The sequence below is a fragment of the Novosphingobium sp. SG720 genome (genome assembly GCF_012275365.1).
Classification (GTDB): Bacteria; Pseudomonadota; Alphaproteobacteria; order Sphingomonadales; family Sphingomonadaceae; genus Novosphingobium; species Novosphingobium rhizosphaerae.
In genome coordinates this window covers 276,406-332,483 of sequence record NZ_JAAZQN010000004.1, presented here as the reverse complement: position 1 = coordinate 332,483, position 56,078 = coordinate 276,406, and the positions used below count along the sequence as shown (strand labels likewise).

The window sequence follows — 56,078 nt, the reverse complement described above, 5'->3', positions numbered from 1 at the left end:
CAACGCCTCGGCCGGATCGGTGCCGTGAATGTCGATCAGGTGGATCAGCACGCGGCAACGCTCGATATGGCCCAGGAAACGATCCCCGATCCCCGCCCCTTCGGCCGCGCCCGCAATCAGGCCGGGAATGTCGGCCAGCACGAATTCACGCGCGCGGTGGCGCACTACGCCCAGTTGCGGACGCGTCGTGGTGAACGCGTAATCGCCCACTTTGGCCTTGGTGTTGGTGATCTGGTTGATGAAGGTGGATTTGCCCGCGTTGGGCAGGCCCACCAGCCCGGCATCGGCCAAAAGCTTGAGCCGCAGCCACACATACATTTCATCGCCCGGCCAGCCCGGCCCGCACTGGCGCGGGGCGCGGTTGGTGGACGATTTGAACGAAAGGTTGCCGCGTCCGCCATCGCCGCCGCGCAGCAGCACCACGCGCTGCCCCGGCTCGGTGAGATCGAGCAGCACGTTTTCGCGATCGTCATCCAGCACTTGCGTGCCCACCGGCACTTTGATCACCAGATCGTTGCCGCCCGCGCCGGTGCGGTTCTTGCCCGCGCCGCCATGGCCGCGCTGCGCCTTGAAATGCTGGGTATAGCGGAAGTCGATCAGGGTATTGAGCCCGGTCACCGCCTCGAAAATGATGTCGCCGCCCTTGCCGCCATCGCCGCCATCGGGGCCGCCGTATTCGACGTATTTCTCGCGGCGGAAGCTGACCGCACCGGGGCCACCCTGCCCTGAGCGGATGAAGATCTTGGCCTGGTCGAGAAAATGCATGGCGTTTAAATCCGGCAGTCCTGAAATGGCGCCGCCGGCGCGCCTTTTCAGCAAACGCCGATTGCGCCAAGGCCCGCTTTGCCCACCCGGCCCGTCGGCTGATGGCGCGTCGGAATTCAGGCTGGCTGCAGGCTGGCGAGCATGGGGACCGGAAATGGAACCGATCCGTTCAATTTTATACTGGTGGAGCCGAGGGGGATCGAACCCCTGACCTCGTCATTGCGAACGACGCGCTCTCCCAGCTGAGCTACGGCCCCGTTCCAGTATCTTCCAAAGCGGGATCGCCAAGGCGTCCCTCGCTTCGGGAGCGCCGCCATTAGCGCAGAGGCATGGCGGCGCCAAGAGCAAATTTCGATCTTTTTTAGAGCGCCCCGGTGGCCGGCGCGGGCGTGGCGCCCTGGTTGGTGCCCTCGCTCGCCACGACCGGAATGACCAGCCGCGTCCCAGGCTGGGCATCGCCATATTGCGTGCGCCAGATGGCCAGATCGGTGCGGTACTGGTCGTACCGGCGATAGAACGCGTCGAACACGATCTCGATATTGGGCAGGCTGCGCACGGCGAAAGATTCCAGCTCCGCCGGGGGAATGGTGGCCGCGTCGCGCGCAACGGCCAGTGTGGCGTCGCAGAAGTCGCTCATCGTGGGCGGCAGGGCGTAGTGGTTGTAAACGGCGGTCATGTACTGTTCGCGCGGGGCGATAAACTGTGCGCCGAACTTGGCCTTGAATTCCTGATCCACCGTCTTGTTGGCCTTGTCCAACATCTTGGCGTGGGATTTCAGGAACGTGCGATAGAGCGGCAGCAGATCGGCATGGCGTGCGCCTGTGCAATTGAGCGCGGCGACGTTGTAGGCCGAACGCAGGTTCCACACCATCTGCGCCGGGGTGATGTTGCGGTTGACCGATTCGCGCAGGCCCGTGGCCGCCAGCGGCGGCACGGTGAGATTGGCACTGGCACCATTGGGCGGCGTGGGCCGCGCCGGCACGATCACCACCTTGGGCGGCGGGGGCGGCGGCGGAGGGGGCGGCGGCGGGGCCTTGGCAGCGCAGCCGGCCAGGGCCATACCCAGCGCAGCGGTCAGCGCGTAGGCGCAAATCCGTGTCCGGCGTCGGTGCAACATGGCCATTTCCCCCCTTTGATTTTCAACACTGTTTTTGGCGCTGGTGCGCAACATTCCCACCATGGCAGACCCCGGATCACGTGAACGGCGCTTGTGGTGAAGCGCCAAACCTTTCTGAAAGCTGACTGAATTAGGTAACCTGCTTTCCCGAAAAGGAAAATGCCCGACAACCGAAAAGGTTGCCGGGCACGTAATCTAACCTATGCCCGCCGCAGCAGGCAATGGCACGATCAGCGACGATCGCCCATCAGTTGCAAAAGCGAGGTGAACATGTTGATGAAATCGAGGTAGAGCGTCAGCGCACCCATCACCACGACCTTGTCCATCATCGCGGTGCCGGCGACATAGGCATACTGCTCCTTGAGGCGCTGCGTATCATAGGCGGTGAGACCCGCGAAGATCAGCACGCCCAGGAAGCTGATGCCCCAGGCCAGGCCCGGTGAAGCCAGGAACAGGTTGATCACCGACGCGATGATCAGGCCGAACAGCCCCATGATCAGGAACGTGCCCATGCCCGACAGGCTCTTGCGCGTGGTGTAGCCAAACAGGCTGAGCCCCGCGAAGGCGCCGGCGGTGGCAAAGAACGTGGCTGCGATCGACGCGCCGGTGTAGACGAAGAAGATCGACGAGAGCGACAGGCCCATCGTCACGCTGAACGCCCAGAACAGCGCCTTGAGCGTGCCGGTGGAAATGCGGTTGATGCCAAAGCTCATGACCATCACGAAGGCGAGCGGCGCGAGCGCGACCACCCAGCGCAACGGGGTGCCGAACACGGCGGCGGCCATGCCGCTGGTGGCGAACACCAGTGCGACCACGCCCGACAGCAACACGCCCGAGGCCATGTAGTTGTAGATCGAAAGCATGTAGCGACGCAGGCCGGCGTCGAACACTTCGCCGCGGCCGAATGCACCCGATAGGCTCGGAGACGCGCCGAAGCCCGTCTTCGTGGGCTGAGGGTCGTTCCAGTTTGCCATGGCTTGCACTTTCTCCATTGCGGGCAAAATGCCCATGGATGCAATATCGGCCTTCCCCGCGCCGCTTTCAAGCGAAACCGGCGCAGGACAAGTGTGACAAAGTGTATTTACGGATGCATTCCCGAGCAGGCCAGGTCAGCCGGCGGCGCGGGCTTCCTGGGTCATTTCAGCGCTGCGATCGCGCGCCGCGCGCAAGGTGTCTTGCATGAGCAGCGCCAGGCGATCATCGGCATCGAGCACGTCGAGCCCCTTTTGCGTGGTGCCACCCGGGCTGGCCACGCGACGCGCCAGTTCTCCCGGACCATAGTCGGACGCAGCGGCCAATGCCGCAGCGCCATCGACCATGGCGAGGGCCAGCCGGTCTGCCTGATCGCGCGGCAAGCCCAGCGCCGCAGCGCCTGCTGCCAGCGCATCGATCACGCGATAGATGAACGCCGGGCCCGATCCGGCCAGCGCCGTCACCAGATCCATCTGGTCTTCGCCCGAAAGCCATTCGGCCGTGCCAAGGGGCGCCATGAGGTGCGTGACTTCGGCATTGATCGCGTCGGTGCCATCGCCCACCAGCGCGATGGGCGACTTGCCCAGCGCCGCGGCCAGGTTGGGCATCACCCGCACCACCGCCGCCGCGCCAGGAAAGCGCGCGCGCAGCGTGGCGAGGTCTACCCCTGCGAGAATCGAGAGCACCACAGTGTTGTCACCCACCAGGGGTGCGATTGCCGGGGCCGCAGCCGCCAGGCCCTGCGGCTTGAAGCCCAGCATCAGGAAACGCGGCGGCGCTTCCCCCACCGGGGCATTGCGCAGCAGGCGCACGCCCGCTGGCGCCTGGGGCAGATGGGGATCGACCACGGTGAAGGCCGCCGGCGCAATGCCGCTGGCCAGCCAGCCGGTGAGCATGGCGCCGCCCATGTTGCCGCAGCCGAACTGAAGGAAGGAATAGGTCATCAGCAAAAGGCTCCGTCAGGCTTCGCCAGCGGCATCGACCAGCGCGCTGGCCAGCGCATCGGCCGGGCTCTTGTCACCCCAGAGGATGAACTGGAAAGCGGGGTAGAAGCGGTCGCACTCGTCCACCGCCGCCTCGATGGCGACTTGCGCCTGGTGCAGGCTGAGCAGGCCGTCGTCGCCCAGCATCAGCCCGTGGCGATAGAGCAGCACGCTGCCGTTGGACCAGATGTCGAAATGGCCGAGCCAGACCTGCTCGTTGATCAGCGCCATGACTTCGAACATCGCAGCCCTCTTGTCATCGGGCACGCGAATGTCGGGCAGCGAGAGGATCTGCAGCACATGATCCTCGGGCCGCCAGATGCAACGCAACTGGTACGTGGCCCAGGAGCCCTGCACTTCCCCATGGATTTCATCGTCCGACACGAATTCGCAGGGCCAGCCCCGCGCTTCGAACAGGGAAGCGAGCATGTCCACCGGCGCGGCGTCGTCGCGGTCGCTGTCGTCGTGGCCGGTTCGCATCATCACGCCCCCTCACACGGTGCCCATGCCGGCGACAATGCCGACGCCGTTGCCGGCAGCCGTGGTTTCCATTCGATCCATCGCGGAGCGAATTGCCGCCGACAATCGACCGTTAGCCCAGGCTTGGGCAAAACTCGACAAGGCTGTGCAAAACTTGTGGACAAGCAGGTCAATCGCTCCCCTTCCTCGTTAGAGGAGCGGGTTGGCGGGTGATCGAACCCTGGCGCAAGGCTTCGCACCACCCCCAACCCCTCCTTGCGAAAAGGAGGGGCGATTTCTCAACACCGTCCTACTTTGCAGAAACACCGTCCATCGCTTGCCCGGCCGGACTGTCGAACTGGAAGGCACCGACGCCCTTTGCCTTGAGCTTGGCCACAAATTCCTGCGCGGCGGCATCGCTGGGAAATGGCCCGGTGACCAGGCGATAGACCCGGTTCCACGATGTGACATAGGCCTTGCGGCCGTGCAATTCGGGAGCCTTGGCCTGAAGCCCGGCCCATTCCTTGCCCATCTTGGCGCGGTTGCCACCGGTCAGCACCTGAACCCAGGTGCGCGCCGGATTGGCGGCAAGCCGCTTGGCCTCTTCCTTGGCCTTGTGCGCTTCCTCGGCCTTCTTGGCATCGGCCAGCTTCTTTTCGGCCGCAGCCTTCTTGTCGGCAGCGGCTTTCTTGGCGTCGGCCAGCTTCTTGGCTTGGGCCGCCTGGCGCGCCTCGACCGCCGCCTTTTCGGCAGCAGCACGCTCGTTGGCGGCCTGGATCGCGGCCAGATCGACGGCAACGGTCGGCCGCTGCTGCTCTTCGGCCGGGGCGGCGAAACCGGCGAAGAGCGCGGCAAAGCCATCGGGCGAAGGCGCCGGCGGCACCGCTTGCGGCGCCGGTTGAGGCGCGGCTTGCGGAGGCAGCGTGTAGGAAGGTGTGGACGATGGCGTGGGCGCCGGCACGGGCGCGGCCTGGGCCACCTGCACCGGCGTGGGATGCGGCGGCACGCCGGGCGCCGATGCGGGCACCGCTGCCGAGGCCTGCGGCACGGGCGGCAGCACTATGGCCGGCGCCGGCGTAGCAGTGGCCGGGGCGGTGGACGCGGTGACCGGCTGGGCTGCCGGCGGCGACGCAGGACGCGGGATGACGTCCACGATCGGACCGGCATATGCACCGGACGCGGCGGGCGGACTGGGTGGCGTGGCCTGCGCCAGTTGCGTGGGCCGCGCCACGCCCGCCGTGGCTGTGCCGGGCGTGGTGGAGGCGCTGGCCGTTGCCGTGGCGGGCGCCGGGATCACCCGCCCACGCCGATCGCGACGCACGGGCGCGGTAGCGGGCAGAGTCGCCGGCTGGGCCTGCGCCACGAGCACGGGCGCCTGGCGCGGATGGCTTTGCGCATATTGCACGATCTGCGGATCGTCGCGGCCGATATCGGCCGCGCGGGGAAAGCGGCCGAAATTGGCAGCCGCCGCCTGCTGTGCCGGGGTCAACCGGGTCAGATAGCGCAAGTATGGCGCGATGCCTGCGGCCAATTGCGGCGGCATCGACGAATTGGCCACGGCCACGGCTTCGTCAGGCTGCCCGGCAATCGCCAGGATAAAGGTGCGCACGCGCCAGGCGGCGCGATCCGACTGCGCAATCTGCGGGGCCAGCACCTTTTCGGCACTGGCGCGATCACCCCCGATCGCCAGGCTCAACGCCAGGCGCCGGGTGATCTCGGCATCGGGCGCACGGGCCAGGGCCTGCTGGTAATAGCGCTGCGCCATCGCGTTATCGCCCACCAAGTCGTGCGCCAGGCCTCGATCCCCGGCCATGCCGGCCAGGTCTGCCCCGCTGCGCTCCGCCTCGTCAAAGGCGCGAATGGCAGGCAAGGGTTCGTTGTGACGCAACAGCGCCTTGCCGAGCTGGGCGTTGATCCGCCCATTGCCCGGCGCCACGTCGGCGGCGCGGCGCAGGAAACCCAGTGCGGCATCCACGTCGCCCAGCGCCATGGCAGCATTGCCGGCATCGAGCAGAGCCTCGGGATTGCGCGGATCCTGGGCCAGGCGGGCCAGCGCGGCGTTGAGGCCTTGGCCATCCCCCCCCGACGGCACGGCCTGGACCACCGGGCGCGACACGGTGGGAAGCGGCTGCACCACCGGATTGGAGACCATCGGCAGCGGCGCCCCGGTGTAGGTCGGCGTGGGCGCAGGCGGAGTGGTGCTGCGGGTGACGGGCCGCGCGGTGCGGCTGCCCGGCGTATCCAGCACCGACTGCTGCGGCATCTGCGAAAGGTCTTGCGCCAGCAGCGGCAGCGGCGCCGCCATCAGCAGCACGGCCGCCAAAGCGGAAAACGGGCGAGCGGGAGAGGTTTCAAAAGTCATCTTGGCGCCGCCTTAGCGCATTGTCGCTTAAGCCAGAACAACAAGCCGCCACTCTCACGGGGGAAAGTGGCGGCATGGTGTGGCATCAAGCCAGAACGATTGCCCAGAAATTCATGAGCCGGGGATCATTGATTGTTCTGGCGGCCCAGGAAGCGCGGGATGCTGAGCGAGGACGCATCTTCGCCTTCTTCACTCTCTTCCGTGCGGGCGGCGCCGCGCGAAAGATTGGCCATCCGCTCGAACAGGGTGCTGCCCCCTGCCCCGCCACCCACGCGCGGGGTCGGGCGTTCAGCCTCACCCCCGGCACCGCCGCCAAGACCCAGACGCGGGGTTTGCGCGGTGGGCGCGGGATCGATCGTGTAGTCCTGCGCCGGATCGGCACCCAGGTCCAACGTCAGGTCGAGCGGATCGTCCGCAGCCGGTGCCGCTTCGGGCTCGGGCGTCCAGGCCGGAGCGGCCGGCGGCGGCGTGGCGGCAACGGGGGCCGGAGCCGCAGGCTGGGCCGTGGGCGTGGCAATCGCCGGACGCGGCGGCGCGGCCGGCGTGAACGACGGGCCACGCGCGGCGCCGGGCAGGTTCACCGGGCGGGCAGCCTGTTCGGCCTGTTCCACGCTCTGCTCTATGCCGGTGGCGACCACCGACACGCGGATCTTGCCGTTGAGATCGGGATTGAACGCCGAACCCCAGATGATGTTGGCGTTGGGATCGACCAGTTCGCGGATGTGGTTGGCCGCTTCATCCACTTCGAGCAGCTTCATGTCGTCGCCGCCGATGATCGAAATGATCACGCCCTTGGCGCCCTGCATCGAAACGCCATCGAGCAGCGGGTTGGCAATGGCGCGTTCGGCCGCTTCGAGCGCACGGTTGGGGCCTTCGCCCTCACCCGTGCCCATCATCGCCTTGCCCATTTCGCCCATGACCGAGCGCACGTCGGCAAAGTCGAGGTTGATCAGGCCGGGCATGATCATCAGGTCGGTGATCGAACGCACGCCCTGCTGCAGCACTTCGTCGGCAAGCTGGAACGCTTCCTTGAACGTGGTTTCGGCCTTGGCCACCAGGAACAGGTTCTGGTTGGGAATGACGATCAGCGTATCGACGTGCTTTTGCAGTTCCTCGATGCCGGTTTCGGCCGAGCGCATGCGACGCGTGCCTTCGAACAGGAACGGCTTGCTCACCACGCCCACGGTCAGCACACCCTTGCGGCGCGCCGCCTCGGCAATCACCGGCGCAGCGCCAGTGCCGGTGCCGCCGCCCATGCCGGCAGCGATGAACACCATGTGCACGCCATCAAGCACACGTTCGAGTTCGGGCAGGGTTTCCTCTGCCGCCGCACGGCCCACTTCGGGGCGGGCGCCGGCGCCCAGGCCCTGCGTGATCGCCGGGCCAAGCTGGATGCGGTTTTCCGCGATCGAATTGTTCAGCGCCTGCGCGTCGGTGTTGCAGACCACGAAATCGACGCCTTCGATATTGGCGCTGATCATGTTGGCAATGGCGTTGCCGCCAGCGCCACCCACCCCGATCACCGTGATACGGGGCCGAAGCTCGTCGATGGCCGGCGGTCCGATGTTGATGCTCATGTCGGTCTCCCTTTCGGGTTTGGCAGTGGGATGGGTCTGGGGCCGGAATGGCCGAAATGTGGATTTTCCAGCTTTGGCACGGAACGTTTCATCGAATCAAAGGCGATCGGCGCTTTTCCACAAGATCGATTGGCCATTTGGCCCCGAAATCGGCCAATCCGGTTGCTTCGTGCGACGAAAGCCCCGGATCGGTGGCATCAGCGTCTAAAAATACTCCTTGAGCGCGCGCGCGATCCGCCGCCCCATGCCCCACAGCGTGGTGGCGCCGGCGCCCTGGCTGGCCGCGGTCAGCTTGCGAATGTCGATCGGGTCGGACGCGGCATAGAGCACCAGACCCACCAGCGTGGACGAACTGGGCGTGGCGTGGCCCTGCGGCAGGCCCAGCATGGCCGGCGGCGCGCCGATCCGCACCGGGCGCCCCAGTGCCGATTGGGCATAGTCGGCCAGGCCCGGCAGTTGCGCACCGCCACCGGTCAAGACCACTTGCTGCCCGCGCGTGCCGGTAAAGCCCATGGCCTTGAGGCAGCGGCCCAGCTCGTCGGTGAAATGGCCCAATTGCTGGGTAATGACCGAGATCAGCTCGGCACGTGGAATGCGGTTCTTGTCGTCGGCATGACGCGCCATCGGCCCTGCCCCTTCGGGATCGCCCGGCGCGTTGACCGGGATCATCTCGCGATGGTCGGCAGGGCTGGCGATGGCCGAGCCCGACATGCACTTGAGCCGTTCGGCCTGATAGCGGCGGATGCCGAAGGCCGAGGCCACGGCGTCGGTGATGTCCCCCGATCCGAACGGCAGGACCTGCATGCCCAGCAGCATGCCCCCGGCGTGGACCGAAACCGTGGTCACTTCCGCCCCGAAATCGACCAGGGCCACGCCCAAGTCGCGCTCCTCCTGGGCCAGGCAGGCAAGGCCGGCGGCCACGGGCGCGGCCACCACGCCATCGACCTTGAGGTGGGCGTTCTCCACCGTCTCGCGAATGTTGCGGATCGGGGCGCCATCAGCGAGCATGACGTGGATATCCACCGCCAGGCGATCAGCATGCAGCCCCTTGGGATTGGGCACGCCGTGCGCGCCATCGAGCGTGTAGTGCGCCGGCTGGGCATGGAGCACGGTGCGCCCGTCGGGCTGGATCACGTCGCGCGCGGCCACCAGCAGGTGCGCGATATCGTCGTCCTCGATCCGCCGTCCGCCGATTTCCACTTCCACTTGCGCGGTGGAACTGGCCAGCCCCGCCCCGGCACAGCCGACCAGCACTTGCGTGATCGAGGTGTTGGCCATCTTCTCGGCCCGCTCGATCGCGTCGCGCACCGAATGGGTGGCGGCAAGCATATCCACCACATAGCCGCGCTTGATCCCCTGCGAAGCGCGGTGGCCCGAGCCAAGCACGACGAGTTCGCCCGCTTCGGACAGCCCGGCGATCATCGCGGAGGTACGGAACGAGCCAAGATTGACCGCGGCAAAGACCTTGGTGATGCGAGGGGCTGCCACGGGCGGCTTATTCCTTGGTCTTGGCGGCGGCAGCGGCGGCCTTGGCCTTGGCCTTGGCAGCGACCTTGTCGCGCTGTTCCTGCGCCATTTCGTCAGAGTGGCCTGGCACGAGCAGGTACGTGCGGTCCTTGGCGCGCATGTCGAAGCTGGAAACCTTGCCGCCCAGCAGGCGGTTGACCCCATCCATCCGCGCGAATTCCAGCAGCGCGGCGGCGGCTTCGTCTTCGCCTTCGGGCAGGGCAAGGACCTGGCCGGTCTTGAACGTCAGGTTCCAGCGGCGATTGCCGATCCATTCCGCTTCGGCCACCTGGGGCTTGAGCGCGGGCGCGGCATCGAGCAGGCGGTTGAGATCGGGCACGCGCGCCGCGGCACCATCGCCCGACAGCACGAACATGCCCTTGGCGCGCGCCTGGCTCACCGGCTCCAACTCGTGCCCGGTTTCATCGATCAGCATGAGCTGGTCGCCCTTGCGCAGCACGCCGTGTGGCGTGCGCTCCACCACATCGACCACCAGCGTATCGGGCAACTGGCGCGAAACGCGCGCATCCTTGACCCAGGGCAGCGTCAGCAGGGTTTCGCGCAAGGCGGCCACGTCCACCCGCGACATCGCCTGGTCGCGCTGGCCCAGCACCTTTTCATAGATAGTCTGCTCGCTCATCCGGCGCACGCCGCGCACTTCCACGCGCTTCACATCGAAGCCCGCGCCATGGGCCATGCGCGCCACTTGCGCTTCGGCCAGCGCCGGCACGCCGGCGATGTTGGCCACCGTCCACACCGTTACCGCGGCGGTGGCGAGAATGGCCGTCAACATGATCCGGTGCAGCGTTTCCTCGCTGAAAGGCTGCACGCGCATGACATGGCCGATGGCAGAGCCGGTCTGCTTGCGCGCCGTCTGCACTTTGGCCTTGGCCCCGCGCTGCGCGGCCACCCGCCGCACGCCCTTGCCGCCACGCCGGATCGTTTGCGCCATGGTCAGCCGGCTCCTTGCTTCGCCTTGGCGGCGGCGTCTTTCAGCGCCTCGGCCACGATCGCCTCGACAAGGTCAGGATAGTCCATCCCCATGTGCCGGGCCTGTTCGGGCACCAGGCTAAGCGGCGTCATCCCCGGCTGGGTGTTCACTTCCAGCAGGAACAGCCCTTCCACCCCGCGCTCGTCGTCCCAGCGGAAGTCGGAACGGCTGGTGCCCTTGCAACCCAAGAGCTTGTGCGCGCGCAGGGCGATGTCCTTGCACGCCTGGGTGATTTCATCAGGGATTTCCGCCGGGCAGACATGCTCGGTCAGCCCGTCGGTGTACTTGGCATCGAAATCATAAAAGCCGGTCTTGGGCTTCAATTCGGTGACCATCAGCGCATGATCGCCCAGCACCGCCGTGGTCAGTTCCTTGCCGCGGATGAACGGTTCGGCCAGCAGTTCGGGAAATTCCTGCCACGGGCCGCGCGCCTCGGCACTGATCGGATTGCCGTAATTGCCTTCGTTGGTGACGATGGCCACGCCCACCGACGAGCCTTCGTTCACCGGCTTCAACACATAGGGGCGCGGCAGCGGATCGTGGCTGTACAGCTCTGCCGTCTTGACCACGCGCCCGCCGGGCATGGGAATGCCGTGGGGCACCAGGGCCTGCTTGGTCAGCTCCTTGTCGATGGCGATGACCGAAGTGGCCAGGCCCGAATGGGTGTAGGTCAGGCCCATCAGGTCCATCATGCCCTGCACCGTGCCATCTTCGCCAGGCGTGCCGTGCAGTGCGTTGAACACCACGTCGGGCGCCGCCTCTGCCAGGCGTAGCGCCACGTCGCGGCCCATGTCGATCCGCGTGACTTTATGGCCCCGCGCCTCCAGCGCGCTGGCCACGCCTTCGCCGCTGGTCAGCGAAACCGGCCGCTCGCTGGACCAGCCGCCCATCAGCACCGCCACATGAAGCCGGGGCAGATCTGTCATGCCGGATCCCCTTGCTTCAGGCGCCCTACCCGCTTGATTTCCCACTGCAACTCCACGCCTTGTGACTGTTTCACGCGGGCACGCACTTCCTCGCCCAGCGCCTCGATCTCGGTGCTGGTGGCATGCCCGGTGTTGATCAGGAAATTGGTGTGCTTCTCGCTCACTTGTGCGCCGCCAATGGTTAGGCCCCGGCAACCGGCGGCATCGACCAGCGCCCAGGCGCGGTGCCCTTCCGGGTTCTTGAACGTCGATCCGCCGGTCTTGCTGCGCAGCGGCTGGCTGGCCTCGCGCGCAGCGGAAATGCGGTCCATCTCCGCCTGGATCGCCGCCGGCTCGCCCGGTTCGCCGCGAAAGCGCGCCGAAACCACGATGGCGCCATCGGCCAGGTCGGAATGGCGATAGGCATAGCCCAGCTCGGGCAAGTCCATCCGCACCAGCTCGCCCGAGCGCAGCACCACGTCGCAATCGACGAGAATGTCCTTCACCTCGCGGCCATAGGCGCCCCCGTTCATGCGCACGAAGCCGCCGACCGTGCCGGGGATCGAACGCAGGAACTCAAGCCCCGCAATCCCGGCGTCGCGCGCGGTGGAAGACACCAGAATGCCCGAAGCCCCGCCCCCGCAATCGAGCGTGACGGCATCAAGCGCGGTCACTTTGGCAAAGGGCTTGCCCAGCCGCACCACCACGCCCGGCACCCCGCCATCGCGCACGATGAGGTTGGAACCAAGACCCAGCGCCATGACCGGCACTTCTGGCGCGAGCGCAGCGAGGAAGCCTTGCAGGTCCGCCGCGTCCTTGGGTTCGTAGAGCCAATCGGCATTGCCGCCAGACTTGAACCAGACCAGCGGGGCGAGCGGGGCGTTCGGGGTGAGCTTGCCTTTGAGGTTGCTTGTGGTTTCCACCACCCCCCGGCCCCCTCCTCTGAAGAGAAGGGGGGGATTGGCGTTCTGCTCCCCCTCCTCTTCAGAGGAGGAGGCCGGGGGGTGGTGCTGGCCCAAGCCCGACATCACCGTTCACCCCGCAACGCCGTGATCGCCCCGGCCAGCCCGGCGGCCCACTTGGTGATATCCCCCGCCCCCAGGCACACGATCATGTCGCCCGCCTGCAATTGCGGCGCCAGTTCGACGGCGAGCGCTTCGGCACCGGCGATGAGGTGCGCGCTGCGGTGGCCGCGTGCCTTGATGCCTTCGACCATCGCGGCGCTGTCCACGCCCTCGATCGGCTGTTCCCCGGCGGGATAGACCGGCGCGGCATAGACCACGTCGGCATCGTTGAACGCGCCCTGGAAATCTTCCATGTGATCGCGCAAGCGGGTGAAGCGGTGCGGCTGGACCACGGCGATCACGCGGCCGCGCACGCCCTCGCGCGCGGCGGCGAGCACGGCGCGGATTTCCACCGGATGATGGCCGTAATCGTCGATCACCGCCACGTCGCCGCCGTCCACGGCCACTTCGCCCACCTTGGTGAAGCGGCGCTTGACCCCGCCGAACTTGGCAAAGCCGGTGCGCACCAGATCGTGCGGCACGCCCATTTCCACCGCCACGGCAATCGCGGCCAGCGCGTTCTGCACGTTGTGGCGGCCGGGCATGGGCAGGTGAATATCCTCGATCCGCTGGAACGAGCCGTCGCGCTGGCGCAGCACGGCGGTGAAGCGGTTGCCACCCGGCACCGGGGTCACGCCTTCGCCGCGCACGTCGGCCTGGGCGGAAAAGCCATAAGTCACCACGCGGCGATCGCGCACCTGGGGAATGATCGCCTGGACTTCGGGATGGTCGATGCACAGCATCGCCGCGCCATAGAACGGCACGTTCTCGATGAATTCCACGAAAGCGCGCTTGACCTTGTCGAACGAGCCATAGTGATCGAGATGCTCGGGATCGATATTGGTGACCACCGCGATCGTCCCGTCGAGGCGCAGGAACGAACCGTCGCTCTCGTCGGCTTCCACCACCATCCAGTCGCTATCGCCCAGCCGGGCGTTGGAGCCATAGGAATTGATGATGCCGCCGTTGATCACCGTGGGATCGACCCCGCCGGCATCGAGCAGGCAGGCCACCAGCGAGGTGGTGGTCGTCTTGCCATGCGTGCCGGCCACAGCCACGGTGTTTTTCAGCCGCATCAGTTCGGCCAGCATTTCCGCGCGGCGCACCACGGGAATGCGCGCTTCGAGTGCGGCGACCACTTCGGGATTGTCCCGCTTCACGGCGGTGGAGGTAACCACCACTTGCGCGTTCGCGACGTTTTCCGCGCGCTGCCCGATCATCACCGGAATGCCGCGCGCGCGCAGCCCTTCGACGACATAGCTTTCCGCCATGTCGGACCCCTGCACGGCATAGCCCATGTTGTGCATCACTTCGGCGATGCCCGACATGCCGATGCCGCCGATGCCGACGAAATGGATCATGCCGATTTCGACGCCGACGCCCTTCATGCTTCATTCTCCAGCGCAAGCGCACCGGCGCCAGCAGTTGCCGGGGCGGTCGAGGCCGCATCCACCCGGATCACATCCATTAGCGGGGCGCCGCCAAACCCTTCGACCAGGTCGGCCAGATCCTGCACGGCATTGGGCAGCCCGCAATTCCACGCGGCATGGGCGGCATGGCCCAGGCCTGCCGGATTCATCGCCATGGCCTGAATCTGCTTGGCCAGTTCCTTGGGGCTGAAACCCGTCTGGCGAATCGCACGGGCCCCGCCGGCCTTGACCATTTCGCGGGTGTTGGCGGCCTGGTGATCGTCGGTCGCGATGGGCAGCGGCACCAGGATCGCCGGGCGGCCCACGGCAGTGAGTTCGGCAATGGTCGACGCCCCGGCCCGGCCGATGAACAAGTGCGCGCCGGCCAGGCGGCTGGCCATGTCTTCGAAATAAGTGCCCAGTTCCGCCGGAATTTCATGCGCGGCATAGCGCGCGCGCACCGCTTCCAGGTCTTCCGGGCGGCATTGCTGTGTCACTTGCAGGCGATGGCGCAGCGCAGGCGGCAGCATGGCGAGGCCATCGGGCACCACTTGCGCCAGAACCGACGCGCCCTGGCTGCCGCCGGTGACCAGCACGCGGAAGAGGCTGTCTTCGGAAAATTCGGGGAACGGCTCCCCGCGAAGGCCCAGCACTTCGGGGCGCACCGGGTTGCCCACCAGATGCACTTTGCCCCAGAAACGCGGATCGAGCCGTTCCACTTCGGGATAAGCGGTGGCGATGGCATCGACGCTTTTGGCCAGATAGCGGTTCACCCGGCCCAGCACGGCGTTCTGTTCGTGAATCACCGTGGGAATGCGGGCAGCGCGGGCGGCGAGCAGCGCGGGCAGCGCGGGATAGCCGCCAAAACCGATCACGCAGGCCGGCTGAAAGCTTTCGAACAGCCGCAACGCCATCGACCGGCCGCGCAGAATGGCCCGCAGCCCCTTGAACAAGGCCACTGGGTTCTTGCCCAGCCGTCCGGCGGGCAGCACATGCGCGGTGAGGAAATCGGGCTTGCCGGGTATCTTGGCGCCGCGCGCATCGGTGATCAGCGCCACGTGGTGGCCGCGTGCATGCAGTTCGGTGGCCAGGGCAAAGGCCGGGATCATGTGCCCGCCCGTGCCCCCGGCCGCCAGCACGAAGTGGCGCGATACGCCGGGTTGATGTTGTGCAGTCATTTGCGCGTCAGTTCGCCCAGGTGAAAGGTTTCGCGCGTCAGATAAGGGTTGCGGCGCGTGATGGCGAGCAGGAAACCCACGCCGATCAGCAAGGCAATGGTGGACGAGCCGCCATAGCTGATCAGCGGCAAGGTCATCCCCTTGGACGGGAACAGTTGCAGGTTGACGAGGATGTTGATGAAAGCCTGGCCGGCAAGCTGCGCCGTCAGGCCCGTGGCGGCCAGCACCGTGAACAGGTCTTCCTCGTCCACCAGGCGCAGCAGCACCCGCAGCACGATGGCGCAATAGAGGATCACGACGATAGCGCACGAGATCAGGCCGAATTCCTCGCCGATCACCGAGAAGATATAGTCGGTATGCGCTTCGGGCAGGGCATTCTTGCGCGCGCCCAGCCACAGCCCGGTGCCGCTCCACCCGCCGGCCACCAGCGTGCGCATGGCGAGGTCAACCTGGTCGAACTCTGCCCCGCCGGAAAGGAAATTGTCGATGCGGTGCGTGGCATTGGGATAGAGCAGATAAGCCAGCACCACAGCCGCGATCGCGCCGCCCATAGCCCAGCCCACGCGCGCCAGCGGCAGGCCCGAAAGCAGGACCAGCACGAACCACACGCCGGCGAACAGCACGGTGGAGCCGAAATCGGGCTGCGCCATCAACAGCACGGCCACCAACGCCATCGGCACCATCGACAGGCGGATCACCGGCATGTGCGGATCGCGCACTTTCCACGAGAGGATCCATGCCACGGCAATGGCAAAGCCGGGCTTGAGGAATTCCGACGGCTGGATGCCCAGCACCCAACGCTTGGCGCCTTTCACTTCGGTGCCCATGATCGGCACCAGCACCAGGGCAATGATCATCACCCCGGCCAGCATGATCGCGGCGCGGCGCGCGGCATCCTTGGGCAGCAGCGAGACGGCAAACATGCCGAGCAGGCCAAGTGCCTGCATTTCCAGCTGGCGCCAGAAGAAATAGAGATCGCCCAGCGCTTTCTGATGGGTGGAGAGGCGATGCGCGCTGGCGGGAGAGGCCGCCGCCACGGCAATCGCCCCCACGATCATCAGCACGAGGATCAGGCCCAGCAGCACGCGATCGATCTCGCGCCACCAGATCACCAGCTCGCTGCGCCGGGTGCGGCGAAAGCGCTGCATGGCGCCGGCCGAAGTGGCGGGCGCGGCGGTGGGCAAAGCAACGGCAGACGCCGGAACCGGACCGGTCGGCGGAGGGGCAACGGGCCCGCCAGAAGGCATGCCGGTCAACTCCCCGCCGTCAGGGCTGCCACGATCTGGCGGAAGCATTCGCCACGCGCCTCGAAATCGCGGAACTGATCAAAACTGGCACAGGCCGGCGAGAGCATGATGACATCGCCCGGCACGGCCTGCTCCATCGCGGCGCGCACGGCATCGCCCAGCATCTCGGCCCGGGTCACCGGCATGACCGGCTCCAGGATTTCGGCAAAGCGAGGGCCCGCCTCGCCAATGGTATAGGCGCGCACGACGTGGCCGAAATGGGGCGCGCACTCATCAAGGTCGTCGCCCTTGGGCAGCCCGCCCACGATCCAGTGGATGCGCGGAAACGCCGCCAGCGCCGGCGCGGTAGAGGCCGGGTTGGTGGCCTTGCTGTCATTCACGAACAGCACGCCGTTCTTTTCCGCCACGCGTTCCATGCGATGCGGCAGCCCAACGAAGCTTTTGAGGCCCGCGGCAATCATCGCCTCGTCAAGGCCGAGATAGCGCGCGGCCCCCACCGCCGCGGCAGCGTTGGCGCGGTTGTGCGGCCCTTGCAAGCTGGGCCATTGCGCCGGATCGCCGGGCAGGTCGATGCCGTTGATGAACTGGAAGTTGGTGCCTTCGGGGGCAAAGCGCAGCACATCGTCTTCAAGCTCTGCCCGCATGTCCACCAGCGCAAGGTGGCCATGCGCCTGCATGCCGAACAGCCGCGCCTTGGACGCGACATAGGCATCATAGCCATCGTAGCGATCGAGGTGATCCGGGCTGACATTGAGCAGCACGGCCACATCGGCATCGAGCCGCTGGGTCAGGTCGATCTGGTAGCTCGACAGTTCCAGGACATAGACCCCGCCGGCCGGCAAGGGCTGCTGCTCCAGGATCGGCTTGCCGATATTGCCACCCATCAGGCTGGGCACGCCGGCAGCCTGCAACAGATGATGGGTCAGCGCGGTGGTGGTGGACTTGCCATTGGTGCCGGTGATCGCCACCACGCGATGGGCGGGCAGGTCGGCGCGGGCCTGGGCGAACAGCTCGATGTCACCGATCACCGGCACCCCAGCACCGCGCGCATGGGCGGCAATGGGATGGCGGTTGAGCGGCACGCCGGGCGACACCACGACGCCGGCAAATCCGGCGAGGTCGATCGCCAGGGGGTCGGCCAGGGTGGCACGCCCTTCCAGCGCGGCGCGCGGTTCCTCGCGCGCGTCCCACGCCGTGACGTGGGCACCGCTGGCGAGCAGGCATTCGACCGTGGCCATGCCCGAGCGCGCCAGGCCGAGCACGGCGTATTTCTTTCCGGCAAAGGCGGACGAGACGATCATCGCACCTTCAGCGTGGCAAGACCGAGCAGGGCCAGCACGATCGAGACGATCCAGAAGCGGATCACCACGGTCGATTCCTTCCAGCCGAGCTGTTCGAAATGGTGGTGGATCGGGGCCATGCGGAACACCCGCTTGCCCGTGCGCTTGTAGACGAAGACCTGCACGATCACCGAGACCGCTTCCATCACGAACAGGCCGCCCACGATGGCCAGCACGATTTCATGGTGCGCGGCCACCGCGATCACGCCCAGCGTGCCGCCCAGCGCCAGGCTGCCGGTATCGCCCATGAACACGGCGGCCGGCGGCGCGTTGAACCACAGGAAAGCAAGGCCCGCGCCCATCACCGCCGCACAATAGATCGCCAGTTCGCCCGCGCCCGGCACATGGGGAATGCCCAGATAATGCGCATAGTCGGCACGACCGGCGAGATAGGCGATGATCGCAAAGGTGCCGCAGGCGATGATCACCGGCATGATCGCCAGGCCGTCGAGCCCGTCGGTCAGGTTCACGGCATTGCCCGCGCCCACAATGACGAAGGCGGCAAACACGAAGTAGAACGGCCCCAGCGGGATATAGAGGTTGCTGAACACCGGCACATAGAGGTTCGTCTCGGTCACCACCAGCCAGGCAGCGATGCCGGCAATCACGAATTCGAGCAGCAGGCGCACCTTGGCCGGCACGCCCTGGTGCGCGTACTTCGTCACCTTGTCGTAATCGTCGAGAAAGCCGATCAGCCCGAAACCGAGCGTGACGATCAGGCAGGCCCAGACATAGCGGCTCGACAGGTCCATCCACATGAGCAGGCCAAGGACCAGCGCGGTCACGATCATCAGCCCACCCATGGTCGGCGTGCCGCGCTTGGCCAGGTGGGTTTGCGGCCCATCCTCGCGGATCGGCTGGCCCTTGCCCTGGCGGATGCGCAGCATGTTGATGAAACGCGGGCCGATCAACAGCCCGATCATCAGCGCGGTCAGCAGCGAGGCCCCGGCCCGAAACGACTGGTAGCGGAAGAGATTGGTCAGGCCTTCATAATGCAGCCAGTGAGCCAGGAGATAGAGCATTCACCGTTCCTTGTCAGGCCAGCGCCTTTACCAGCGCGCCCAGACCAACCGAATTCGAACCCTTTACGAGGATGGCGTCCCCGCCCGCAATGCCGATCCGGGCCAGCACGTCTGCGGCCTCGGCACTCGTGTGCACATGATCGACTTGCAGCGACGCGGCAAGCGCGGTGCCGCTGCTTTTCCCCAATGCGGCGGCCAATGCCGCCATTTCGGGCCCAACCAGCACGGCGTGGGCAATGCCCGCCGCCAGGATTGGCCCGGCCAGGTCGGCGTGATAGCGATCCTCGTCGGCGCCCAGTTCGCGCATCGCGCCCAGCACGGCAATGCGCCGCGCCGCCGGTGTGGCGCCCAGGCCCGCCAGAGTGACGGCCATTGATGCCGGATTGGCGTTATAGCTTTCATCGATCAGCAGCGCGGTACCGCTGCCATCGCCGCCGGGGGCGGCAATGGCATGGCGCGCGCCGCGCCCGGCCAGCCCTTCCATTTCCGCCAGCGCCAGGCCGGCCGCACCCAGGTCTCCACCCGCAGCGCGCACCGCCGCCATCACGGCGAGCGAGTTGATCACCCAGTGATCGCCCGGCTGCGCGACGGTGTAGCACAGCTTGCCGCCCCCTTCGCCAAAGCCGCCCAGGTCGGCGGTGACCAGCGAACCGCCGCCGGGCGCGGCCACCACGTCGAGCAGGCGCACATCGGCATGGGCGGCACGGCCAAAGGCAATGATCGTTCCGGCATGTTGCGCGGCCTTGGCGCGCAGGCGCTCGTAGTGCGGGCTGTCGGCCGGAATGATCGCCACCCCGCCCGGCTCCAGCCCTTCGAAAATCTCGCCCTTGGCGTCGGCAATCGCTTCCTCGCCACTGAAATGGCCGATGTGGGCCGGCGCGATGGTGGTGACGATGGCCACGTGCGGGTGCACCAGCCGCGTCAGCGCGGAAAGCTCACCGGCGTGGTTCATGCCCATCTCGAACACGCCAAACTGCGTGCGCGCCGGCATGCGCGACAGGCTGAGCGGCACGCCGACGTGGTTGTTGTAGCTTTTCACCGAGCGGTGCGCGCGGCCCCGGCTGCCCCGGTCGAGCGCGGCGAACAGCGCTTCCTTCACCGAAGTCTTGCCCGCCGATCCGGTCACGCCGATCACGCGCGCCTCGGGCGCCAATCGCGCGCGGGCGGCGCGGCCCAGCGCATCGAGCGCGGCAGTGGTGTCCTCCACCAGCACATGCGGGTGCAGCACGGGATGCTCCACCAGCGCGGCGGCCGCACCCTTGCCGAAAGCCCCGGTGACAAAGCGATGGCCGTCGGCGCTTTCGCCGCGCAGCGCGAGGAACAAGTCCCCTTCCATCACTTCGCGGCTGTCGAACGCCACCCCGTTCACGGCAAAGGCGGTAGAGGCCTTGCCCCCGGTTGCCGCCGCGATCTCGCTCGCGCTCCATAGCGCCAGCGGCGTATCGTCCTCGGCCTCCAACGGCCAATCGAGCAGGGCGGCGGTTGCGCTCATCCGGTTATCTCTCCCACGCATTCGCGGGCCACCTGCACGTCGTCGAACGGCAAGACCCGCATTGCTTCACCACGCCCCACGATCTGTCCCTGTTCGTGTCCCTTGCCGGCCACCAGCACGATGTCTCCCGCGCCGGCCTGGCTGACGGCCGCGGCAATCGCGGCGCGGCGGTCGGCCACTTCCACCGCCTTGCCATCGCAACCGGCCATCACGGCGGCGCGGATCACCACAGGATCTTCGCCGCGCGGGTTGTCGTCGGTCACGATCACCAGATCGGACCCGGCGCAGGCCGCCGCGCCCATCGGTGCGCGCTTGCCGGTATCGCGATCGCCGCCCGCGCCGATCACGGTGATCAGTCGCGCGCCCACGTGCGGGCGCAGCGCGGCAATCGCGGCTTCGATGGCATCGGGGGTGTGCGCGTAATCGACATAGACCGGCGCGCCGACGCGGCTGATCGCCGCGCGTTCCAGCCGCCCGCGCACCGGTTGCAGCCGTGCCAGCGCATCGAGCGTGCGACCCGCGTCGCCGCCGCTCGCGATCACCAGGCCTGCGGCCACCAGGGCATTGGCCGCCTGGTACGCGCCAATCAGCGGCAGCGTCACCTTGCGGGTGGCGCCCTGGTGCACGAGTTCAAGCACCTGGCCCAGTTGCGTGGGGGTGCGGCCGGCCAGGCGAATGGTGTCCCCCTTTTCGCCCACGGTGATCGCCTTGAGGCCGCGCGCCGCCACATGGGCCAGGGCCTTGTCGCTCCACGCGTCATCGGCCCAGACCACGGCGCTGCCGCCATCGGCCACCACTTCATCGAACAGGCGCATCTTGGCCGCGAAATAGGCGTCCATCGTCTCGTGATAGTCGAGATGGTCGCGGCTGAGGTTGGTAAACCCGCCGGCCACCACGCGCAGCCCCTCGTTGCGGAACTGCGAAAGGCCGTGGCTGGAGGCTTCATAAGCCACATGGCTCACCCCTTCGCGCGCCAGGCCATGCAGGTTGGCCAGGAACGTGACGATATCGGGCGTGGTAAGGCCAGTGGAAACGCTTTCGTCGGCAGTGGTCACGCCCAAGGTGCCGATCGAGGCGGCGGCGTGCCCGGCCATGCGCCACAGCTGGCGCGTCATTTCGACGGTCGAGGTCTTGCCGTTGGTGCCGGTCACCGCCGCCACGGTTTCGGGCACGGGGGCAAAGAACGGCGCGGCCAAGTGCGCAAACAGGCGGCGCGGGTTGGCATCGGCCAGGTGCACGGCCCCTTCGACGCGGGCTTCCGGCCGGGCGACCACGGCAATCGCACCGGCGGCAATCGCGGCGGGAATGAAATCCTCGCCATTGACCTGCGCGCCGGGAAAGGCGCCGAACACCGTGCCCGGCGCCACCTTGCGATTGTCGATGGCAAAGCCGGTCACATTGATCTCGGCGGCCGCCTGGGGCAGCGCAACACCGGCAGACCGTGCCAGCAAACCCAGCTTCATTCACCATCTCCACTGCCGATCAACGGCGAAAGGTCAGAAATATCCACGTCGCGGCTGGCGTCCGGCACCACGCCCAGCAGCGGCCCGATGCGCGGCACCACGCGGCCCACGATCGGCGCCGCGTTCCACGCCGCCGTGCGCTGGCCCGAGGTGGCCGCCGTGCCCTGCGGTTCATCGAGCATGGCGATGACCACATAGCGCGGCTTGTCCATCGGGAAGGCCGCCGCAAACGTCGCCACCAGCGACGTCTTGCGATAGCCGCCATTGCCCGGCTTTTCGGCCGAGCCGGTCTTGCCGCCCACGCGGAAGCCCGAGGCATCGGCCTTGCGCCCCGTGCCATCGGCCACGATCATGCGCAAGAGTTGGCGGATGCGCGCACTCGTGGACGCCTTGAACACGCGCGTGCCGGCCGGCACATGCGCCGGGTCCACCTTGTAGAGCGTGGCCGGGCGCCAGATGCCGCCATTGACCAGCGCGGCATAGGCACAGGCCAGGTGCAGCGGCGTGACGGCAATGCCGTGGCCATAGCTGACCGTCATGGTGGTGATCCGGCTCCAGTCGCCAGCCGCGTTTTCGCCGTGCGGCCACAGCGGGAAGCCGCGCGCCGGCAGTTCGATGGTGGGGCGCTGGTTCATGTGCAGCGCCATCATCGTGCGCTTGAGCAGCGGGCCGCCCAGCTTGTCGGCGACCTGTGCAGTGACGATGTTCGATGAATGGATCAGCGCCTCGGGCACGTTGAGCGAGGCGCCGAAATTGTGGCTGTCGTGGATCGTGCGCCCGGCGATATGCAGGGGTCCGGCCGGATAGCGTACCGACAGGTCGGTGACCACGCCCGCATCGATCGCAGCGGCAATGGTGATCGGCTTGAACGTGGAACCAAGCTCGTAGACCTGGTTCGACACGCGGTTGAACACGAGGTCGTTGAACGCGCGATCCGATCGGTTGGGATTGAACGAGGGCAACGAGGCCAGCGCCACCACTTCGCCGCTGTCCACATCCAGGACGATGCCCGCCGCGCCCTTGGCGTTGCTTTCCTGCATGCCGCGCAGCAGTTCGTCTTCCAGCGCGCCCTGGGCCCGCGAATCGAGCGAAAGCGCCACCGGCGTGCCACGCTGTGCGGGATCGAGCAGGCGCGGCTCGAGCACCTGCTCCATGCCGACGTGGCCCTGGCCTTCTTCATCGACATAGCCCAGCACGTTCGCGGCAAGCGAGCCTTGCGGGTAATAGCGCTGGTTTTCACGCGGGAATTCCAGCGCGGGTTCACCCAAGGCAAACACGCGGTTGGCTTCCTCGGGCAGGACGCGCTTGCGCAAGTAGCTGCCCCTGCCCGATTTCAGGCGCTCCACCAGGTCCTTGTAATCGGCATCGGGGAATATCTGGACCAGCGCGCGGGCCACTTCCTCGGGCGTCTTTACCAGGGGATTGCCCCCCTCGCCCAGCGCCTTGGGATTGAACCACAGCGAATAGGACGGGAACGCACGGGCCAGCGGCACGCCGTTGCGATCGGTGATCTCGCCACGCGGCGGCAAGAGCGCCTCTGCCAGCGAGCGGCGATCGGGCGCCTGCTCGAACAGCCCCAGCTGGGTGAGCCGCACCAGCGCGGTCAGGGTGAGAAAGATGAAGCCGACAGCCACCACCAGGACGCGAACCTTGGCGGTGACCAGCGAACGCTGGCGCACGCTGGCCAGCTGGACGCGGCCCGTGGCGATGGCTGCCGAGGCGGTAAGCTGGTTCACCGGCTCGTCTTCACTCCTGTCTTGCGATCCGTATGGGCAGTCTTTTGTGCAGTCTTCACGGCCGGCTTGGCTTTCGCCTTGCCTTTGCCGTCATCCTTGTCCGCCTTGGCGGATTTGGCCACAGCCTTAGTCCGGGCGCCGGTATCGCGGGAAGCCTGGGGCTTGGCCTTCTCCACCGTTGCCACGCGCTTGGCCGGGGCCTTGTCGCGCTTTTCGCCCTTTTCGTCGCCGCTATCCCGCTTGTGCGCGGCCTTGCTCGCACTCGGGGCGTGCAGCGTGCCAAGCTTTTCGGCAAGCGTCGCGGTGGCTTCGGCATGGTCGAGCGCACGGTTGCGCGGCTTGCCAGCGCCCCCATCGTCGCCCCCGGCGCCATCCCGCTCGGCCTCGTGCGTTTCGGCCAGCGGGCGCACGCCGGCATGCTCGCCCGACAATGCCGGGAAGGCGGCGGCGGCAATCACGCTGTCATCCACCGTCGCCACGCGGATCGGCGCGGGGGCATCGGGTTCGGCCGGCTTGCTCAGCACGGCAAGCTGGCGCTCGTTTTCCAGGTACTGCCCGGCCACGGGCGCGACATAGCCGAATTCCAGGTCATTCCACGCCTTCAACTGCTGCTGGTTGGCGCGTGTTTCGAATTCGGTTTCCAGGTACATCTTCTGCTGCTTGAGCGCGACGATCTGCCCTTCGGCACGGTGCACCTGGCTGCGCAGCGCATTGACGCGGAAAGACAGGATCATGACCAGCGCGCCGCATACCGCAAGCAGCGCCAGCCAACCGATCGACCGCAGGCGTTGGGCAGACAGGATCATGCCGAAAGGCTCCCCGCATTTTGCGAAAACGCGCGCGCGGGGGCAGTGGTTCGCACCGCCCAGCGCAAGGTGGCAGACCGGGCGCGCGGGTTGCGTGCCTCTTCCTCGGCCCCCGGACGGATCGCCGCCGAAGGCTTTTCGAACACCGCGGCAAAGGCTTGTGCCTGGGGCGGCAGATGGCGCGAGCCCGACGGCGTGGCGCCGGCCGCTTCGCGCAGGAACTGCTTGACGATGCGGTCTTCCAGGCTGTGGAAGCTGACCACGGCCAGACGCCCGCCCGGCGCGAGCAGCCGCTCTGCCGCATCGAGCGCGGCGCGCAACTCGTCCAGTTCACCGTTCACATGGATGCGCACGGCCTGGAAGCTGCGCGTGGCCGGATCCTTGGCCGCGCCGGGACGATAGCCCAGCGCCTTGCGCACCACGGCGGCAAACTGGCCGGTGGTGGTGAGCGGCCGGGCCGCCACCACGGCACGCGCCACGCGGCGCGACTGGCGCTCTTCGCCATAGACATAGAGCACGTCGGCGATTTCGGCCTCGTCCGCCTCGTTGAGGAAGTCGGCCGCGCTCATCCCGTCTTGCGACATCCGCATGTCGAGCGGACCGTCGCTGGAAAAGGCAAAGCCGCGCTCGCGCTGGTCGAGCTGCATCGAGCTGACGCCGATATCGAGCACCACGCCCTGGACCTGGGCCATGCCCGCCTCCGCCATGGCCTCTGCCATTTCCGAAAAGCGGCGCGGATGCAGCACCAGCGTGGGCGCAGCGCCTTGGGTTTCGGGCCACAGGCGCCCGGCGGCAATCGCATCGGGATCGCGATCGAAGGCGTGGACCGTGGCGCCCTGCGCCAGGATCGCGCGGGTATAGCCACCCGCGCCGAACGTGCCGTCGACGATCACGTCACCGGCCTGTGGGGCAAGCGCGGCGATCACTTCATCGAGCAGCACGGGAATGTGCGGGGCCTGCACGGGCACGAGCGCGGAAGGCGGCAGATCGCTCACTTGCGCTTCCCCTTCTGCGCCGCTTCGGCCAGCAGCGCACGGCACGTCGCCTTGGCGCTGTCCCAGCCGCTGTCCATTTCAAACAGCACTTCAGGCGCCCAGATGGTGAAGAATTCGCCGCCGCCGTGGAAATAGAGCGCGTCGCTCACGCGGGCCTGCTCCCCGAGGTGATCGGGCAGGATGAAACGACCGGATTCGTCAAAGCTGGCACGCAGGAAACCATAAAGCTGGGCGGCACGGGTATCGGGATCGAAATCCTCGCCCCGCTTGAAAGCCATTTCCTCTTCCCGGGCGATGCGGGCGGGAAAGGTTTCGACGCGAGACAGCCCGAAACCGGTGAGGCAGGGGAATTTGTGGTGGCGATCGAGGCAAAGCAGGCGCTGGCCCTGGGAAGCGTCCTTGACGGTGGCGCGGAAGTCTGCGGGCAGCACGAAGCGGTTCTTCTCGCCACGCGGAGAGAAGCCTTGCCCCCAGTAGTTTGACGGTGCTCCCGCCACGTCCCGTCACCACCTTGCCCGCCGGACAAAAGCTTCCCGTCTACGGCCGATGTGCGCACACCAGCCGAACCATCCCCCACGGATGCGACATGAAAGTTTGTCCCGATGGCGCCATGCTATCGCGGGAGCATCCGGGCGAAAAGGGGAAATTGCGGGAAAGAACGGTCAAAACTTGATTCAATTGAGGTTTTTTATGGTTTTTTGCCTTTAACCAAAGATGTGTTCATGAAATGTTTCCTGCAAAAACCGTTGGAATCCCGTCGGTTTCCGAATCAGGGTCATTTTGGAGGTGCTTTTTCCCGTGCTTTCCCGTGGCGAACCGGGAATCGCGGACGCACTGTCCCGCATTTTCCCCGAAGCGGGAGAATCGCGCGAACGCATCACGCCTGGCCGCGCGCGGCGCAGCCAACGGGCGCGATCAGTGCTGTTGCGGGCTGGGGCTTTGCTGGGGCGGCGCGGCGCCAACCGGCAATTCCGGCGCGACGCCCATATCGACCAAGGGATCGTTGGCGGCCGTGGCGCTGGCTTCCACCGTGGGATCGAGCGCAGCGGCGCGATTGGCCAGCGTCACACGCTCCATCACCACGTTGGCCAGGCTGATCAGCAGGATGATGGCCCCCAGGCCAAACAGTCCCACTTGCAGGCGATAGACCGCCTGGGCACGCAGTTCACGTGGCGAAAGCGGCACGTGGTGGACCGGCACGATGGGCGCAGAAGGCGGCGCCCCGAACGGGGAGACCTTGCGTTCGCGTTGCAAGCCGAACAGCGCCATCGCGCAGCTATAGCTTATTGCTCAAGCCACGGGAAGATGGGCAGACCCTTGGCGCGCAGCCATTCGGGGTTGTAGAGCGAGGAGAGGTAGCGGAAGCCCGTGTCGCACAGGATCGTGGCCACCCGTGCGCCGGGGCCGATCTGCTTGGCCAGCGCCACGGCGCCGGCCACGTTGATCCCGCTCGACAGGCCCAGGCACAGCCCTTCCTCGGCCAGCAGGCGCTCCACCCAATAAAGCCCTTCCTCGTCGGAAATGCGGAACTGGGTATCGATCGGCGCGCCTTCCAGGTTGGCGGTGATACGCCCCTGGCCGATGCCTTCGGCCACCGAAGACCCTTCGGCCTTCAACTCGCCATGGGCGTAATAGCTGTAGAGCGCGGCGCCATGCGGATCGGCCAGGCCGATGGTGACTTTCTCGTCGAACGCCTTGAGGCCCATGCCCGTGCCGGCGATCGTGCCGCCGGTGCCCGCCGCACAAATGAAGCCATCGATGCGGCCATCCATCTGCGCCCAGATTTCGGGCGCGGTGCTTTCGATATGGGCGCGGCGATTGGCGATGTTGTCGAACTGGTTGGCCCAGATCGCCCCTTCGGTTTCCTCGGCAATGCGGCGCGAGGTGTGGACGAAGTGATTGGGATTGGAAAAGGGCGCCGCCGGCACCAGCACCAGTTCTGCCCGCAGCGCGCGCAGCGTGTCCATCTTTTCGCGCGATTGCGTCTCGGGCATCACGATCACGCTTTTGTAGCCCAGCGCATTGGCCACAAGGGCCAGGCCGATGCCGGTGTTGCCGGCCGTGCCTTCGACGATGGTGCCGCCGGGCTGCAACACGCCGCGCTCTTCGGCATCGCGCACGATCCACAGCGCGGCGCGGTCCTTGACCGAGGCACCGGGATTGGCAAATTCGCACTTGCCATAGATTTCGGCGCCGGCCGCTGCGCTGGGCCCAGCCAGGCGCACAAGCGGGGTGTTGCCGATGAGGGAGAGGCTGTCGGGAACGATCGCGGGAGCAGTCATGGCAAGCGAGTTAAGGTGCCCCGACGCAATCGGCAACCCAATTGCGCTTGGGCACTCGAAAGCTATTCGCGCGCCGATCTATTCACGGCCGGCGCGGATCGCCGCCGCACCGGCAAAGGGCGCCACCGCCAGCGCCACCAGGCTGCACGCGGCCAGCAGGCCCAAGCCGCCTTCCCCGCCCGGCTGCAACGAGCCGGCGCCGAAGATCAGCAAGGGCACGGTCAACGGGATGGCCAGCAACCCGCCCAGCGCCGCGCCCGCGCGCAGCCCGGCCGTCAGCGCCGCGATCGTCACGCCGATGGCGGCCAAACCCGGCGTGCCTAGCAGCAGGCCCCATTCCACCGTGGCCAGTTGCCCCGCATCGAGCGATAGCAACCCCGCCGCGATCGGCGTGGCCAGCAGCAACGGCACGCCAAAGCTGATCCAATGCGCCACGATGCGCACCAGCAGCAGCGCTTCTTCCGAAAGGCCACGCAGGGCCCATTGGTCGAACAACCCGGCTTCCACATCCGGCTCCACCAGCCGGTCGAGCGGCAGGATCGCCGCCAGCAATGCCGCCACCCAGATCACCCCGGCGCCGGTGCGGCCCAGCAGGCGGGCATCGGGCCCCACGGCAAAGGGATAGAGCATCGCCACCGCCAGGAAGAACAACAAGGGCAGCGCCGCCCCGCCCCGCCCCTGTGCACCGCGCAGGAGCAGCGCCAGGTCGCGCCGAAAGATCGGCCAGAGGCGCGCGATCATGCCCAATCCCCTTCCGCGTCATCCCCATGGGGCAGCGGCACGTGATCGGCCATGGCCAGGGTCTTCACGCCCGCAAGCGCCAGCGGCTGGTGCGAGGCAATCACCACCAGCCCGCCACCGGCGCGGTGCGCCTCGATCGCCGCCTGCGCCTGGGCAGCCCAGGCCGTGTCGAGGCCATTGAGCGGCTCGTCCAGCAGCCAGATCGGCGCCTGGGCCGCCGCCAGTCGCGCCAGCGACTGGGCCGCCGCCAGTCGCGCCAGCGCCGCGCGCTTCTTTTGCCCGGTAGACAGGTAACGCACTGGCACGTCGGCAAGATCGGCCAGGCCAAACGGATCGTCCGCATCGGGTGCCGTGCCGTCGATCCTGTGCCAGAAAGCCAGCGCACGGCCCAACGGCAGATGCCCGTCGAGCGCCAGCCGCTCATCCACCAGGGCCACCGCGCCCTGGCGCTCCACGGTGCCGGCAAAGGGCCGCATCAGGCCCGCCAGGATGCGGATCAGGCTGGATTTGCCGATGCCATTGGCCCCGGCCAGATGCAGCGCGTCGCCTGGCCCCAGGGCAAAGCCCACCCCGCGAAACAGCACGCGGTCGCCGCGCCGGCAGGCAATGTCATGGGCGGCAAGATGGGGTGCGGTCATCCCATCGGGCTCTAGCCGCCGCGCCTCATCGCTGCAACCGGCGGCGCAGCGCGCCGGGCAGCCCGCGGGCCGCAAAGGCCAGGCGCCGTGCCGTGGGGCCGACCAGCGTGTGCAGCCGTTGGCCATGTACCGCCTGCCACGCCGCCTGCGCCACGTCTTCGGCGCGGCCGATCTCCAGCCGCTGGCGCGTGACGACGTCGCGGATCGTGCCCGGCGTTGCCGCATTGGGTGCCTGCTCGATCAGCGGCGTGGCGATGAAGCCGGGCATCAGGCTGCGCACGGCAATGCCGGCCCCGGCCCATTCGGCGTCGAGCGCTTCGGTCAAGGCCCGCACGCCCGCCTTGGTAGCCGCATAGACCGACGTGCCCGGCGTGCCATAAAGCGCCGCCGCGCTGGCCGTGTTGAGCAGGCAGGCCGGCGCCCCACCCTTCGCCGCCGCGGCCTGCAACCAGGGGTAGGCCGCGCGTGCGCCCAGGGTCGCGCCGGTCAGGTTGATCGCGATCACCTGCTCGATTTCGGCCACGCTGCACTGCGCGAGCGGCCCGCCCAGTGGCACCCCGGCATTGTTGGCGACCACGTGGATCGCGCCGCCTCCGGCCTGCGCAGCCTCGGCCAGCGCCGCGTCCCACCCGGCTGCGTCGCGCACATCGAGCCGATGGGCCGACCAGCGCCCGGCGGGAAGCAGCGCGCCGGTCTGCGCCATGCCGGCCGCGTCCACGTCGGCCAGCGCCACGAACCAGCCCTCGGCAGCAAAACGTTGCGCGATGGCGCGGCCAATGCCCGATGCGCCACCGGTGATGAAGATCGTGCCGGTCACAGCGCGGGATTGGAATAGCAGTGCCAGGTAAACAGCGCCAGCGCGCCGCGATGCGGGCGCCAGGGCTCGGCCAGGGCCCGCGTTTCCTTCTCGCTCGGCCGTTCGGGCAAGCCCAGCAGCTTGCCCAGGCCAACCTGCACGGCCAGGTCGCCGGCCGGCCAGATATCGGGCCGCCCCTCGGCAAACAGCAGATAGATTTCGGCAGACCAGCGCCCGATGCCCTTGATCCGCACCAGTTCGGCAATCGCGGCCTCGTCGTCCTCCGGCAGCGCGGCCAGGTCCAGTTCGCCAGAAACCACCAGCTCGCACAGCGACCGGGCATAGCCCTGCTTCTGCCGCGACAGGCCACAGCCGCGCAGCGCGTCGAAATCCGCGGCCAGCAGGTCGGCAGGCGGAATCGCTTCGCCCAGCAGCGCTTCCATCCGCGTCCAGACCGAAGCGGCGGCGGCCACGCTCACTTGCTGGCCCACGATGGTGCGCAGCAGCGTGCGGTAGCCGGTCTCGCGCAGGCGTGGCTCGGGATAGCCCACTTTGGCCAAAGCATCGGCGAAAGCCGGGTTCTGCACGGCCAGGTGATCGAGCCCGGCCCTTATCGCTTCTGCCGAAAGTCCCATCGGGCGCCTCATCCCTTCGCACTTGCCAATATATTTGGGGGGCATTAGCAGCCGGGACGAAGGGCGAACAGAGATCGATGCGAATCCCGCCCCCCATGAGGAGCTTTTGACAATGCCGAAGCTGGTTGTCGTAGATCGTGCGGGTGAGGAAAAGACCATCGAGGTCGGCACCGGCCTTACCGTGATGGAAGCCATTCGCGACAACGGCTTTGACGAGCTGCTGGCGCTGTGCGGCGGGTGCTGCTCATGCGCCACCTGCCATGTCTATGTCGACGACGGCGCTGCGGCCCTGCCGACGATGAGCGAAGACGAAAACGACCTGCTCGACAGCTCGGACCACCGCACCCCGGCTTCGCGCCTGTCGTGCCAGCTGCCGGTGGTCGATGGTCTCAAGGTCACGATCGCACCGGAAGACTGATCGCTTCCGCGCCTGTGGGCATGAAAAAACGCGCCGGGGCCTGACCCTGGCGCGTTTTTTGTTGGTCAGGTTTTTAGAGCGAAAGCCCCGCCGTTTCCGGAAGGCCAGCCATCAGGTTGAGCGTCTGCACCGCAGCGCCGCTGGCACCCTTGCCCAGATTGTCCAGCCGCGCGACGAGACGCGCCTGGGTGCCATCCTTGCTGCCGATGACGCTCAGGGCCAGGCCATCCCAAGCCTGCGCGCTGCGGCGCATCAGGAACTCGCCTTCCTTGGGCGCCCCTTGCGTGACGCTCACGATCGGGCCGCCGGCATAGAACGCAGCTAGCGCCTCGAACATCGCCTGGGCCGAACCGGTGCCCGAAAATGTCCGGCGCATGGCTTCCAATGAAAGCGGCACTTCCACCACCATACCGCGCAGCGCGGGCACCACGGCGGGGCTGAACAGCGGCGCGACCGAAAGCCCGGCATAAGCGGTCATTTCCGGCACATGCTTGTGCCCGAAGGCCAGGCCATAGCCACGCCAGGCAATGTCGGTATCGTCCTCGAACCGGGCGATCAGCGCCTTGCCGCCGCCCGAATAGCCCGAGACGGCATGCACCACATAGGGCCAGTCGGCGGGCAACAGGCCGGCGCGCACCAGCGGCGCCAGCAGCGCGATGAAACCGGTGGGATAGCAGCCCGGGTTGGCCACGCGGCGGGCATTGGCCACCGCGTCGCGCCCGATGACTTCGGGCAGGCCATAGGTCCAGCCATCGGCCACGCGGTGTGCGGTGGAGGCATCGATCACGCGGGTGGTATCATTGCCGATCATCGCCACGGCGGCGCGCGCGGCATCGTCGGGCAGGCACAGGATCACCACGTCCGCCGCGTTGATCGCTTCGCCACGCGCCGCATCATCCTTGCGGCGCGCCTCGTCCAGCGTGATCAGCGCAAATTCGGGCCGGCCCGCCAGCCGCTCGGCAATTTCCAGGCCGGTGGTGCCGGCCGCGCCATCGATGAAGACCTGCGTGGTCATGCGTCCTGCTCCCCGGTCGGCTCCAGCGCGGCCAGCGCGACATAGCCGACCCGCCCGCCTTCATCCGAAGCCTGGCCCCAGGCCCAGCCGCCGGCCATGTCGATTACGGCAAAGAATTCGCCCGCCGGCAGGTCTGCCAGCACGTCTGCATCGGCGCGGCCCGCGCTACGCAGCGGGGCGGGCGCCTTCAGGCGATGGGGCATGGGCACCGCATAGTGCGGCACGAACACGCGCCCTGCCAGGCGAATATGCGCCAGGTCACCGCGCACGGGCAGTCGCAACGGATCGACCTTCGCCGAAGGGCCGGACAAGGCCAGTTCTCCCTCGGGCGCTACGGCCGGGGAAACGACAAGGGCAAGATCGGATTCGGCAGACAAGACGGGTTCCCGGACATTCGCAAAGGCGCGCGCTTAGCCGCCCTTGCCCCGCGATTCAAGTTTTCCCCAAATCCGCCCTTTGCAGCGCGTGGCGCGGGTCAGGCCCGATAGCGTGCCTGCAACAGCCCCCAAGCCGCGCGCAGCCCCAGCGCCTCGCCACCCTTGGGCCGGCCAGGCTTGGCCACCGGCCGCCAGGCAAAAGTATCGAAATGCAGCCAGTCGATGCCCTTGCCCACAAAGCGATCGAGGAACAGCGCCGCCACGCTGGCGCCGGCAAAGCCGTTGCTGGGGGCATTCTGCAGATCGGCCACGTCGGATTTCAGCCATTCGCGATAGGCATCGTGCAGCGGCAGCGGCCAGCACGGATCGTCGCAGGCATTGCCGGCGGCCTGCACCGCACGCCCGGTTTCCTCCTGCCGCGCGAACATCGCGGGCAGATCGGGACCCAGCGCCACGCGCGCCGCGCCGGTCAGGGTGGCGAAATCGATCACCAGATCGGGCTTTGCCTCGCTCGCGCGGGTCAGCGCATCGCCCAGTACCAGGCGCCCTTCGGCATCGGTGTTGGTCACTTCCACGCTCAGCCCCAGGCGCGTGCGCAAAATGTCCCCAGGGCGGAAGGCATTGCCGGCAATGGCGTTTTCCACTGCCGGGATCAGCAGGTGCAGCCGCACGGGCAAGTTCTGGCCCATGATCAGCGCCGCCAGCGCCAGGGCGTGGGCCGCGCCGCCCATGTCCTTTTTCATCAAGGCCATGCCCGAGGCCGGCTTGATATCCAGCCCGCCGGAATCAAAGCACACGCCCTTGCCCACCACGGCCACGCGCGGGGCATGGGGATCGCCCCATTCCAGCTCGATCAGGCGCGGGGCATGGCTGCGCGCCGCCGCCCGGCCCACCGCGTGGACCATCGGATAGTCGCGTTCCAGCGCATCGCCGCTCACCACGTGGATCGTGGCATGGTGCGCCTTGGCCAGGGCACGGGCCTCGGCCTCGATCTGCGCCGGGCCCATGTCTTCCGCCGGCGTGTTGACCAGGTCGCGTACCATGGCGACAGCGGCAGCCTCGGCCAGGATCAGCGGCAGCGCGCGCACCGCGCCGGTCAACAGCACGCGCGGGCCGGGCTCTCCCGCTTCGCTGCGATAGCGATCGAAACGGTACTGCGCCGTGATCCAGCCATGCAACGCGCGGGTGCCATCGACGCCGCCGGCCAGGCGATAGGTGCCTGCCGGCAGCCGCTCGGCCGCACGGGCCAGGCACCAGGTGCCAAGGCTGGTGCGGTCGGCCACGCCGGCCACGGCCGTCCAGCCGTCGCCTGCGCCATCGGGTACCACCGCCACCTCGCCGGCGTTGCCTTCAAAGCCTTGCGCGGCCAGCAGCGCGCGCGCCTGGCCGCTGCGGCCACGCAACCATTCGGGCAAGCCTGCCTTGTCGACAATGTGCAGGGCAATCGCGGCTTGGTCGCGATCGGGCTGGATCAACGCGTTCTTGTCGGTCATCTTGGCGCAGACCTTGGCCCAGGTTGGCGCCAAGATCGAGAGGAATTTGCCCCGCAATGCCCGTTATGCCCCCTGCCCGCCCCCTCGCGCTGCTGGCCCTGGCCACGCTGGCCGCCTGCAACCGCCAGGCGCCGCCGCCGCCCGGCCCGACCAGCACCGCCGCCACCGCCGCTTCGGCAACCACAACGGCCACCGGCAGCCATGCCAGTGCACAAGCCACGCAATCGTCCACCACCGGGCATGGCGTGAAGGAAAGCACCGACGCTTACGAATTTTCCTATTCCTGGCCCGCTGCCGCCGATGCCCTGCCGGCGCTCCGCGCCCAGCTCGCCGCAGACGAAGCCAAGACCCGCGCCACTTTGCTGCACGATGCCGCGCAGGGACAGAAGGAAGCCGCGCGCGACAAATACCCGTTCCATCCCTATACCCACTGGCAGGAATGGCAGGTGGTGACCGACCTGCCCGGCTGGCTGAGCCTGTCGAGCCTGGTCGGCAACGACAGCGGCGGCGCCCATCCCAACTATGGCTATGCCGCGATCCTGTGGGACAAGGCGGCCGGCCAGCAGCGCCAGCCGCTCGACCTGTTCACCTCGCCCGCGGCGCTGGCCAAAGCGATCCGCGCGGATTTCTGCAAGGCGCTCGACGCGCAGCGCGCCAAGAAGCGCGGCGGCAACGCCAGCCTGGGCAGCGCCAGCGGCTTTGACGAATGCATCGATCCCCTGGCGCAGACGGTCATCCTGGGATCGCTGCGGCACAAGGGCTTCGATCGCATCGGCTTCCTCATCGCGCCTTATGAAGCCGGGCCTTATGCCGAAGGCAGCTATGAAGTGACGCTGCCGGTCACCCCGGCGGTGCTGGCGGCCGTAAAGCCCGAATGGCGCGGGGCTTTTGCTGCGGAATAGGTGACGTGGTCTTCTTCACGCGGCAGCTTTTACTTTTTCTCCATGGCTCCCGTTAATTTATTGGCACGCAGAGGCACACCAACATGGTAAATAATAATACTTTATTTGGAGAACATGGCTATGGCTGGTGACATATACGAATTTATATCAGAAGCCGAAAATATCACTGGCGACGACGACCACGAAAATCAGAAGGTAGGATAGGCCGATGGAGGCAAACACTTGATTGCTCATCCGTCGATAACCTTGAATGCGAAGCGCAATCGCCATACCTACACTCAACGCAAGAATTGGACCGAATACCACCGCCAGGATCCATCCACCGGCGCTAAGCGGCCGAAACTCCCTGTCACCCTCTCCGACAAGATGGTCGTTGTAGTCATCAATTGCCTGCTCGATCTCGTGTTCGGGTATTGCCCTACGCGCGATTTCCATCTCCGCTGCAGCAACTGCTGCTGGCTCAAAACCCTCATTCGAAACATCCGCCGCAATGCGCACAAGGTCGACATCAGACATTGAGGCCATACGCTTGGCAAAATCGGCTTCCATTGCTGCTCCCCTTGGTCCTTCGCACTATCCGGCGCGGCGCTACCTCGCGTCAAGCATTCCCTACTTTTTCACCACGCCAGCCAAAGGACGAGTGGTACGCTTGGTCTAGTTGGCAGAGCAAGACCGGAACGTCCGCTTCCCGCCACTCTCAACCCGCCCCTTGATTATTCCTGCGCAAGGGGGGAATCCAGATTTCTGGGCGTCGTCAAAAACCGGGTAGCCCTGATTATCATGCGGCAGCCACTGGATTCCCGCCTGCGCGGGAATGACGAAGTTGGGTGTGACGGACGCAGCTTCGCACCAAAAGCAGCCGCCACCCCCTTCGATCCCACCTCGCAATTTCGCCCCGCCCGCGCTATCTAGGCGCGATGACCGACTATGTGACCGTTGACGACACCGAAACCGTCCTGCGCGACGGAACGATCAAGCTGCATGGCCCCGCCGGGTTCGAGGGCATGCGCAAGGCCGGGCGCCTCGCCGCCGAGATCCTCGATGCCCTGGCGCCGCTGGTGCAGCCGGGGGTGACCACCGCCGCGATCGACGATGTGGTTCGCCAGATGACGCTGGACGCCGGCGCCGTGCCGGCAACGCTCGGCTATCGCGGCTATGCCCATTCCTGCTGCATCTCGATCAACCATGTGGTGTGCCACGGCATCCCCTCGGACAAGACGTTCAAGGATGGTGACATCGTCAATATCGACGTGACGCCGCTGCTCGATGGCTGGCACGGCGATACCAGCCGGATGTATCTGGTGGGCGATGTGCCGCTCAAGGCGCGCCGCCTGGTCGACGTGACCTATGAATGCCTGATGATCGGCATCGAGCAGGCCAAGCCCGGCGCGCGGCTGGGCGACATCGGCGCCGCGATCCAGGCCCATGCCGAAAAGCAGCGCTATGGCGTGGTGCGCGATTTCTGCGGCCATGGCCTGGGCCGCCTGTTCCACGATGCGCCCGAAGTGGTCCACGCCGCGCGCGCGGGGACCGGACCGGTGCTCAAGCCCGGCATGTTCTTCACCATCGAGCCGATGATCAACCTGGGCAAGCCGGCGGTGAAGATCCTGGATGATGGCTGGACGGCGGTGACACGCGACCGGTCGCTGTCCGCGCAGTTCGAACATTCCATCGGCATTACCGAGGACGGCTGCGAAATCTTTACCGCCAGCCCCAAGGGCCTGCACAAGCCGCCCTACGCGGGGTGAGCGTCTGTTCCAAAATTCGCCCTCGGCGAATTTTGGGTTCGGCACCGGCCCACGCCCCCACCCGACCTCCCATAGGGTACTATCGTTGGGAGGTCGGGTGGGGGCGTGGGCCGGTGCCGCACAACAAGTGCGCTGCCTAAAAAAGAGGCAGCGCCTGCCTTTTATTTAAGCATTTTTAAGTCGCATTTGCGCAACAACCCGCATGATTTCATGCAAGGTTGGGTTGCTTTCTTACTTTCCCTGTGCATTTCCCGCTTTCGCACAAGGCAGCAATGGCCTAGGGCAAGGTGCTTAACAGTGGCACGATTCTTGTTAGGATCGGCGCTGCGGACACAAGGAACGTGCGGCTGCCCACATACCCGTGGTGCAGCGCGGCATTCAGGTGCAGGGGTCAGGAACCGGTGAAGAAGATCGAAGCGATCATCAAACCCTTCAAGCTCGACGAAGTGAAGGAAGCGCTGCACGAAATCGGCGTTTCGGGCATCACCGTCACCGAGGCGAAGGGTTTCGGCCGACAGAAGGGCCATACCGAGCTTTATCGCGGCGCCGAATATGTTGTCGATTTCCTGCCCAAGGTGAAGCTTGAGGTGGTGGTGGGCGACGCGCTGGTGGAACGCGTGGTGGAAGCCGTGGCCGCCGCCGCGCAGACCGGCCGCATCGGCGATGGCAAGATCTTCGTGATCCCCATCGAAAGCGCGCTGCGCATCCGCACCGGCGAACGCGACAACGACGCGATCTGATTGAATTTCGCCGCGGGCCCGGCCTTTCCTTCCGTGGAAGGACGGCTGGACGTGCGGCGCGTTAGCGGGGGTGGCCTTGGGACGGGCGGCCTCCTTATCCAACCACCCCTGACGCCCGCCGCACATATCTGGCGGGCAAACAGAAGGACCAGCGATGGCAAGTGCAAAGGACATCCTCGCCCGTATCAAGGAAGAGGAAATCGAGTGGGTTGATCTCCGCTTCACCGACCCCAAGGGCAAGTGGCAGCACCTCACCATGGTGTCGTCGGTCCTGGGCGAAGACGAACTGGAAGACGGCTTGATGTTCGACGGCTCGTCGATCGAAGGCTGGAAGGCCATCAACGAGTCGGACATGATCCTCAAGCCCGACCTCGACTCGGTGTTCGTCGATCCGTTCTCGGCCACGCCGATGCTGATCATCAACTGCGACATCGTCGAACCGTCGACCGGCGAACTCTATGCCCGCGATCCGCGCTCGACCGCCAAGCGCGCCGAAGCGTTCCTCAAGTCGACCGGCATCGGCGACACCGTCTATGTCGGCCCGGAAGCCGAATTCTTCCTGTTCGACGACGTCAAGTTCTATGACGGCTACGATGGCAACGGCTTCAAGATCGACGACATCGAGCTGCCGACCAACTCGAATAAGGACTACGAAGCCGGCAACCTGGCGCACCGTCCGCGCGCCAAGGGTGGCTACTTCCCCGTCGCCCCGGTCGACAGCTGCGTCGACATCCGTGGCGAAATGGTTTCGACCATGCTCGAAATGGGCCTGCCCTGCGACAAGCACCACCACGAAGTGGCCTCGGCGCAGCACGAACTGGGTCTGACCTTCGGCACCCTGGTGCAGACCGCCGACCGCATGCAGATCTACAAGTACGTCGTGCATCAGGTCGCGCAGGCCTATGGCAAGACGGCCACGTTCATGCCCAAGCCGATCATGAAGGACAACGGCTCGGGCATGCACACCCACATCTCGATCTGGGATTCGGGCAAGCCCCTGTTCGCCGGCAACGGCTATGCCGGCCTGTCGGACATGTGCCTCTACTTCATCGGCGGCGTGATCAAGCACGCCAAGGCGCTCAACGCCTTCACCAATCCAACCACCAACAGCTACAAGCGCCTGGTGCCGGGCTATGAAGCCCCCGTGCTGCTGGCCTATTCGGCCCGCAACCGTTCGGCTTCGTGCCGCATCCCCTATGGTGCCGGCACCAAGGCCAAGCGCGTGGAATTCCGCTTCCCCGACGCGATGGCCAACCCCTACCTCGCCTATGCCGCGCTGCTGATGGCCGGTCTCGACGGGATCAAGAACAAGATCCACCCGGGCGAAGCCATGGACAAGAACCTCTACGATCTGCCGCCGGCCGAACTCGCCGCCGTGCCGACCGTCTGCGGTTCGCTGCGCGAAGCGCTGGACTCGCTGGCCGCTGACCACGAATTCCTGCTCGATGGCGGCGTGTTCACCAAGGACCAGATCGAAAGCTACATCGAACTGAAGTGGCCCGAAGTGTACCGTTGGGAAACCACGCCTTCGGCCGTCGAATTCGACATGTACTACAGCGCGTAAGCCACGCGCCGCCCGGCCGCCTCGCGCAGCAGGTGCACAGAACGACGCCCGGACCCAAGCGGTCCGGGCGTTTTTCGTTGGCCGGCATGCTGCATCGCAAAAGTTGTCCACAGGCGAGATGAATGCAGGATAAACGGTTCAGCCGCAGCGGTGAACCGTGGGAACCGCGGGTTCTCGAATCCGGGCAAATCCTTAAGGTGAGCGCCATGCTTCGCACCGCACTCACCGCTCTGGCCGCTTTCGCTTCGCTTGCTGCACTGCCGAACGTGGCCCACGCCCGGCTCCAGTGCGTGACTTATGCCCGCCAGGTTTCCGAGGTGCAGCTTTCGGGCAATGCGCGCGATTGGTGGGGCAACGCCGCCGGCACCTATGCCCGTGGCCAGGCCCCCAAGGCCGGCGCCGTGCTGGCCTTCCGCGCCTCGCGTTCGATGCCCTACGGCCACGTCGCGGTGGTGAGCAAGGTGGTCGACGCCCGCCACGTGATGATCAACCACGCCAACTGGTCGCGCCCTGGCATGGTCGAACGCGGCGTGATGGCGGTGGACGTTTCCGACGCCGGCGATTGGTCGGAAGTGCGCGTGTGGTATGGCCCGACCCAGTCGCTCGGCCTGCGCCCCTCCCCCGCCTTCGGCTTCATCTATCCCCACGGCGGCGTCGACACCCAGACCGCCCCAGCCACCCAGACCGCTTCGATCGACTTGACGCTGGTTAAGGCACAGGGCTGATCTCTTTCCCAACGTCGAAGCAACAAGCCGCCCGATTTCGGGCGGTTTTTTGTTGCTGCATGGTGTGCTCGACAGCCCAGAGTCAGCGGCGCACTGCTTTGCAGGTTTCCACCACGCTGACGCGTGGCTTCATGGAAATCAGGCTTGCAAAAGGAATGGCCGAAAATCGTTGATAGATTGGCCAATCAAAAAAATAAGTCTCAAATTTCGAAGCCTTTACTTTTAACCGCGATGCGGCCGTCATCGTTAAAAGGCCTTGGGAGTTCGGCCTGAAGGTTACCGCCATTAGCGGTTCCTTATAATAGTGCCCCGTCCTGGTGACCTCTTGCAAACGAAGGCCAGGTCCGAACTTGTAATCGTCTTCAACATAGGCGTCTTCGCTTTGCGAGGTTATCACAAGTCTGGCGACGGCATTCTCACGATACTGCAACCACCCTGACTCGACCGCCCCAAAGCGTTCGCTGTTGGCAGCAGTCTCTGCGGTGCGCTTTGTCACGAACGAGCACCAACGCTCGGGCGTCCCGCCTTCATCTTCGAGGGTTTTGGTTGAGTAGAACCATGCCTGACTGGGCAACGCCGGCTCGGCATGAGACGCCCCACCAGCAAAGAGGCAAAATGCCGCAAGACATACTTTTGGACCAGGCTGCATGGCGTCCCCGCAAATACGTCCCGCAAAAAGCTAGTTCTGGTCTTTCACGAACTCAACATGCTTTTCCCGGCCATGGTCCGCGCTTCGGCCTTGTCTGCGGGTCGAGCCTGAGGCCTGGCGCCCGCCCTTGCGCCCAGCCTCAGATCACCTGCCGCATGCGATCGGCCGCATTGCGGGTCAGCAGGGCGCAGGCCTGGTCTGCAGGCAGTGCCGGCCAGAACAAGTGCCCTTGGACAAGCTCGCACCCGGCCGCGTGGACCAGGCGGCGCTGGAGTTCGGTTTCCACGCCTTCGGCCACCACTTTCATGCGCAGCGTCTGCCCCAGCGCGACGATCGCGCCCAGGATCGATTGGGCGTCATGGTCCGCCTCGATGTTCTGCACGAACGAGCGGTCGATCTTGATGCGGTCGAACTGGAACGAGCGGAGGTAGCTGAGCGAGGAATAGCCGATCCCGAAATCGTCGAGCGCGATGCGAAAGCCCATGCCCTGCAGCGTGCGCAGCGATTGCGCCACGTTGTCGCTGCGATCGAGCATCACGCCTTCGGTCACTTCCAGGATGACCCGGCGTGGCGAAATGCCGGTTTCCTCCACCAGCGACTGGATCGTCTCGACAAAGCCGTGGGCCATGATCTGGATCGGCGAAAGGTTGATCGACAGGTCGCACGCCGGCCAGTTGCGGCACTGGGTGAACACGCGGCGCAACATCCATGTGCCCAGCGGCACCATCAGCCCGCATTGCTCGGCAATCGGCACGAACACGCCCGGGCCGATATCGCCACGCTGCGGGTGCGGCCAGCGCAGCAAGGCTTCGAACCCCTCGATCTGCCAGGTCGAAAGGTCCACGATCGGCTGGAAGTGGGCTTCCAGTTCGTCGGCGGCAATGGCGCGGCGCAGCTCCAGCTCCAGCTCGCGCGCCAGGCGCTCCGTCGCTTCCATGCCGTTGGTGTAGCAGCGATAGCGCGCCCGGCCGCCCTGCTTGGCGCGGTAGAGGGAAATGTCGGCGCGGCGCAGCAGTTCGTCGGCGTCTTCGGTCTGCCCCGGTCCCCAACTGATCCCGCACGAGCACGTGACGCCCAGGCTATGGCCCGAAATGATGAACGGTTCGGCCATCAGTCCCACCACTTGCCGCCCCAGGGCGTTCGCCGCGCCCAGCCCGCCTGTGGTGCGGCGCATGACCACGAATTCGTCGCCGCCAAAGCGCGCGATCAGGTCGGTCCGCAACAGCCCGTCGCGCAGGCGCTGCGCCACCTGGGTCACCAGTTCGTCCCCCACGTGGTGGCCCATCGTGTCGTTCACCGTCTTGAACGCGTCGAGATCGATATAGGCGACGAACACGTCACCCTGGCCGCCCTGCGCGCGTTGGGCGATAACGATGTCCAGTTCCCCGCGCAGGCGTTCGGCAAAGTACAGGCGATTGGCCAGGCCCGACATCGGATCGTGCAGCGCGTTGTATTGCGCTTGGGCCTCGCTCGCCTGGAGATGGCGGGTGGTATCGCGCATGCGGCGCACGATCATGACGCCGCCCGCCAGCACGGCCAGGAACAGGAAGATCCAGGTGGCCAGCAAGGGCGCCGCGGCCTGCCAGATCGCCGGGCCGGGCAATTGCGCCGTCCACACGAAATAGCCCACCGGCCTGCCATCGGCGCTTTTGCGTGCCAGGATGTTGAGCGCCGGATCGCGCGGCGCGCGGCTGACGAAGCGGAAGTCGGGCAGCAGCAGATCCGCGCCCAGCGCCCGCAGCACCTGCGAATCCATCACCCGCAGCGATACCAGATAGCGCGGCTCGGCCTTGAGCAGGGCATAATCACGATCGGGCACGATTGCCGCCACCGTCAACAGCATGGGCCGGCCGCCCCGCCAGATCAGCGAAGACGCCCAGCGCGTGAGCGGCGCTCCGCGCCGGTCCACCGGCCACAGTGTACCGCCCCGCCGTTCGAACCGCGCCATGGCGCCCGAAATCCGGCGGTTGCTGCGCGCCAGGTCGAGCGCGGCCTCCACCTGCCAGCGCAGTGGGCCATAGGGATAGGCCGGATCATAATGGCCCTGCCGCCAGCCTCGCACCAGCGTGCCATCGGGCTCCACCAGCATGGTTTCCTGCGCGCCCTGGTTGGTCCAGGGGAACATGCCGAGTTCGCGATCCATCCAGTTGGTATCGGTCCGGGCCACCGCGTGGCGCATGGTTTCATCCCACACCAGTTGACCGGTCTGCCCGATGATCACCGTGCGCACGCGCCCTTCGAGATAGCGATCGACCATCTCGCGCTCGTCCTTGCGGGTAAAGGCATCGGCCACATGGACCGAGTGGTTGAACGCGGCCATCAGTGCGGCGGACAGCGCCAATAGTGCCGCGAAGGTGGCACCGACAATCCAGCCCGTGCGCTGTTCCTCGCTCACCCTTCGCTTCCCCCGGCCCTGGGATCGGCGCGGCGCGCGCCAAACTCTTCGAAAAATGTGGAGGAATATTCCCAATAAATGGTTAGCGGATAACCGTTAACCGCCCAAAATCTGCGGTTAAGCCGCTGGCGAGGCTTCGGGAACCATGGCCATCCTGCGCAGTTTCCATCGTCATAAGGATGCCAATCCGCGCCACTGCTCCCAAAAAAAGCGGGGCGCCCCCGTTCCAGGAGCCTGCCATGCTGTTGACCATTGCCCTTGTCCTGCTCGTGCTTTGGGCGCTGGGTGTTTTCGCCTTCAAGGTGACCGCCGGCGTCATCCACATCCTGCTGGTCCTGGCGATCATCGTGGGCCTGGTGCAGCTGTTCACCGGCCGCCGAACCGTCTGATCTAGCGCGCCGTGCACTTTCGAACCGATGGTGCACGGCGTGAAACCTTGGGCAGGTTGCATATGGCAACCGGCCTTGCCATCCGCCAAGCGCATCCCTAAAAGTTAGCCAAACTAACTTTTGATCGGAGAAGCGCGATGCGCGAACGCCTTCAGCATTATATCGATGGCCAGTGGGTCAATAGCCAGGGCGGCCGCCGCCACGAGGTGATCAACCCCGCCACGGAAGAGCCATGCGCCGCGATCACTCTGGGCACTGCCGCAGACGTGGATGCCGCCGTGCAAGCCGCTCGCCGGGCGTTCAAGACTTTCAGTCGCACCACGCGCGACGAACGCCTCGCGCTGCTGACCCGCATCGTTGAGGAATACAAGAAGCGTATTCCCGATCTGGCCCGCGCCATGGCCGAAGAAATGGGGGCGCCCGTCAGCTTTGCCGGCACGGCCCAGGTGGGCGCCGGGATCGGCGGCTTCATGGGCACGATCGCCGCGCTCAAGAACTTCCAGTTTGTCGAAGACAATGGCGCGTTCGAGGTGGCCTATGAGCCGATTGGCGTGGTCGGGCTGATCACGCCGTGGAACTGGCCGCTCAACCAGATCGCGCTCAAGGTGGCGCCGGCGCTGGCAGCAGGCAACACCATGGTGCTTAAACCTTCGGAAGAATGCCCCACCTGTGCCGCGATCCTGGCCGAAGTGATGGACGCCGCCGGCGTTCCGGCCGGTGTGTTCAACCTGGTCCAGGGCGATGGCCCGGGTGTTGGCACGGCAATCAGCAGCCACCCCGATATCGACATGGTCAGCTTCACGGGCTCCACCCGCGCCGGCATCATGGTGGCCAAGGCCGCTGCCGACACGGTAAAGCGCGTGCACCAGGAACTGGGCGGCAAATCGCCCAACCTCGTCCTGCCCGATGCCGATTTCGCCACGCAACTGCCGGCCACGGCTTCGGGCCCGCTGGTCAATTCGGGGCAAAGCTGCATCTCTCCCACGCGCATCCTCGTGCCGCGCGAGCGCCAGGCCGAAGCCGCGGCCTTCGTCAAGGCGATGTACACGGCCGCCAAAGTGGGCAATCCGCTGGAAGAAGGCGGGCACCTGGGCCCGGTGGTCAACAAGGCGCAGCACGAGAAGATTCGCGGGTTGATCCAGTCCGCGATCGACGAAGGCGCCACGCTGGAATGCGGCGGGCCCGACCTGCCGGCCGAAGTCAACCGTGGCTATTACATTGCGCCGACGCTGTTTTCCAACGTTACGCCGCAGATGCGCATCGCCCAGGAAGAGATCTTCGGCCCGGTCGCAACGATCATCCCCTATGACAGCCTGGACGAAGCCATCGAGATCGCCAACGACACCAGCTATGGCCTGTCCGCCTGCATCACCGGCGATCCGGCCAAGGCCGCCGAAGTGGTCCCCGCACTGCGCGCCGGCATGGTGGCCATCAACAACTGGGGCCCCACCCCCGGCGCCCCGTTCGGTGGCTACAAGCAATCGGGCAATGGCCGGGAAGGCGGTCTCTATGGCCTGAAGGACTTCATGGAAATGAAAGCGATCAGCGGCTTGCCGGCCTGATTTCGGCAACGCTGCAAACCGCAAGGCCGCTTCTCCGCTGGAGGGCGGCCTTTGCGTTTTGGGCGCGTCGGGTGGGGGCTTGGCGCAAATGGCGATAGCGGATTGTGGTGGGAAGTTGCCTTGGTCACCTCCAACTCCGTCGTCCCCGCCAAGGCGGAATCCTGTGGCCACCACGCGAGAGGGACAGACATCCGGGGTGATGTCACTCAAAACAGGAATCCCACCTGCGCGGGAATAACGAAGGAATGGACTAAAGTGGTGGGTAGCGGTCGTTCACTTATCCGTCGATCTGCCAGAACGTAAGCTGGTAATCCTGCAAATCGAGACCTGGTTCGTCGTTGAAGTAAACTTCAAAACGCGCATTCGAAAATTCTGATCTCAGTTTAATCTCATGAATATGCCTCAAGGTTCGCCCCAGATACCGAATTTGGGCCTCTGTTCCGCTTGTTCCATAGGCATGAAGATCAACGATATGAAGGTGATTTACCACGCGCTCTACTGCGCTCCGATCACCTCCACATTGCTCCTCCCAGCCATCGATATAGGCTGCGTTTGCAAGGCCATCGCGGACGATGTAATTTCTAAAACGGGCAAATCTTGGCCAAAAAATCAGGCTGTAGCCAATAGCAAGCTCTGTGTTTCCTACGCACCCAATCCAATCCTCGGCTCCAATGCCTGCGCCATTATTCCAGTCCTTTAGTTCTGGAATCAGCGTGTCAAATTCCGGCTCAGCGTCACCCATGTTCGAAAGATGCATCACAAACTCACTGTCCGCAATTGGGCGCGAGCCAACATTCTGCATTATGGTCAGGCCTTATGCGCAGCAGTCGTAGGCAGACACGGTTGTGTTCATACGAAGCCACGAAAACACTAAGCGGCAAGGTACTGCATCTTTGTATCTTCGTGGCTTCGTGTGGAAAAGATTTGCGCGATTAAAGACGGGCCCCCGTCCCCGCGCCCATGGCCCGGCGCTGGTAATGAAACCCTTTTACGTCAGCCTGGCGTCTTCCGCAATTCCGCACCCAAGCGATCCATCGCGGCCTTCATCTGCTGCAAATCGCCCATCGGCATGTCGAGCGCCGAGAGCACGTCGAGCGGTACGCATTCCACTTCCCCCACCACTTTGGCCCCGGCCGGAGCCAGGGCCACGCGCACCACGCGCTCGTCCTGGGTGTCGCGCCGGCGCACGACGAGGCCGGCGGCTTCCATCCGCTTGAGCAAGGGGGTCAGCGTGTTGGATTCGAGGAACAGGACCTCGCCCAGTTCGCCCACCGTGCGGTCTTGCGCCTGGGCCAGCGCCACCAGCACCAGGTATTGCAGATAAGTCAGCCCGTGCGGCGCCAGCAATTGCTTGTAGAGCCGGTTGAACGCCAGTTGCGCGGCATAGACCGAAAAGCACAGCATGTTGGCAAAGGGCTGGCCCGGCACGCCCGGCGCCACGGCTTGCCCGCGCGCAGCAAGCAGCGCGGCGGCTTGCGGGCCAGAGAGCGTGGGTTCGATCGGATCGGGCGTCTGGTTTTCCATGGCTCCAAGATAAATCGCACACGATCCAATCGCAAGGGCTTGACCTTTGAGCGCGACTCGCCTAATTAGATCGCACACGATCTAATCGCTTTCGACTTAAACCCAGGAAAGGACATCCCTCATGTCGATCAAGCCGCTCTACACCGCCCATGCCAAGGCCACCGGTGGCCGCGATGGCCGCGCCACGATTGCCGAAGATGGCGTCAACAATGGCCTGGAAGTCACGCTGGCCACGCCCAAGGAACTGGGTGGCAACGGCGCGGGCAACAATCCCGAGCAGCTCTTTGCCGCCGGTTATGCCGCGTGCTTCATCGGCGCGATGAAGTTTGCCGCGGCGCAGGACAAGGCCCTGCCCCGCGTGCCCAACGACATCGTGGTGGATTCGGCCGTGGGCATCGGCGCGCGTGCGGATGGCGGCTTTGGCCTGGCCGTGACACTCACCGTGAACCTGCCGGGCGTGGATCGCGCCGCCGCCGAAGCGCTGGTGGCCAAGGCCGATGAAATCTGCCCCTACAGCCACGCCACGCGCGGCAACATCGACGTGACGATCAGCGTCGCGTGACGATCCCGGCAGCCGGCGGGTTTACCAGCCCGCCGGCACGCCTGGATAGCTGTCCAGCACCGGCCCCAGCGCCACGCGCAAGGGATCGAGCCAGGGCTCGAACCGCTTCCAGTGCGCGACCGCATCGGTATAGATCGGCTGGCGCACTTGCTCCGAGCTCGCCGTGCGCACCGCGCGGCGATTTTGCCAGAACGCCAGGCAGCCGTCCTCGAACGGCACGCCCACCGCCGCCAGCAGCGCGCGCACCTGGCCGGGCGTATCGGCCACCATCTCTTCATAGATCACGCGGTGCACGCCTTGCGGCACCACGCGGTCGAACGCGGCCATCTGCCGCACATAGGCGGCGTAATAGCGGCCGATCTCGCTCAGGTCATAGCTGAACACCTGGCCCCGCGCGAAGTACTGCTTCCACCCCGAAAAGCAGCAGCCCAGCGGATGACGCCGCGCGTCGATCACCGTCGCATTGGGCAGGATCATGCGGATCAGGCCCACGTGCTGCCAGTTGTTGGGCATCTTGTCGACAAAGTGGGGCCGATCGGTCTTGCGATGGATGCGCGTGCGCTCCAGGTATTCCTCGCCCAGGCGGCGGCATTCGTCTGGTCCCAGGGAGGATAGCAGCGCCGCCATGTCGGCAAATTCGCCCCCGTCCTCGTCATTGGCGTCCACGCGCGATTGCAGGCGATCGGCAATCAGCATCATGTCGGGCAGTTCCATGGTGCCCTCGATCTGCGAATGGCTGGCCAGGATCTGCTCCACTAGCGTCGATCCGCTGCGCGGCAGGCCCACCACGAAGATCGGATCGGCGGCGGGACACCCCCAACCCTCGCGGCTTTCGAAAAACGCCTTGTCGAACAGCGCGATGTTCCGGTTGACCGCCGCGTCGGTGCGCGCCGGGTCATAGTCGAGCACGCTGCGCCGCAGCGCGTTGCCGCGTGCATAATGGGCAAACGCGCTTTCTGCCGCCGCGGGGTCGTCGCGGCTGAGGTCTTCATAGGCCTTGCCGAGCGCAAAGTGCAGTTGCGCCACGTCTTCGGCCCGGTCTCCGCCCACGGCATCGTGCGGCAGGGCGGCGCGCATCGCCGCAATATCGGGACGCTCCAACCGCACGGTCTTGAGATTGGCCAGGCTCCACCATGCTTCCCCGGTGGAGGGATCAAGCGCGGCGGCGCGGCGATAGGCGTCGATCGCCGCCGCCTGGTTGCCGATCGTCTTTTCCACGTGACCCAGGTTGAGCCACACCCGCGGCCGGCCCGGATCGCGTGTTAGGATCGCGCGATAAAGGTCGCGCGCGCCTTCCTGATCGCCGATACGCACCAGCAGCGAGGCCTTGAGCATGGCGTGGCCGCCGTGTTCGGGATCGTCGGCCACCAGCCGCGTCGCATGGTCGAGCGCTTCGGCCACGTCGGGGCCCGTCGCCAGCAACCGCACCAGCAATTCGCGCGCAGCCACGAAAGCCGGGGCACGGGCCACGGCCGCGCGCAGCAACGGCAAGGCCGCGTCGATCTCGCCCTGGCGCCATAGCACTTCGCCCAGCAGGCGCAGCGCGGCAGGGTCGTCCGGCAAAGCGACAAGGCGGGCGCGCACGTGCGTTTCGGCCTCGTCCAGCCGCCCCTCGCCCATCGCCAGCGCCGCGCGCAACAGCACGGGATCCTTGGATGCCGCCTCGATCCCGGCGATTTCGGCCTGGGCGGCGCCGGCCTCGTCGCCACTCGCGCGCAGCAGGCCGGCCAGCGCCTGCCAGGCATGGGCCAGTTCCGGCTTGAGCGCCACCGCCCGGCGCAAGTGGGCGGCGGCCTCGGCCCGCTCGTCGAGCGCAGCCAGCGTCAGGCCCAGTTCGGCTGCAGCGGCCGCCGCGCGTGGCTGGCTGGCGGCCAGGGCAGACAGCACGGCGCGCGCCTCGTCCAACCGGCCCAGCACGCGCAGGGCCTGGCCTTCGATCAGCACGGCATGGGGATGGCCAGGCACCGCGCGCAGGATTTCGCGCGCCTGGGCAAGCGCCAGGGCAGGCTGGCGCGCCATCAACCGTGCCGCGTGGCCCAGCGCCGCTTCTACCGAACCCGTGCCTGCGCCGGTCGTGGCCGCGTCGGCCGTCGCTGCATTGGCCGTCCCCGTCGTCGCCATGCGCTGCCCGGCCATTTCGTTTGCCATCACAGTTCCTGCCATCCGTGTTTGCCCTCAATGAAGCATGCCACGCCCGCACGATTACGCAACTGCGAAGAAAGCCGTCATGGCACACCAGCCACACGCACCGCAATCTGCGATGCCAGATCGTGAATTTTTGTTGACAGCTTGGGATTTGGTGGCACTATCCAATTCCAGACAGTCGTACAAAATGCGCCGCAACGCGGTACTATGGGGCTAAATCAATACCTTGCATACAGTGCGCCGCAAAAGCGCACGCCTGCTGCCATTCGCGCAGCACGCGAGCCTGGGCAATGACGCGCTCTGCAAAGATTGATCGCACGAGTGGGCAAGACGGCGCGGCGACTGCACAATAGAGCGACATAAATACAACATCGCACCACAGATCACCGTTCGCAGGAAAACGGCAAAGACAAAGAACTTCAGGCCATCAGGGGGCATGAACAATGGTGTTTGAACAACCGTCGCAAATCAGGGGTCGCAAATGAGGCGTGCGCTCAGGGTTCTCGGAGCCTCGACCGTCCTTTCCAGCATGGCCGTACCGGTTGCGGTGCTGGCCCAGGCCGCCCCGGCGCCTGCCCCCGATGCCGCCGCCGAAAACGGCACCGGTGGCCTGGGTGAAATCGTGGTGACCGCCACGCGCAAGGCCGAAAGCGTGCAGAAGGTGCCGATCTCGATCCAGGCACTGGGCGCGGAAAAGCTGGAACAGCACCAGGTTGCCACGTTCGCCGATTACGCCGGCATGCTGCCCTCGGTCAGCTTCTCAGGGCTTGGGCCGGGGCAGAGCGAAGTCTATTTTCGCGGCATTGCCGTGGACGGCGGCGCGCTCTCGACCAGCGGCACCTATCTTGACGACGTGCCGATTTCGGCGCCGGCGCGCATGCCCGAAGTGCACATCTACGATATCGAGCGGGTCGAGGCGCTGTCGGGCCCGCAAGGCACGCTTTATGGCGCCGGCTCGCTGGCCGGCACGCTGCGCATCATCACCAACAAGGCCAAGATCGGCAAGTTCGAGGCCGGATACGATGTGCAGGTCGATGCCTATGGCAAGGGCAAGCCCGGCGCCATGGTCGAAGGGTTCGTCAACATCCCGGTGAACGAAAACGTCGCCGTGCGCATGATGGGCTTCTATGACCACGAAGGTGGCTACATCGACAACACCCACGGCACTTATACCTACCAGTTGGGCGACGATGATCCCAACACCACCTACACCGTGGACAACGCCACGCTGGTGCAAAAGGATTACAACCCGGTCGACAGCTATGGCGGGCGCATCAATGCCACGATCGAGGCGGGCGACTGGAAGCTCTATCCCTCGGTCACCTACCAGTATCTCGACGCCAAGGGCTATTTCAACTACGATCCCCGCGTCGGCGATCTGCAAGTCCACGACTACAGCCCCACCGAAAACATCGATCGCTGGGTTCAGGCCTCGCTGACCATCCAGGGCAAGATCGGCGATTTCGACCTGGTTTCCTCGTCTGGCTATTTCAAGCGCAAGATCGACAATACCAGCGATTACACCTATTACTCTGTGCACTACGACCAGCTTGGTCCGGGCTATGAAAACTACCTCAAGTTCCGTGACAAGAACGGCAACTTCATCAACCCCACCCAGTCCTACATCGGCCGCATCAAGCAGACCAAGGTGACGCAGGAAGTGCGGCTTTCGGTGCCCAAGACCTGGGGCTTCGACCTGACCGTGGGCGCCTTCTTCCAATACCAGAAGCAGTCGCAGGACGATGACTACCAGATCCCCGGTCTGAGCAAGATCGACCTGGCCACGTCTTGCGACGACGGCTGCGAATGGAATCCCGCCGTCAAGCGCGACGGGTTCTACAACGTCGATCTCGACCAGAAATTCCGAGACTATGCGGTGTTTGCCGAAGGCACGGTGCCGATCACCTCGCAAGTCAAGGTGACGGGCGGCATCCGCTTGTTCAAGGCCAAGAATTCGGTCTACGGCTTTAGCGGCGTGGCTTCCACCGCGCTGGCACTGGGCTGCACCGTGCCTTTCCCAGCCGACCAGCGCTTTACCTGCGTCAACAACAACAAGGCGCCCTACGAGGAAAATGGCGAGACGCACAAGGCGAGCGTGACCTGGCAGGTCACGTCCGACAAGATGGTCTACGCCACCTATTCCACCGGCTTCCGTCCCGGCGGCACCAATTCGCTGCCCGCGATGGGATCGTACAAGGCCGATCGCCTGACCAACTACGAAGTGGGATTCAAGACCAGCTGGAACAACATGCTGCGCTGGAACCTGGCGGCCTATTACGAAAAGTGGACGGGCGTGCAGTACACCGTCATCCCGCTTGGCTTTTTCGGCAATGGCGGCACGGTCAATGCCGGCAAGGCGCGCGTGCTCGGCGTGGAAACCGATTTCGACCTCAAGCTGGGCAACATCACGCTGAGCGGTTCGGGGGCGTACAACGATGCCAAGTTGACGCAGGATTTCTGCGTGCTCGATCCCGCTACGCTCACCCCGCTCACCAATTGCTCGGGCAATCCCGATGCCATTGCCGCGGCCAAGGGCACGCGCCTGCCACGCCAGCCGCGCTTCAAGGGACAGCTTTCGGCCCGCTATGAAGGCAATTGGGGCTCGCTCGACGATTTCGCGCAGTTCACGATGCATGCGCAGACGATGTCGACGTCCAACCTCGATACCACCAAGAATGCGCTGCTCGGCAACACGCCAGGCTTCGTCAGCTTCGATTTCTCCACCGGCGTGTCCAAGGATAGCTGGACGCTCACGGCCTTCATCGAAAACATCTTCGACCGGCGCGGGCAGCTGTCCAAGAATACCTTCTGCGCCATCGAATATTGCTCCGGATCCTCGCGCACGATGCCGATCAAGCCACAGTATTTTGGCCTGAAATACTCCGTGCGCTATTGACGCGGCGTCCTTGCGGCGCGTTTCCCCTGTCCCCGTCGTGCCCCGGCACGGCGGGGGTTGTTTCATCACGTGACGATGGCAACTGGCCGGAACGTTCGCCCCGTGATAGCGTCGTGGCGATGACCGAAGCAGCCTCTGCGTCTCTCTCTTCCCGCGCCGGCGGCTATGCCCGCGGCGCCGCCACGGCCGAAGCCATCGTCAAGGCCGCGCGCAAGGTGTTGATCGAGGATGGCGCCGCCCATTTCACCGTGCGCCGCATCGCCGCCGAATGCGGCATGAAAGTGGGCAACGTCAGCTATCACTTTCCGCGCAAGGAAATGCTGGTGCAACTCATGCTGGACGACATGCTCGACAGCTATGACAAAGTGCTTGAAAGCGAAGTGCGCCAGCCCGGCCTCAGCCCGCGCGAACGCCTGCGCCGCGTGATCGCACTGTGCCTTGAAGACATTGCGGGCAAGCGCACCACCCGGCTGTTCACCGAATTGTGGGCGATGGCCAACCAGAACGCCGTGGTGGCAGAGCGCGTCGCCCTGTTCTACGCCCGCGTCCATGGCGTGATCTGCGAATACGTCGGTGAACTCAATCCCGCGCTCTCACCGCAGGAAGCGCAGACCGTGGCGCTCTATATCAGCGCCTCGATGGAAGGGGCGACACCGTTCCTGGGCTTTGAAAAGCCATGGGCGGCCCAGATGCCGGCATTCATCGCCATAGCCGGCAAGGCCCTGGTCGATCTGGCCTGCACCATCACCCCGCAAGACATTGCCGGCCTGCCGTGCCCGCCGCCGCAAGCATGTGATGCCAGATAAGGCAAAAAGTTTTGCCGCGCCTGCGAATGTCGCTTGACTGAAATAGGACAATCGTCAAAACTTGCGATCGCAACGGCAGGTGGGGGCATGCCGGACTCGGGGAAAATCCCCATCCTGCCTCGTCCATACCGATGCCGCGATCACCACGGGCTGTCACATTCAAACGGGGGCCGGCCACGATGACGTTTGCTGCCATCAAGGGGCGTTTCTTCGCATCTGCAACACTGGCTTTGGCGCTCGGCGGCGCGATGGCGCCGGCCATGGCGGCCCCGGTCGCCTCGGTCGAGCCCGAACAGTCCGACGTGGCGCAATTGACGCCGCCCAAGGCGAGCTGGTTCTTCATCAACCGCGGCTTCACCGAGAATTCCTCGGCGATCTACGACACCACCACCGGCAAGCTGCTCGGCCATGTCGAAACGCCGCAGCTGACCGATCTGGCGCTCGATCCGGCGGGCAAGTTCTACTACGTGTCGTCGACGTTGTGGACCAAGGCCTCGCGCGGGACGCGGCAGGACTATGTCTCGGTGTTCGACAGCGTCGATCTCAAGCTGCAGACCGATATTCCCATCCCCGGCCGCCTGCTCGTGGGCGGGCGCCTGAACAATTTCGTGGTCAGCCCCGACGGCAAGTTTGGCTATGTCTACAACATGAGCCCGGCATCTTCGGTCAACGTGGTCGACCTGGCGGCGCGCAAGTTCGTCAAGTCGGTAGAGCTGCCTGGCTGTGCCAGCCTGGTCTCCGTACCCGGCGTGGGGATTTCCGCCCTGTGCTCCGATGGTTCGCTCGCCACGCTCAGCCTTGCCGGGGCGAAAAGCGCGATCACCCGCAGCGAACCGTTCTTTTCCGCGACCGACGATCCGATCTTCGACAATTTCCAGGTCGATCGCACCAAGAACCAGATCGTGATGCTCAGCTACACGGGCAAGATCTATACCGCGACGCTGGGTGCCAAGCCGGTGATTTCCGCACCGTTCTCGCTTCAGGAAGCAGCCGGCGTGCCGGCCGGCTCCTCCGCGCCGAACCTGGTGAACTGGTATCCCGGCGGCGTGCAGCAGATGGCCCTGCATGTCCCCACGGGGCAGCTCTACGTGCTGATGCACATGGGCGAATTCTGGTCGCACAAGGCTGGCGCCAGCGAAGTGTGGCAGCTTGATCTTGCCACCCGCAAGGTGGTCAAGCGCATGGCCGTGCCGGGTGAACCGCGCATGATCGCCGTGACGCAGGAAGCCACGCCGCACCTGGTCTTCGCCGGAGAGGACGAGACCGTCTACGTCTATGACCTTGCCACCGGCAAGCAGGCGTGGAAGCTCGATCAAGCCGGCAACGGCGTGATCACGGTGGCGCAATCGCAGTGATCACGAGCGCCGCCCCCAATCTTGCGGGCGCGGTGGCCCTGGTGGGCCAGATCGCCACGGTCGGCGTGGGGCTGGTGTTCATGACGGCTGGGCTGGGCAAGCTGCGCCACAGGGCTTTGCTGCCCGGCGTACTGGCCAACTATCGCCTGCTGCCCGCGGGGCTGGTCGCGCCGCTGGCCGCCGTGCTGCCGGTGGTGGAACTGGCGCTGGGCGGCCTGCTGGTGTCCGGCTTGCTGTCGGTGCCGGCCACCGCCCTGGCCATGGCGCTGCTGCTGGTCTTTGCCTGGGCCATGGCGGTCAACTTGCGGCGCGGGCGCGGGCACATCGATTGCGGCTGCGGCCATGCCGCCTTGCGCCAGCCTCTGGCCTGGCCGCTAGTGGCGCGCAACGTGGCTCTCACTGCGCTGCTCGTGCCGGCACTGGCGGGTCTGCCGTTGCCGGCCGGAACCTGGCCGCTGGGCCTGGCCGGCGGCGTGGTGCTGTTCCTTCTGTTCCAACTGTTCAATGCGATCGTGGCGCTGGCGGGTTCGCCCCTGGCAAACGCGCGAAAGGTAAGCGTTCGATGATGACAGCTCTGATCGTTGCGCAAGGGATTTCCTGGGTAGTCATCGCCGCGTTGGTGGTGGCGCTGCTGGCGCTGGCCCGGCAGGTGGGCGTGCTGCACATGCGCGTGGCGCCGGCCGGCGCGCTGACCACGGCCGGCGGCCCGGCGGTGGGCGCGGCCAGCCAGGCGGTGGAAAGCCGCAACCTGGATGGCGCGCCGGTTCTGGTGGGCGGCGCGGCACATGGCACGCCGCTGCGCCTGCTGATGTTCGTCTCGGCCTCTTGCCCGCTGTGCAAGAACCTGATCCCCATGGCCAAGTCCTTTGCCCGTGACGAGCGCGTGGCGCTGACTTTCGTGGGCGACGACACGGTGGACGCCCAGCGCGAGATGATCGCCCGCCATGGCCTGGAAGCCTATCCCTTCGTCAACGGGCCGGAAGCGGGCCAGGCCTTTGCCGTGGGCAAGCTGCCGTTTGCCGTGCTGCTCGATGACAAGGGCGTGGTCCTGTCCAAGGGGCTGGTCAACAGCCGCGAGCACCTCGAAAGCCTGGTGATCGCCCACGAGATGGGGGTCCATTCGGTGCAGGATTATGTGGCGCGGATGCACGGCGCTGTCGCCTGAACCCTGACGCCAAGATTTTTGAGGGGCAACGATCATGATCCATTTCGATGCTGACAGCCTGGGCGAAAAGGTCCTGCGTCGCTTTGCCGGTGGCACCTCGCGCCGGGGCATCCTGGCCCGCCTGGGCACTGCGCTGGTGGCCGCGCCGCTGTTTCCCGTGCTGCCCGTCAGCCGCGCCAACGCCGCCCCGGCCAAGCCCGATCGCGGGCCCGAAGCCAAGACCGGCTTTGCCCGCGGCGCGCAGGTGACCGACAACACCAAGTGTGATTACTGGCGCTATTGCGCGATCGACGGCGCACTGTGCACCTGCTGCGGCGGCGGGGTGCACACCTGCCCGCCCGGCGCGGAACCCTCCCCGGTTTCGTGGGTGGGCACTTGCGTCAATCCCGAAGACGGCAAGTCCTACCTGATCGCCTATCGCGATTGCTGCGGCAAATCCTATTGCAACAAGTGCAATTGCGACAATGCCGACCGCGAAACGCAGATCTATGTGCCGCAGCTCAACAACGACATCATCTGGTGCTTTGGCACGCAGAGCATGGAATACCATTGCTCCACCGCCGTGCTGGTCGGCGCGGCCTGAGGCTGGCACCATGCGCTTTGCCCGGATTGCGTTGATGGCGGCGACGGCCACGTTGGGGGCGGGCCTGGCCACGCGGCTTGCCGCGGCGCACGATGCCACGCCCCCCGCGCCGCCACAGCAGGTGATGGAAGACCCCAACCAGGCGCGCGTGGACTATATCGAAAATTGCGGCGGCTGCCATGGCGTGAACGGCAGCACCGTGCCCGCGCAATTGCCCGAACTGATGGGCCGGGTCGGCTGGTTCATGTGCACGCCCGAAAGCCGCGCGTATCTGCTGCGCCTGCCCAACGTGGCGCACAGCCGCATTCACGACAATGCCGAACTGGCAGACCTGATGAACTACGTGGTCTTCGTGCTGGGCGGCAACAGCGTGCCCGCCGGCACCCGGCCGTTCACCGCCGACGAAGTGGCCCGCGAACGCCAGCACGCCCTGGCCAATGCCTCGCTCACCGCCGAGCGCCTGCGGCACGCCACCGCCGCGGTCAAGCAGTGCCACGCCCCGCAGGATATCAAACTGCTCTATCCCGGCTACAATCCCGCCACCGCGCATTGACGGGCTCGCCCACGCTTGGGCGGCGCGGCAT

At 66.0% G+C, this 56,078-nt stretch carries 53 protein-coding genes and 1 tRNA gene (1 of these 54 running past the window's edge); 16 read left to right on the top strand and 38 right to left on the bottom strand.

Features of this window, described 5'->3' with window-relative positions:
* From obgE to FHW94_RS16135, 29 genes are all read right to left on the bottom strand, one after another.
* On the bottom strand, nt 1-765 hold the 5' portion of the coding sequence (gene obgE, locus FHW94_RS16275) for a GTPase ObgE (RefSeq protein WP_168556870.1). 291 nt of this gene lie to the left of the window's left edge; 765 of the gene's 1,056 nt are visible here — the first part of the coding sequence; it begins with the start codon at nt 763-765; the stop codon falls past the left edge of the window.
* Nucleotides 766-946: 181 nt separating this feature from the next.
* Nucleotides 947-1,022, bottom strand: a tRNA-Ala gene (locus tag FHW94_RS16270).
* Between the two features lie 104 nt (nt 1,023-1,126).
* Nucleotides 1,127-1,882 carry a hypothetical protein gene (locus FHW94_RS16265; RefSeq protein ID WP_168556869.1) on the bottom strand — a complete coding sequence of 252 codons (756 nt, stop codon included), beginning with the start codon at nt 1,880-1,882 and terminating at the stop codon, nt 1,127-1,129.
* Between the two features lie 230 nt (nt 1,883-2,112).
* On the bottom strand, nt 2,113-2,856 hold the full coding sequence (locus tag FHW94_RS16260; RefSeq protein ID WP_168556868.1) for a Bax inhibitor-1/YccA family protein: 744 nt from the start codon (nt 2,854-2,856) through the stop codon (nt 2,113-2,115).
* A gap of 135 nt (nt 2,857-2,991) precedes the next feature.
* Nucleotides 2,992-3,798: a pyrroline-5-carboxylate reductase dimerization domain-containing protein gene (locus FHW94_RS16255; RefSeq protein ID WP_168556867.1), complete on the bottom strand. Its 807-nt coding sequence runs from the start codon at nt 3,796-3,798 to the stop codon at nt 2,992-2,994.
* Nucleotides 3,799-3,813: 15 nt separating this feature from the next.
* The gene (locus FHW94_RS16250) at nt 3,814-4,317 is read right to left on the bottom strand and encodes a YbjN domain-containing protein (protein ID WP_168557011.1); all 504 of its coding nucleotides are present in this window, start codon (nt 4,315-4,317) and stop codon (nt 3,814-3,816) included.
* 289 nt (nt 4,318-4,606) lie between these two features.
* On the bottom strand, nt 4,607-6,658 hold the full coding sequence (locus FHW94_RS16245; protein WP_168556866.1) for an SPOR domain-containing protein: 2,052 nt from the start codon (nt 6,656-6,658) through the stop codon (nt 4,607-4,609).
* Between the two features lie 125 nt (nt 6,659-6,783).
* Nucleotides 6,784-8,235 (bottom strand): cell division protein FtsZ, encoded by a 1,452-nt coding sequence (gene ftsZ / locus FHW94_RS16240; protein WP_168556865.1) that lies wholly within the window; start codon nt 8,233-8,235, stop codon nt 6,784-6,786.
* 204 nt (nt 8,236-8,439) lie between these two features.
* Entirely contained in the window at nt 8,440-9,723 is a 1,284-nt protein-coding gene (ftsA, locus tag FHW94_RS16235; protein ID WP_168556864.1) for a cell division protein FtsA, read from the bottom strand.
* Between the two features lie 7 nt (nt 9,724-9,730).
* The gene (locus tag FHW94_RS16230; protein WP_168556863.1) at nt 9,731-10,693 is read right to left on the bottom strand and encodes an FtsQ-type POTRA domain-containing protein; all 963 of its coding nucleotides are present in this window, start codon (nt 10,691-10,693) and stop codon (nt 9,731-9,733) included.
* Nucleotides 10,694-10,695: 2 nt separating this feature from the next.
* The gene (locus FHW94_RS16225; protein WP_168556862.1) at nt 10,696-11,658 is read right to left on the bottom strand and encodes a D-alanine--D-alanine ligase; all 963 of its coding nucleotides are present in this window, start codon (nt 11,656-11,658) and stop codon (nt 10,696-10,698) included.
* Nucleotides 11,655-12,560: a UDP-N-acetylmuramate dehydrogenase gene (gene murB / locus FHW94_RS16220; RefSeq protein ID WP_349237536.1), complete on the bottom strand. Its 906-nt coding sequence runs from the start codon at nt 12,558-12,560 to the stop codon at nt 11,655-11,657. Before murB ends, FHW94_RS16225 begins: the two co-directional genes overlap by 4 nt.
* A 104-nt stretch (nt 12,561-12,664) precedes the next feature.
* Entirely contained in the window at nt 12,665-14,089 is a 1,425-nt protein-coding gene (murC, locus tag FHW94_RS16215; RefSeq protein ID WP_168556860.1) for a UDP-N-acetylmuramate--L-alanine ligase, read from the bottom strand.
* A complete protein-coding gene (gene murG, locus FHW94_RS16210) occupies nt 14,086-15,288 on the bottom strand; it encodes an undecaprenyldiphospho-muramoylpentapeptide beta-N-acetylglucosaminyltransferase (RefSeq protein WP_168556859.1) in 1,203 nt (400 codons plus the stop codon). The genes murC and murG overlap by 4 nt, the downstream gene beginning before the upstream one ends.
* Nucleotides 15,285-16,436: an FtsW/RodA/SpoVE family cell cycle protein gene (locus tag FHW94_RS16205; protein WP_210425725.1), complete on the bottom strand. Its 1,152-nt coding sequence runs from the start codon at nt 16,434-16,436 to the stop codon at nt 15,285-15,287. Before FHW94_RS16205 ends, murG begins: the two co-directional genes overlap by 4 nt.
* A gap of 104 nt (nt 16,437-16,540) precedes the next feature.
* Entirely contained in the window at nt 16,541-17,836 is a 1,296-nt protein-coding gene (gene murD, locus FHW94_RS16200) for a UDP-N-acetylmuramoyl-L-alanine--D-glutamate ligase (protein ID WP_168556858.1), read from the bottom strand.
* Nucleotides 17,833-18,897, bottom strand: a complete 1,065-nt coding sequence (mraY, locus tag FHW94_RS16195; protein ID WP_168556857.1) for a phospho-N-acetylmuramoyl-pentapeptide-transferase — start codon at nt 18,895-18,897, stop codon at nt 17,833-17,835. Before mraY ends, murD begins: the two co-directional genes overlap by 4 nt.
* A 13-nt stretch (nt 18,898-18,910) precedes the next feature.
* Nucleotides 18,911-20,389: a UDP-N-acetylmuramoyl-tripeptide--D-alanyl-D-alanine ligase gene (murF, locus tag FHW94_RS16190; RefSeq protein WP_168556856.1), complete on the bottom strand. Its 1,479-nt coding sequence runs from the start codon at nt 20,387-20,389 to the stop codon at nt 18,911-18,913.
* Nucleotides 20,386-21,852 (bottom strand): UDP-N-acetylmuramoyl-L-alanyl-D-glutamate--2,6-diaminopimelate ligase, encoded by a 1,467-nt coding sequence (locus tag FHW94_RS16185; protein ID WP_168556855.1) that lies wholly within the window; start codon nt 21,850-21,852, stop codon nt 20,386-20,388. The genes murF and FHW94_RS16185 overlap by 4 nt, the downstream gene beginning before the upstream one ends.
* Nucleotides 21,849-23,588 carry a penicillin-binding protein 2 gene (locus FHW94_RS16180; RefSeq protein WP_168556854.1) on the bottom strand — a complete coding sequence of 580 codons (1,740 nt, stop codon included), beginning with the start codon at nt 23,586-23,588 and terminating at the stop codon, nt 21,849-21,851. The genes FHW94_RS16185 and FHW94_RS16180 overlap by 4 nt, the downstream gene beginning before the upstream one ends.
* Nucleotides 23,585-24,394, bottom strand: a complete 810-nt coding sequence (locus tag FHW94_RS16175; protein WP_168556853.1) for a hypothetical protein — start codon at nt 24,392-24,394, stop codon at nt 23,585-23,587. The genes FHW94_RS16180 and FHW94_RS16175 overlap by 4 nt, the downstream gene beginning before the upstream one ends.
* Complete coding sequence (gene rsmH / locus FHW94_RS16170) at nt 24,391-25,380, bottom strand: 16S rRNA (cytosine(1402)-N(4))-methyltransferase RsmH (RefSeq protein ID WP_210425723.1); 990 nt, start codon at nt 25,378-25,380, stop codon at nt 24,391-24,393. The genes FHW94_RS16175 and rsmH overlap by 4 nt, the downstream gene beginning before the upstream one ends.
* 5 nt (nt 25,381-25,385) lie before the next feature.
* Nucleotides 25,386-25,886 (bottom strand): division/cell wall cluster transcriptional repressor MraZ, encoded by a 501-nt coding sequence (locus tag FHW94_RS16165; RefSeq protein WP_168556852.1) that lies wholly within the window; start codon nt 25,884-25,886, stop codon nt 25,386-25,388.
* A 418-nt stretch (nt 25,887-26,304) separates the two neighbouring features.
* Nucleotides 26,305-26,643: a hypothetical protein gene (locus FHW94_RS16160; RefSeq protein WP_246866182.1), complete on the bottom strand. Its 339-nt coding sequence runs from the start codon at nt 26,641-26,643 to the stop codon at nt 26,305-26,307.
* A gap of 29 nt (nt 26,644-26,672) precedes the next feature.
* Nucleotides 26,673-27,671, bottom strand: coding sequence for a cysteine synthase A (locus tag FHW94_RS16155; RefSeq protein ID WP_168556850.1), 999 nt, complete (start codon nt 27,669-27,671; stop codon nt 26,673-26,675).
* Between the two features lie 78 nt (nt 27,672-27,749).
* The gene (gene ccmB / locus FHW94_RS16150; RefSeq protein WP_168556849.1) at nt 27,750-28,412 is read right to left on the bottom strand and encodes a heme exporter protein CcmB; all 663 of its coding nucleotides are present in this window, start codon (nt 28,410-28,412) and stop codon (nt 27,750-27,752) included.
* A complete protein-coding gene (gene ccmA / locus FHW94_RS16145) occupies nt 28,409-29,050 on the bottom strand; it encodes a heme ABC exporter ATP-binding protein CcmA (protein ID WP_168556848.1) in 642 nt (213 codons plus the stop codon). The genes ccmB and ccmA overlap by 4 nt, the downstream gene beginning before the upstream one ends.
* A 25-nt stretch (nt 29,051-29,075) precedes the next feature.
* Nucleotides 29,076-29,867, bottom strand: a complete 792-nt coding sequence (locus FHW94_RS16140) for an SDR family oxidoreductase (RefSeq protein WP_168556847.1) — start codon at nt 29,865-29,867, stop codon at nt 29,076-29,078.
* Nucleotides 29,864-30,481 (bottom strand): DNA-3-methyladenine glycosylase 2 family protein, encoded by a 618-nt coding sequence (locus FHW94_RS16135; RefSeq protein WP_168556846.1) that lies wholly within the window; start codon nt 30,479-30,481, stop codon nt 29,864-29,866. Before FHW94_RS16135 ends, FHW94_RS16140 begins: the two co-directional genes overlap by 4 nt.
* 112 nt (nt 30,482-30,593) lie before the next feature.
* Here FHW94_RS16135 and FHW94_RS16130 point away from each other — a divergent pair, with 112 nt between their 5' ends.
* Nucleotides 30,594-30,899: a 2Fe-2S iron-sulfur cluster-binding protein gene (locus FHW94_RS16130; protein WP_168556845.1), complete on the top strand. Its 306-nt coding sequence runs from the start codon at nt 30,594-30,596 to the stop codon at nt 30,897-30,899.
* A gap of 73 nt (nt 30,900-30,972) precedes the next feature.
* Here the strand turns inward: FHW94_RS16130 and argC are convergent, their stop codons facing one another.
* The 3 genes from argC to FHW94_RS16115 all read right to left on the bottom strand — a co-directional run bounded on the left by argC (nt 30,973) and on the right by FHW94_RS16115 (nt 33,784).
* Entirely contained in the window at nt 30,973-31,914 is a 942-nt protein-coding gene (gene argC / locus FHW94_RS16125; protein ID WP_168556844.1) for an N-acetyl-gamma-glutamyl-phosphate reductase, read from the bottom strand.
* Nucleotides 31,911-32,291 (bottom strand): SH3 domain-containing protein, encoded by a 381-nt coding sequence (locus FHW94_RS16120; RefSeq protein ID WP_168556843.1) that lies wholly within the window; start codon nt 32,289-32,291, stop codon nt 31,911-31,913. Before FHW94_RS16120 ends, argC begins: the two co-directional genes overlap by 4 nt.
* 98 nt (nt 32,292-32,389) lie before the next feature.
* Complete coding sequence (locus FHW94_RS16115) at nt 32,390-33,784, bottom strand: leucyl aminopeptidase family protein (RefSeq protein WP_168556842.1); 1,395 nt, start codon at nt 33,782-33,784, stop codon at nt 32,390-32,392.
* A 56-nt stretch (nt 33,785-33,840) separates the two neighbouring features.
* Between FHW94_RS16115 and FHW94_RS16110 the strand changes: the two genes are divergently transcribed.
* A complete protein-coding gene (locus tag FHW94_RS16110) occupies nt 33,841-34,686 on the top strand; it encodes a DUF3298 and DUF4163 domain-containing protein (protein WP_246866181.1) in 846 nt (281 codons plus the stop codon).
* A 147-nt stretch (nt 34,687-34,833) separates the two neighbouring features.
* Here the strand turns inward: FHW94_RS16110 and FHW94_RS16105 are convergent, their stop codons facing one another.
* A complete protein-coding gene (locus tag FHW94_RS16105) occupies nt 34,834-35,235 on the bottom strand; it encodes a hypothetical protein (RefSeq protein ID WP_168556841.1) in 402 nt (133 codons plus the stop codon).
* Between the two features lie 368 nt (nt 35,236-35,603).
* On the opposite strand from FHW94_RS16105, the gene map reads away from it, so the two are divergent.
* The 4 genes from map to FHW94_RS16085 all read left to right on the top strand — a co-directional run bounded on the left by map (nt 35,604) and on the right by FHW94_RS16085 (nt 39,463).
* The gene (gene map / locus FHW94_RS16100) at nt 35,604-36,434 is read left to right on the top strand and encodes a type I methionyl aminopeptidase (protein ID WP_168556840.1); all 831 of its coding nucleotides are present in this window, start codon (nt 35,604-35,606) and stop codon (nt 36,432-36,434) included.
* 401 nt (nt 36,435-36,835) lie between these two features.
* Nucleotides 36,836-37,174 (top strand): P-II family nitrogen regulator, encoded by a 339-nt coding sequence (locus FHW94_RS16095; protein ID WP_110761627.1) that lies wholly within the window; start codon nt 36,836-36,838, stop codon nt 37,172-37,174.
* A 154-nt stretch (nt 37,175-37,328) separates the two neighbouring features.
* The gene (gene glnA / locus FHW94_RS16090; RefSeq protein ID WP_168556839.1) at nt 37,329-38,738 is read left to right on the top strand and encodes a type I glutamate--ammonia ligase; all 1,410 of its coding nucleotides are present in this window, start codon (nt 37,329-37,331) and stop codon (nt 38,736-38,738) included.
* Nucleotides 38,739-38,944: 206 nt separating this feature from the next.
* Nucleotides 38,945-39,463 carry a CHAP domain-containing protein gene (locus FHW94_RS16085; protein ID WP_168556838.1) on the top strand — a complete coding sequence of 173 codons (519 nt, stop codon included), beginning with the start codon at nt 38,945-38,947 and terminating at the stop codon, nt 39,461-39,463.
* A gap of 82 nt (nt 39,464-39,545) precedes the next feature.
* Here the strand turns inward: FHW94_RS16085 and FHW94_RS16080 are convergent, their stop codons facing one another.
* Both FHW94_RS16080 and FHW94_RS16075 read right to left on the bottom strand, forming a co-directional pair.
* Nucleotides 39,546-40,112 carry a hypothetical protein gene (locus FHW94_RS16080; RefSeq protein ID WP_168556837.1) on the bottom strand — a complete coding sequence of 189 codons (567 nt, stop codon included), beginning with the start codon at nt 40,110-40,112 and terminating at the stop codon, nt 39,546-39,548.
* A gap of 139 nt (nt 40,113-40,251) precedes the next feature.
* Nucleotides 40,252-42,507 (bottom strand): bifunctional diguanylate cyclase/phosphodiesterase, encoded by a 2,256-nt coding sequence (locus tag FHW94_RS16075; protein WP_349237535.1) that lies wholly within the window; start codon nt 42,505-42,507, stop codon nt 40,252-40,254.
* A gap of 239 nt (nt 42,508-42,746) precedes the next feature.
* On the opposite strand from FHW94_RS16075, the gene FHW94_RS16070 reads away from it, so the two are divergent.
* Nucleotides 42,747-42,896: a lmo0937 family membrane protein gene (locus tag FHW94_RS16070; RefSeq protein ID WP_168556836.1), complete on the top strand. Its 150-nt coding sequence runs from the start codon at nt 42,747-42,749 to the stop codon at nt 42,894-42,896.
* Between the two features lie 137 nt (nt 42,897-43,033).
* Entirely contained in the window at nt 43,034-44,458 is a 1,425-nt protein-coding gene (locus FHW94_RS16065) for an aldehyde dehydrogenase family protein (RefSeq protein ID WP_168556835.1), read from the top strand.
* Nucleotides 44,459-44,735: 277 nt separating this feature from the next.
* Here FHW94_RS16065 and FHW94_RS16060 read toward each other — a convergent pair whose 3' ends face one another.
* Together FHW94_RS16060 and FHW94_RS16055 are read right to left on the bottom strand one after the other, a co-directional pair.
* Nucleotides 44,736-45,260, bottom strand: a complete 525-nt coding sequence (locus FHW94_RS16060) for a hypothetical protein (RefSeq protein WP_168556834.1) — start codon at nt 45,258-45,260, stop codon at nt 44,736-44,738.
* Nucleotides 45,261-45,451: 191 nt separating this feature from the next.
* A complete protein-coding gene (locus FHW94_RS16055) occupies nt 45,452-45,862 on the bottom strand; it encodes a MarR family transcriptional regulator (protein WP_246866208.1) in 411 nt (136 codons plus the stop codon).
* 241 nt (nt 45,863-46,103) lie between these two features.
* On the opposite strand from FHW94_RS16055, the gene FHW94_RS16050 reads away from it, so the two are divergent.
* Nucleotides 46,104-46,544, top strand: coding sequence for an organic hydroperoxide resistance protein (locus tag FHW94_RS16050; protein WP_168556832.1), 441 nt, complete (start codon nt 46,104-46,106; stop codon nt 46,542-46,544).
* Between the two features lie 21 nt (nt 46,545-46,565).
* Here the strand turns inward: FHW94_RS16050 and FHW94_RS16045 are convergent, their stop codons facing one another.
* Nucleotides 46,566-48,692: a tetratricopeptide repeat-containing sulfotransferase family protein gene (locus FHW94_RS16045; RefSeq protein ID WP_246866180.1), complete on the bottom strand. Its 2,127-nt coding sequence runs from the start codon at nt 48,690-48,692 to the stop codon at nt 46,566-46,568.
* 478 nt (nt 48,693-49,170) lie between these two features.
* Between FHW94_RS16045 and FHW94_RS16040 the strand changes: the two genes are divergently transcribed.
* From FHW94_RS16040 to FHW94_RS16010, 7 genes are all read left to right on the top strand, one after another.
* A complete protein-coding gene (locus tag FHW94_RS16040) occupies nt 49,171-51,585 on the top strand; it encodes a TonB-dependent receptor (RefSeq protein WP_168556831.1) in 2,415 nt (804 codons plus the stop codon).
* 119 nt (nt 51,586-51,704) lie between these two features.
* Nucleotides 51,705-52,391 carry a TetR family transcriptional regulator C-terminal domain-containing protein gene (locus FHW94_RS16035; RefSeq protein ID WP_168556830.1) on the top strand — a complete coding sequence of 229 codons (687 nt, stop codon included), beginning with the start codon at nt 51,705-51,707 and terminating at the stop codon, nt 52,389-52,391.
* Nucleotides 52,392-52,570: 179 nt separating this feature from the next.
* Nucleotides 52,571-53,746, top strand: a complete 1,176-nt coding sequence (locus FHW94_RS16030) for an amine dehydrogenase large subunit (protein WP_168556829.1) — start codon at nt 52,571-52,573, stop codon at nt 53,744-53,746.
* Entirely contained in the window at nt 53,743-54,312 is a 570-nt protein-coding gene (locus FHW94_RS16025; RefSeq protein ID WP_349237534.1) for a MauE/DoxX family redox-associated membrane protein, read from the top strand. Before FHW94_RS16030 ends, FHW94_RS16025 begins: the two co-directional genes overlap by 4 nt.
* Complete coding sequence (locus FHW94_RS16020) at nt 54,309-54,911, top strand: methylamine utilization protein MauD (protein ID WP_168556828.1); 603 nt, start codon at nt 54,309-54,311, stop codon at nt 54,909-54,911. Before FHW94_RS16025 ends, FHW94_RS16020 begins: the two co-directional genes overlap by 4 nt.
* 34 nt (nt 54,912-54,945) lie before the next feature.
* Complete coding sequence (locus tag FHW94_RS16015; RefSeq protein WP_168556827.1) at nt 54,946-55,494, top strand: methylamine dehydrogenase light chain; 549 nt, start codon at nt 54,946-54,948, stop codon at nt 55,492-55,494.
* A gap of 10 nt (nt 55,495-55,504) precedes the next feature.
* Nucleotides 55,505-56,047, top strand: a complete 543-nt coding sequence (locus FHW94_RS16010; RefSeq protein WP_246866179.1) for a cytochrome C — start codon at nt 55,505-55,507, stop codon at nt 56,045-56,047.
* Nucleotides 56,048-56,078: the final 31 nt, after the last annotated feature.

What these genes read in the sequence shown, in the direction of transcription:
- ftsZ (WP_168556865.1), bottom strand. Translation starts at nt 8,235, where the DNA reads ATGAGCATCAACATCGGACCGCCGGCCATCGACGAGCTTCGGCCCCGT.
- FHW94_RS16035 (WP_168556830.1), top strand. Translation starts at nt 51,705, where the DNA reads ATGACCGAAGCAGCCTCTGCGTCTCTCTCTTCCCGCGCCGGCGGCTAT.
- FHW94_RS16110 (WP_246866181.1), top strand. Translation starts at nt 33,841, where the DNA reads ATGCCCGTTATGCCCCCTGCCCGCCCCCTCGCGCTGCTGGCCCTGGCC.
- FHW94_RS16175 (WP_168556853.1), bottom strand. Translation starts at nt 24,394, where the DNA reads ATGATCCTGTCTGCCCAACGCCTGCGGTCGATCGGTTGGCTGGCGCTG.
- argC (WP_168556844.1), bottom strand. Translation starts at nt 31,914, where the DNA reads ATGACCACGCAGGTCTTCATCGATGGCGCGGCCGGCACCACCGGCCTG.
- FHW94_RS16250 (WP_168557011.1), bottom strand. Translation starts at nt 4,317, where the DNA reads ATGCGAACCGGCCACGACGACAGCGACCGCGACGACGCCGCGCCGGTG.
- FHW94_RS16045 (WP_246866180.1), bottom strand. Translation starts at nt 48,692, where the DNA reads ATGGCAAACGAAATGGCCGGGCAGCGCATGGCGACGACGGGGACGGCC.
- murG (WP_168556859.1), bottom strand. Translation starts at nt 15,288, where the DNA reads ATGACTGCACAACATCAACCCGGCGTATCGCGCCACTTCGTGCTGGCG.
- murC (WP_168556860.1), bottom strand. Translation starts at nt 14,089, where the DNA reads ATGAAGGGCGTCGGCGTCGAAATCGGCATGATCCATTTCGTCGGCATC.
- FHW94_RS16105 (WP_168556841.1), bottom strand. Translation starts at nt 35,235, where the DNA reads ATGGAAGCCGATTTTGCCAAGCGTATGGCCTCAATGTCTGATGTCGAC.
- FHW94_RS16015 (WP_168556827.1), top strand. Translation starts at nt 54,946, where the DNA reads ATGATCCATTTCGATGCTGACAGCCTGGGCGAAAAGGTCCTGCGTCGC.
- FHW94_RS16030 (WP_168556829.1), top strand. Translation starts at nt 52,571, where the DNA reads ATGACGTTTGCTGCCATCAAGGGGCGTTTCTTCGCATCTGCAACACTG.
- glnA (WP_168556839.1), top strand. Translation starts at nt 37,329, where the DNA reads ATGGCAAGTGCAAAGGACATCCTCGCCCGTATCAAGGAAGAGGAAATC.
- murF (WP_168556856.1), bottom strand. Translation starts at nt 20,389, where the DNA reads ATGAGCGCAACCGCCGCCCTGCTCGATTGGCCGTTGGAGGCCGAGGAC.
- FHW94_RS16020 (WP_168556828.1), top strand. Translation starts at nt 54,309, where the DNA reads ATGATGACAGCTCTGATCGTTGCGCAAGGGATTTCCTGGGTAGTCATC.
- FHW94_RS16225 (WP_168556862.1), bottom strand. Translation starts at nt 11,658, where the DNA reads ATGACAGATCTGCCCCGGCTTCATGTGGCGGTGCTGATGGGCGGCTGG.
- FHW94_RS16050 (WP_168556832.1), top strand. Translation starts at nt 46,104, where the DNA reads ATGTCGATCAAGCCGCTCTACACCGCCCATGCCAAGGCCACCGGTGGC.
- FHW94_RS16055 (WP_246866208.1), bottom strand. Translation starts at nt 45,862, where the DNA reads ATGCTGTGCTTTTCGGTCTATGCCGCGCAACTGGCGTTCAACCGGCTC.
- ccmA (WP_168556848.1), bottom strand. Translation starts at nt 29,050, where the DNA reads ATGACCGCACCCCATCTTGCCGCCCATGACATTGCCTGCCGGCGCGGC.
- FHW94_RS16130 (WP_168556845.1), top strand. Translation starts at nt 30,594, where the DNA reads ATGCCGAAGCTGGTTGTCGTAGATCGTGCGGGTGAGGAAAAGACCATC.
- FHW94_RS16010 (WP_246866179.1), top strand. Translation starts at nt 55,505, where the DNA reads ATGCGCTTTGCCCGGATTGCGTTGATGGCGGCGACGGCCACGTTGGGG.
- FHW94_RS16230 (WP_168556863.1), bottom strand. Translation starts at nt 10,693, where the DNA reads ATGGCGCAAACGATCCGGCGTGGCGGCAAGGGCGTGCGGCGGGTGGCC.
- FHW94_RS16040 (WP_168556831.1), top strand. Translation starts at nt 49,171, where the DNA reads ATGAGGCGTGCGCTCAGGGTTCTCGGAGCCTCGACCGTCCTTTCCAGC.
- FHW94_RS16115 (WP_168556842.1), bottom strand. Translation starts at nt 33,784, where the DNA reads ATGACCGACAAGAACGCGTTGATCCAGCCCGATCGCGACCAAGCCGCG.
- murD (WP_168556858.1), bottom strand. Translation starts at nt 17,836, where the DNA reads ATGATCGTCTCGTCCGCCTTTGCCGGAAAGAAATACGCCGTGCTCGGC.
- FHW94_RS16085 (WP_168556838.1), top strand. Translation starts at nt 38,945, where the DNA reads ATGCTTCGCACCGCACTCACCGCTCTGGCCGCTTTCGCTTCGCTTGCT.
- mraY (WP_168556857.1), bottom strand. Translation starts at nt 18,897, where the DNA reads ATGCTCTATCTCCTGGCTCACTGGCTGCATTATGAAGGCCTGACCAAT.
- FHW94_RS16255 (WP_168556867.1), bottom strand. Translation starts at nt 3,798, where the DNA reads ATGACCTATTCCTTCCTTCAGTTCGGCTGCGGCAACATGGGCGGCGCC.
- FHW94_RS16155 (WP_168556850.1), bottom strand. Translation starts at nt 27,671, where the DNA reads ATGACTGCTCCCGCGATCGTTCCCGACAGCCTCTCCCTCATCGGCAAC.
- FHW94_RS16065 (WP_168556835.1), top strand. Translation starts at nt 43,034, where the DNA reads ATGCGCGAACGCCTTCAGCATTATATCGATGGCCAGTGGGTCAATAGC.
- FHW94_RS16260 (WP_168556868.1), bottom strand. Translation starts at nt 2,856, where the DNA reads ATGGCAAACTGGAACGACCCTCAGCCCACGAAGACGGGCTTCGGCGCG.
- FHW94_RS16265 (WP_168556869.1), bottom strand. Translation starts at nt 1,882, where the DNA reads ATGTTGCACCGACGCCGGACACGGATTTGCGCCTACGCGCTGACCGCT.
- FHW94_RS16060 (WP_168556834.1), bottom strand. Translation starts at nt 45,260, where the DNA reads ATGCAGAATGTTGGCTCGCGCCCAATTGCGGACAGTGAGTTTGTGATG.
- FHW94_RS16205 (WP_210425725.1), bottom strand. Translation starts at nt 16,436, where the DNA reads ATGCAGCGCTTTCGCCGCACCCGGCGCAGCGAGCTGGTGATCTGGTGG.
- ccmB (WP_168556849.1), bottom strand. Translation starts at nt 28,412, where the DNA reads ATGATCGCGCGCCTCTGGCCGATCTTTCGGCGCGACCTGGCGCTGCTC.
- FHW94_RS16245 (WP_168556866.1), bottom strand. Translation starts at nt 6,658, where the DNA reads ATGACTTTTGAAACCTCTCCCGCTCGCCCGTTTTCCGCTTTGGCGGCC.
- FHW94_RS16185 (WP_168556855.1), bottom strand. Translation starts at nt 21,852, where the DNA reads ATGAAGCTGGGTTTGCTGGCACGGTCTGCCGGTGTTGCGCTGCCCCAG.
- map (WP_168556840.1), top strand. Translation starts at nt 35,604, where the DNA reads ATGACCGACTATGTGACCGTTGACGACACCGAAACCGTCCTGCGCGAC.
- FHW94_RS16135 (WP_168556846.1), bottom strand. Translation starts at nt 30,481, where the DNA reads ATGGGACTTTCGGCAGAAGCGATAAGGGCCGGGCTCGATCACCTGGCC.
- FHW94_RS16070 (WP_168556836.1), top strand. Translation starts at nt 42,747, where the DNA reads ATGCTGTTGACCATTGCCCTTGTCCTGCTCGTGCTTTGGGCGCTGGGT.
- FHW94_RS16080 (WP_168556837.1), bottom strand. Translation starts at nt 40,112, where the DNA reads ATGCAGCCTGGTCCAAAAGTATGTCTTGCGGCATTTTGCCTCTTTGCT.